General features: G+C 69.4%; 48 protein-coding genes and 1 riboswitch (1 of these 49 only partly in view). Of the genes, 20 read left to right on the top strand and 28 right to left on the bottom strand.

Annotated features, from left to right (window positions below):
• Positions 1–234: 234 nt before the first annotated feature.
• The 5 genes from BM109_RS24375 to hppD all read right to left on the bottom strand — a co-directional run bounded on the left by BM109_RS24375 (position 235) and on the right by hppD (position 5,873).
• The gene (locus BM109_RS24375; protein WP_093348328.1) at positions 235–1,164 is read right to left on the bottom strand and encodes an MBL fold metallo-hydrolase; all 930 of its coding nucleotides are present in this window, start codon (positions 1,162–1,164) and stop codon (positions 235–237) included.
• Positions 1,165–2,862 carry an AMP-binding protein gene (locus tag BM109_RS24370; protein WP_093348325.1) on the bottom strand — a complete coding sequence of 566 codons (1,698 nt, stop codon included), beginning with the start codon at positions 2,860–2,862 and terminating at the stop codon, positions 1,165–1,167.
• Between the two features lie 159 nt (positions 2,863–3,021).
• Entirely contained in the window at positions 3,022–3,894 is an 873-nt protein-coding gene (gene phhA, locus BM109_RS24365; protein WP_093348323.1) for a phenylalanine 4-monooxygenase, read from the bottom strand.
• Between the two features lie 15 nt (positions 3,895–3,909).
• A complete protein-coding gene (locus tag BM109_RS24360) occupies positions 3,910–4,716 on the bottom strand; it encodes a transporter substrate-binding domain-containing protein (RefSeq protein ID WP_093348320.1) in 807 nt (268 codons plus the stop codon).
• Positions 4,717–4,745: 29 nt separating this feature from the next.
• Positions 4,746–5,873, bottom strand: a complete 1,128-nt coding sequence (gene hppD, locus BM109_RS24355) for a 4-hydroxyphenylpyruvate dioxygenase (protein ID WP_093348317.1) — start codon at positions 5,871–5,873, stop codon at positions 4,746–4,748.
• A 149-nt stretch (positions 5,874–6,022) separates the two neighbouring features.
• On the opposite strand from hppD, the gene BM109_RS24350 reads away from it, so the two are divergent.
• The 4 genes from BM109_RS24350 to lnt all read left to right on the top strand — a co-directional run bounded on the left by BM109_RS24350 (position 6,023) and on the right by lnt (position 9,856).
• The gene (locus BM109_RS24350) at positions 6,023–6,496 is read left to right on the top strand and encodes an Lrp/AsnC family transcriptional regulator (protein WP_057596999.1); all 474 of its coding nucleotides are present in this window, start codon (positions 6,023–6,025) and stop codon (positions 6,494–6,496) included.
• Positions 6,497–6,605: 109 nt separating this feature from the next.
• Positions 6,606–7,334 (top strand): GNAT family N-acetyltransferase, encoded by a 729-nt coding sequence (locus tag BM109_RS24345; RefSeq protein WP_093348314.1) that lies wholly within the window; start codon positions 6,606–6,608, stop codon positions 7,332–7,334.
• A gap of 120 nt (positions 7,335–7,454) precedes the next feature.
• A complete protein-coding gene (locus BM109_RS24340) occupies positions 7,455–8,333 on the top strand; it encodes an HlyC/CorC family transporter (protein WP_057596996.1) in 879 nt (292 codons plus the stop codon).
• Positions 8,333–9,856 carry an apolipoprotein N-acyltransferase gene (gene lnt, locus BM109_RS24335; RefSeq protein ID WP_093348311.1) on the top strand — a complete coding sequence of 508 codons (1,524 nt, stop codon included), beginning with the start codon at positions 8,333–8,335 and terminating at the stop codon, positions 9,854–9,856. Before BM109_RS24340 ends, lnt begins: the two co-directional genes overlap by 1 nt.
• Position 9,857: 1 nt before the next feature.
• On the opposite strand, the gene BM109_RS24330 is transcribed toward lnt, so the two are convergent.
• From BM109_RS24330 to BM109_RS24295, 8 genes are all read right to left on the bottom strand, one after another.
• Positions 9,858–11,237 (bottom strand): FAD-binding oxidoreductase, encoded by a 1,380-nt coding sequence (locus tag BM109_RS24330; RefSeq protein ID WP_093348309.1) that lies wholly within the window; start codon positions 11,235–11,237, stop codon positions 9,858–9,860.
• Between the two features lie 7 nt (positions 11,238–11,244).
• Positions 11,245–12,048 carry an ABC transporter permease gene (locus BM109_RS24325; RefSeq protein ID WP_093348306.1) on the bottom strand — a complete coding sequence of 268 codons (804 nt, stop codon included), beginning with the start codon at positions 12,046–12,048 and terminating at the stop codon, positions 11,245–11,247.
• On the bottom strand, positions 12,045–12,875 hold the full coding sequence (locus BM109_RS24320) for an ABC transporter ATP-binding protein (protein WP_093348304.1): 831 nt from the start codon (positions 12,873–12,875) through the stop codon (positions 12,045–12,047). The genes BM109_RS24325 and BM109_RS24320 overlap by 4 nt, the downstream gene beginning before the upstream one ends.
• Before the next feature lie 13 nt (positions 12,876–12,888).
• The gene (locus BM109_RS24315; RefSeq protein ID WP_093348301.1) at positions 12,889–13,869 is read right to left on the bottom strand and encodes an ABC transporter substrate-binding protein; all 981 of its coding nucleotides are present in this window, start codon (positions 13,867–13,869) and stop codon (positions 12,889–12,891) included.
• A 65-nt stretch (positions 13,870–13,934) separates the two neighbouring features.
• Positions 13,935–14,798 carry a creatininase family protein gene (locus tag BM109_RS24310; protein WP_093348298.1) on the bottom strand — a complete coding sequence of 288 codons (864 nt, stop codon included), beginning with the start codon at positions 14,796–14,798 and terminating at the stop codon, positions 13,935–13,937.
• A gap of 39 nt (positions 14,799–14,837) precedes the next feature.
• Positions 14,838–16,130 carry an amidohydrolase family protein gene (locus BM109_RS24305; RefSeq protein ID WP_093348296.1) on the bottom strand — a complete coding sequence of 431 codons (1,293 nt, stop codon included), beginning with the start codon at positions 16,128–16,130 and terminating at the stop codon, positions 14,838–14,840.
• Positions 16,127–16,714 carry an NAD(P)H-dependent oxidoreductase gene (locus BM109_RS24300; protein ID WP_093348294.1) on the bottom strand — a complete coding sequence of 196 codons (588 nt, stop codon included), beginning with the start codon at positions 16,712–16,714 and terminating at the stop codon, positions 16,127–16,129. The genes BM109_RS24305 and BM109_RS24300 overlap by 4 nt, the downstream gene beginning before the upstream one ends.
• Before the next feature lie 123 nt (positions 16,715–16,837).
• On the bottom strand, positions 16,838–17,518 hold the full coding sequence (locus BM109_RS24295; RefSeq protein WP_177239444.1) for a TetR/AcrR family transcriptional regulator: 681 nt from the start codon (positions 17,516–17,518) through the stop codon (positions 16,838–16,840).
• 161 nt (positions 17,519–17,679) lie between these two features.
• On the opposite strand from BM109_RS24295, the gene BM109_RS24290 reads away from it, so the two are divergent.
• Positions 17,680–18,750, top strand: coding sequence for an asparaginase (locus tag BM109_RS24290; RefSeq protein WP_093348292.1), 1,071 nt, complete (start codon positions 17,680–17,682; stop codon positions 18,748–18,750).
• Positions 18,751–18,828: 78 nt separating this feature from the next.
• Here BM109_RS24290 and BM109_RS24285 read toward each other — a convergent pair whose 3' ends face one another.
• The 3 genes from BM109_RS24285 to BM109_RS24275 are packed head-to-tail and all read right to left on the bottom strand — an operon-like array spanning position 18,829 to position 21,501.
• Positions 18,829–19,686, bottom strand: a complete 858-nt coding sequence (locus tag BM109_RS24285; protein ID WP_093348421.1) for a phosphatase PAP2 family protein — start codon at positions 19,684–19,686, stop codon at positions 18,829–18,831.
• 10 nt (positions 19,687–19,696) lie between these two features.
• Positions 19,697–20,515 (bottom strand): metallophosphoesterase family protein, encoded by an 819-nt coding sequence (locus tag BM109_RS24280; protein WP_093348290.1) that lies wholly within the window; start codon positions 20,513–20,515, stop codon positions 19,697–19,699.
• Positions 20,512–21,501 carry a diacylglycerol/lipid kinase family protein gene (locus BM109_RS24275; protein ID WP_093348288.1) on the bottom strand — a complete coding sequence of 330 codons (990 nt, stop codon included), beginning with the start codon at positions 21,499–21,501 and terminating at the stop codon, positions 20,512–20,514. Before BM109_RS24275 ends, BM109_RS24280 begins: the two co-directional genes overlap by 4 nt.
• A 274-nt stretch (positions 21,502–21,775) precedes the next feature.
• On the opposite strand from BM109_RS24275, the gene glyQ reads away from it, so the two are divergent.
• The 7 genes from glyQ to BM109_RS24240 are packed head-to-tail and all read left to right on the top strand — an operon-like array spanning position 21,776 to position 28,175.
• A complete protein-coding gene (gene glyQ / locus BM109_RS24270; RefSeq protein WP_093348286.1) occupies positions 21,776–22,699 on the top strand; it encodes a glycine--tRNA ligase subunit alpha in 924 nt (307 codons plus the stop codon).
• A 15-nt stretch (positions 22,700–22,714) separates the two neighbouring features.
• On the top strand, positions 22,715–24,847 hold the full coding sequence (gene glyS, locus BM109_RS24265) for a glycine--tRNA ligase subunit beta (protein ID WP_093348283.1): 2,133 nt from the start codon (positions 22,715–22,717) through the stop codon (positions 24,845–24,847).
• Between the two features lie 27 nt (positions 24,848–24,874).
• Positions 24,875–25,204, top strand: a complete 330-nt coding sequence (locus BM109_RS24260) for a hypothetical protein (protein ID WP_093348280.1) — start codon at positions 24,875–24,877, stop codon at positions 25,202–25,204.
• Positions 25,201–25,737: a DUF6036 family nucleotidyltransferase gene (locus tag BM109_RS24255; protein ID WP_093348278.1), complete on the top strand. Its 537-nt coding sequence runs from the start codon at positions 25,201–25,203 to the stop codon at positions 25,735–25,737. The genes BM109_RS24260 and BM109_RS24255 overlap by 4 nt, the downstream gene beginning before the upstream one ends.
• The gene (gene gmhB, locus BM109_RS24250) at positions 25,734–26,315 is read left to right on the top strand and encodes a D-glycero-beta-D-manno-heptose 1,7-bisphosphate 7-phosphatase (protein WP_093348275.1); all 582 of its coding nucleotides are present in this window, start codon (positions 25,734–25,736) and stop codon (positions 26,313–26,315) included. Before BM109_RS24255 ends, gmhB begins: the two co-directional genes overlap by 4 nt.
• Complete coding sequence (locus BM109_RS24245; RefSeq protein WP_093348273.1) at positions 26,315–27,109, top strand: lysophospholipid acyltransferase family protein; 795 nt, start codon at positions 26,315–26,317, stop codon at positions 27,107–27,109. The genes gmhB and BM109_RS24245 overlap by 1 nt, the downstream gene beginning before the upstream one ends.
• 58 nt (positions 27,110–27,167) lie before the next feature.
• A complete protein-coding gene (locus BM109_RS24240; RefSeq protein WP_177239443.1) occupies positions 27,168–28,175 on the top strand; it encodes a M48 family metallopeptidase in 1,008 nt (335 codons plus the stop codon).
• A gap of 632 nt (positions 28,176–28,807) precedes the next feature.
• On the opposite strand, the gene thiC is transcribed toward BM109_RS24240, so the two are convergent.
• From thiC to BM109_RS24220, 3 genes are all read right to left on the bottom strand, one after another.
• Positions 28,808–30,688, bottom strand: a complete 1,881-nt coding sequence (thiC, locus tag BM109_RS24230) for a phosphomethylpyrimidine synthase ThiC (protein WP_093348270.1) — start codon at positions 30,686–30,688, stop codon at positions 28,808–28,810.
• A gap of 86 nt (positions 30,689–30,774) precedes the next feature.
• Positions 30,775–30,880, bottom strand: a riboswitch (TPP riboswitch).
• 67 nt (positions 30,881–30,947) lie between these two features.
• Positions 30,948–31,394 carry a YchJ family protein gene (locus BM109_RS24225; protein ID WP_093348268.1) on the bottom strand — a complete coding sequence of 149 codons (447 nt, stop codon included), beginning with the start codon at positions 31,392–31,394 and terminating at the stop codon, positions 30,948–30,950.
• A gap of 72 nt (positions 31,395–31,466) precedes the next feature.
• Positions 31,467–33,308: a hybrid sensor histidine kinase/response regulator gene (locus tag BM109_RS24220; protein WP_177239442.1), complete on the bottom strand. Its 1,842-nt coding sequence runs from the start codon at positions 33,306–33,308 to the stop codon at positions 31,467–31,469.
• A gap of 155 nt (positions 33,309–33,463) precedes the next feature.
• Here BM109_RS24220 and BM109_RS24215 point away from each other — a divergent pair, with 155 nt between their 5' ends.
• A complete protein-coding gene (locus tag BM109_RS24215) occupies positions 33,464–34,207 on the top strand; it encodes a helix-turn-helix transcriptional regulator (protein ID WP_093348263.1) in 744 nt (247 codons plus the stop codon).
• Between the two features lies 1 nt (position 34,208).
• Here the strand turns inward: BM109_RS24215 and iaaH are convergent, their stop codons facing one another.
• The 8 genes from iaaH to BM109_RS24175 all read right to left on the bottom strand — a co-directional run bounded on the left by iaaH (position 34,209) and on the right by BM109_RS24175 (position 43,558).
• Positions 34,209–35,735 (bottom strand): indoleacetamide hydrolase, encoded by a 1,527-nt coding sequence (gene iaaH / locus BM109_RS24210; RefSeq protein WP_093348415.1) that lies wholly within the window; start codon positions 35,733–35,735, stop codon positions 34,209–34,211.
• Positions 35,736–35,842: 107 nt separating this feature from the next.
• Entirely contained in the window at positions 35,843–36,676 is an 834-nt protein-coding gene (locus BM109_RS24205) for a metallophosphoesterase (protein WP_093348260.1), read from the bottom strand.
• A 13-nt stretch (positions 36,677–36,689) separates the two neighbouring features.
• Positions 36,690–37,817, bottom strand: a complete 1,128-nt coding sequence (locus BM109_RS24200; RefSeq protein WP_057596576.1) for an acyl-CoA dehydrogenase family protein — start codon at positions 37,815–37,817, stop codon at positions 36,690–36,692.
• A gap of 36 nt (positions 37,818–37,853) precedes the next feature.
• On the bottom strand, positions 37,854–39,101 hold the full coding sequence (locus tag BM109_RS24195) for a glutamate carboxypeptidase (RefSeq protein WP_093348258.1): 1,248 nt from the start codon (positions 39,099–39,101) through the stop codon (positions 37,854–37,856).
• A gap of 130 nt (positions 39,102–39,231) precedes the next feature.
• A complete protein-coding gene (locus BM109_RS24190; protein ID WP_093348255.1) occupies positions 39,232–40,416 on the bottom strand; it encodes an acetyl-CoA C-acyltransferase in 1,185 nt (394 codons plus the stop codon).
• A 55-nt stretch (positions 40,417–40,471) separates the two neighbouring features.
• Positions 40,472–42,292 (bottom strand): bifunctional isocitrate dehydrogenase kinase/phosphatase, encoded by a 1,821-nt coding sequence (gene aceK, locus BM109_RS24185; protein ID WP_093348253.1) that lies wholly within the window; start codon positions 42,290–42,292, stop codon positions 40,472–40,474.
• A 20-nt stretch (positions 42,293–42,312) separates the two neighbouring features.
• Entirely contained in the window at positions 42,313–43,053 is a 741-nt protein-coding gene (gene can / locus BM109_RS24180; protein ID WP_093348250.1) for a carbonate dehydratase, read from the bottom strand.
• A gap of 64 nt (positions 43,054–43,117) precedes the next feature.
• Positions 43,118–43,558, bottom strand: coding sequence for a MerR family transcriptional regulator (locus tag BM109_RS24175; RefSeq protein ID WP_093348248.1), 441 nt, complete (start codon positions 43,556–43,558; stop codon positions 43,118–43,120).
• 126 nt (positions 43,559–43,684) lie between these two features.
• On the opposite strand from BM109_RS24175, the gene BM109_RS24170 reads away from it, so the two are divergent.
• The 6 genes from BM109_RS24170 to BM109_RS24145 all read left to right on the top strand — a co-directional run bounded on the left by BM109_RS24170 (position 43,685) and on the right by BM109_RS24145 (position 49,356).
• A complete protein-coding gene (locus BM109_RS24170) occupies positions 43,685–44,746 on the top strand; it encodes an MBL fold metallo-hydrolase (protein WP_093348245.1) in 1,062 nt (353 codons plus the stop codon).
• Positions 44,747–44,795: 49 nt separating this feature from the next.
• Positions 44,796–46,097, top strand: a complete 1,302-nt coding sequence (locus tag BM109_RS24165) for a leucine-rich repeat-containing protein kinase family protein (protein WP_093348412.1) — start codon at positions 44,796–44,798, stop codon at positions 46,095–46,097.
• A complete protein-coding gene (locus tag BM109_RS24160; RefSeq protein WP_093348243.1) occupies positions 46,094–47,026 on the top strand; it encodes a pseudouridine synthase in 933 nt (310 codons plus the stop codon). The genes BM109_RS24165 and BM109_RS24160 overlap by 4 nt, the downstream gene beginning before the upstream one ends.
• Before the next feature lie 94 nt (positions 47,027–47,120).
• Positions 47,121–47,897 (top strand): SDR family oxidoreductase, encoded by a 777-nt coding sequence (locus tag BM109_RS24155; RefSeq protein ID WP_093348240.1) that lies wholly within the window; start codon positions 47,121–47,123, stop codon positions 47,895–47,897.
• Positions 47,898–48,230: 333 nt separating this feature from the next.
• Positions 48,231–48,920, top strand: coding sequence for an HAD family hydrolase (locus tag BM109_RS24150; protein WP_093348238.1), 690 nt, complete (start codon positions 48,231–48,233; stop codon positions 48,918–48,920).
• 109 nt (positions 48,921–49,029) lie between these two features.
• Entirely contained in the window at positions 49,030–49,356 is a 327-nt protein-coding gene (locus BM109_RS24145; RefSeq protein WP_093348235.1) for a thioredoxin family protein, read from the top strand.
• On the opposite strand, the gene BM109_RS24140 is transcribed toward BM109_RS24145, so the two are convergent.
• Positions 49,344–50,261, bottom strand: a complete 918-nt coding sequence (locus BM109_RS24140; RefSeq protein ID WP_093348233.1) for a LysR family transcriptional regulator — start codon at positions 50,259–50,261, stop codon at positions 49,344–49,346. The two genes, BM109_RS24145 and BM109_RS24140, sit on opposite strands and share 13 nt — an antisense overlap.
• Before the next feature lie 71 nt (positions 50,262–50,332).
• Between BM109_RS24140 and BM109_RS24135 the strand changes: the two genes are divergently transcribed.
• A protein-coding gene (locus BM109_RS24135; RefSeq protein ID WP_093348229.1) for a D-2-hydroxyacid dehydrogenase family protein crosses the window boundary here: on the top strand, positions 50,333–50,347 show its start. Its footprint extends 984 nt past the window's final position; 15 of the gene's 999 nt are visible here — the first part of the coding sequence; the start codon lies at positions 50,333–50,335; its stop codon lies beyond the right edge, outside the window.

The following is a 50,347-nucleotide window of genomic DNA, read 5'->3' as shown; positions in this document are numbered from 1 at the left end:
CAGCGCCGATGATAGTGCGGGTTCCCGTGTGAAAGTAGGTCATCGTCAGGCTCTTACAGCCAAAAAAGCCCCAACCAATCGGTTGGGGCTTTTTTATTGGCGCAAGCAAAACAAGAAACAAAAAGCGCCCCGTCCACGACAGGGCGCTTTTTTTATGGGCAATTCGGATAAATAGGCGGCGCTTTATTTGAATGAAATCGGGGCGCCCTAAACAGGCTCGACCATTTCAAGAATTCAGAGGTTCCGAACCTCGTCTTCCGTGATTTCAGCGGCCCGCGCAGCGACGAGTTCAGCCAAGATCTCCTGCGCCAAGGCATCCAGCGCCACGCCCTCGAAGAACCGAGCGCACACCATGGCCAGATAAGGCGTCTCGCGCACCCAGGCCATCCAGTCGCCACGCGACATCCGCTGCTTTTCCAGCAGCTTGAACTTGATCAGCACCTTGATCGCATGCCGCGCATGCTTGACGGGATCCCGCTGCAGCCCCTCGAGCCGCCGCCGCGCCACCTTCAGCGCAGCTCCTACGTCCGTGAAGATCGACCCGTGCCCCGGAATCACGATCGATGGCGCCAGGCGCTCGATCAGATCCAGGGTGGCCGCCATCTCTCCGAACGACGGTTCCCCCTTCAACTCCGGAAAAGCGATACCGAACCCGTTCTCCCACAGCGCATCCGCGGACGCCAGGGTCCGCGACACAGGCTCGAAAAGAATGACCGAATGCGGATCGTGACCCGGTGCCGCATGAATCTGCCAGCGCAGCCCGCCGACCTCGCGTTCCGTCCCGGGCTGCAGCAGCCCCGAGACGTGAAACCTCGGACAGCTCTGCCCCGTCGCCCTGAAGCTCAGCCCTTCTTCATCCCAGCGCTCCACCAGCGCGGCCTCGCCTGGCGGGATCTCGACGCGAAGGGCCGGATAGCGCGCCTGCAGCGCCGCATTCCCGCCGCAATGGTCGCTGTGCAGGTGCGTGTTGAACACCCGGTCCAGCGGCCGCCCGTCCAATGCCGACTCGACCAGCGCCACCGTCTGCTCGGCATGCGTCACATAGCCGGTGTCGATCAGCGCCGTCTCATCGGCGCCGATCACGAGGATGTTGTTGGACGACAGCCATCCACGCTCGAGCACGACGACATTCGCCGGCAACCCGGCGACCGCCGCCGCGCTCATTCAATGGCCTGCGGAGGCGGTGGTGCGGAGTTCGCGGCGCAGGATCTTGCCGACGTTGGTCTTGGGCAGCGCATCGCGGAATTCGATGTGCCGTGGGCGCTTGTAGCCGGTGAGTTGTCCATTGCAGTATTGCAGCACAGCCTCCTCGGTCAGGCTCGGGTCGCGGCGCACCACGAACACCTTGATCGCCTCGCCCTGCTTCTCGTCGGGCACGCCGATGGCCGCGCATTCCACCACGCCCGGGCATAGCGAGATCACGTTCTCGAGTTCGTTCGGGAACACGTTGAAGCCGCTGACCAGGATCATGTCCTTCTTGCGGTCGACGATGCGGCTGTAGCCGTCCTCCTGCATCACGGCGACGTCGCCGGTGCGCATGAAGCCGTCGGCGGTGAAGGCCGCCGCCGTCTCGGCCGGCTGGTTGTAGTAGCCCTTCATCACGTTCGGGCCCTTGATGCAGAGCTCGCCCGATTCGCCGATCGGCATCGAATTGCCTTCATCGTCCTTGATCGCGATCTCGATGCTCGGCAACGGCAGGCCGATGGTGCCGGTGAACTTGGTGTTCGACACCGGGTTGTTGGTGCCGATCGCGCAGGTCTCGCTCATGCCCCAGCCTTCGATCATCGGGCAGCCGGTGGCCTCGAACCAGCGCTTCGCCGTGCCCTCCGAAGCGGCCATGCCGCCCGCCTGTGAGACGAACAGCGTCGAGAAGTCGATGGTCTTGAACTCGGGATGCATCAACAGCGCGTTGAACAGCGTGTTCACCGCCGGCAGCATGTGGAAGGGTCGCTTCTTCAGCACCGCGATGAACTTGTCGAAGTCGCGCGGGTTCGGCACCAGCGTCATGTGCGAGCCCTGGCGGATCACGAGCAGGCACAGGGTGAGCGCGAAGATGTGATACAGCGGCAGCGCCGCGATGCTGTTGACCTTCGCGAGGTCGCCCGCGCGCGCGAGCGCCGGCGTGAACCAGGCCTCGGCCTGCAAGGTGGCGGCCACGATGTTGCGATGCGTGAGCACCGCACCCTTCGACAGCCCGGTCGTGCCGCCCGTGTACTGCAGGAAGGCGATCGAATCGAGCGTGCTCTTGTCGGCCGCCAGCGTGCGGCCACGTCCTTCGGTGAGCGCCTGCGAGAACGGCGTGACCGTGCGGCCATCGCTCAGCGGCAGCTTGAAGGGCGGCACCATCTTCTTCAGGTGCCGCACCGCGAGCGTGATCCAGCTGCCGTAGAGGCCGCCGAGCAGGTCGCCCATCGCCGTGATGACCACGTGCTTCACGGGTGTCTTCTCGATCACCTGCTCGAGCGTGGAGGCGAAGTTCTCGAGGATCACGATCGCCGTCGCGCCCGAGTCCTTGAGCTGGTGCTCGAGCTCGCGCGCGGTGTACAGCGGATTGACGTTCACGCAGGTGTAGCCGGCGCGCAGCACGGCACACATGGTGACCGCGAACTGCGGGATGTTCGGCAGCATGATCGCCACCCGCGCGCCGGGCTCGAGACCGCGCGACTGCAGCCAGGCGCCGAGTGCCTTCGACTGCGCATCGAGCTCGCCGTACGACATCCAGCGCTCCATGCACACCGAGAACGGGCGGTCGGCATAGCGGCCAAAAGCCTCGTCGAACATGTGGGAAAGCGATCGGTACTGCTCGGGATCGATCTCGTGCGGTACGCCGGCCGGATAGTGCTGTCGCGCGGATGTCTGCATGCAAGCTCCTTTGGCGCGGATTGTGGGAGCCGCACAGGACAAGCGACCAGCGGGCTTGTCCTAGGTAAATGCATCGGCTGTCGCCTGCGCGATAGCTGCCGATCGATGCATGGAGCCAGCGGGAGCCGCGTGCTTCGGCGCGGCTGCCGAAAAGGAAGCTCAGGCCTTGCCGGATTCGCCGGGTTGCAGCACGCCGGCCGGAATGTCGGTCGCCGTCTCCAGCGCCCGGTACAGCGGCGCGAAGTCGGGCTCGGTCAGGTCGAACAGCTGCGCGAAGCTGTCGATGACGAAGTAGTTGGCCTGGTAGGTGTCGATCTTGTAGAGCGTGCGCATGGTGCGCAGCAGATCGAGCGGCAGCCGCAGCGGCTCGTTCGAGCGCACCGCGTGCTGCAGCTCGCCGACCGAGCTCAGGATGCCGGCGCCATAGGCGCGCAGACCATCGGGCTGGCGGATCAGCCCGAACTCCACCGTGTACCAGTACAGCCGCGCGAGCTTCTCGCCGGCATCGAGTTCGTGGGCCTTGATGCCGCCGGCGCCGTAGCGCTGCACGTAGTCCGCGAAGGTCGGGTCGAACAGCATCGGCACGTGCCCGAACAGGTCGTGGAACACGTCGGGCTCGACGATGTAGTTGAACTCCTCGGGCTTGCGGATCCAGTCGGTGACCGGAAACTTGCGGTTCGCGAGCAGCGTGAAGAAGGGCAGCTCGGGAATCAGCCCCGGCACCGCCACGATCTCCCAGCCAGTGGCCTTGTGCAGCCGCTCGTTGAGCTCCTCGAAGCGCGGGATGCGGTCCTTCACGCCCAGCAGCGGCAGCGCCTTGATGAAGGCATCGCAGGCCAGCCCCGGCAGCTGCGCGGCCTGGCGCTCGTAGAGCCGCTTGTAGGTGTCGTGGTCGGCCGCCGTGTAGCTGGCCCAGTCCTGCGCGCAGGTGTAGTCGGCCTGCACCGTGCCGCCGCGCGAATAGTCGCCGCGCGGCGGGCGATCGGAGGCGCCGTAGACGGCGGGCGTGACGACGGTGGCAGGGGTGTCCATGGGTGCTTCGGTTGATTACTTGAGCCAGCGGTCCATGACGCGCTGGAAGTCGCCGCCGGCCTGCTGAAGGTGCAGCCATTGGTCGACATAGGCCTTGAAGGCCACGTCGTCGCGCGGCAGCATCCAGGCCATTTCGCCGTATTGCAGCGGCTTGTCGGGATTGATCGCGCACAGGCCCGGCTTGAGCTTCTGCTGCACGATCGCCTCGGCCGACTCGGTCACGAACACGTCGGCGCGGTTGGCGAGGATCTCGTCGAAGATCGTCACGTTCTCGCCATGCAGCGTGAGCCGGGCCTGCTTGAAGTTGGTGCGGGCGAAGCGTTCGTTGCTGCCGCCCGGATTGAAGATGACGCGCGTGGCGGGCTTGTCGATGTCGGCCACGCTCTGGTACTTGGCCACATCGGCGCAGCGCGCGATCGGCGTCTTGCCGTTGACCATGTAGGGCGCGCTGAAGAAGGCGCGCTTCTGGCGGTCGGTGGTCACCGACACGCCGCCCACGGCGATGTCGCACTTGCCGGCCGCGAGGTCGGGCAGCAGGTTGGCCCAGGTGGTCTTGATCCACTCGGGCTTGGCGCCCAGGCTGGCGCTGAAGCCGGCCATCAGGTCGACGTCGATGCCTTCGAACGAGGCATCGGCCTTCTGGAAACTGAAGGGGCGGTAGTCGCCCGGCGTGCAGATGCGCAGCACGGCCGCCTTCTGCACGCTGTCGAGGTGCGAGCCCGCGGCGCTGGCGGCCGGCGCGCCTCCAGGCCCCGCCGCGCATCCCGAGAGAACGACCGCCGCAGCGAGGGTGGTCAGGCCGATCGAGAGGATGTTGCGCATGCGGAGCTCCTGGAGGATGGAAGGAGCGCTTATTTTGCGGCGCTCAGCACGCCGCGGCGCATCTGGTCGAGCTCGATGCTCTCGAACAGCGCCTTGAAGTTGCCGTTGCCGAAGCCGTCGTCTCCCTTGCGCTGGATGAACTCGAAGAAGATCGGGCCGAGTTGGTTCTCGCTGAAGATCTGCAGCAGCAGCGCGTCCTTCTTGCCGTCGATCAGGATCTTGCGCTTCTGCAGTTCTTCCACGCTCTCGCCGTGGCCCGGGATGCGCTTGTCGACCAGCTCGTAGTAGGTGTCGATGGTGTCCAGCAGGGTCACGCCCTTGGCGCGCAGCGCGTCGACCGTCTCGTAGAGGTCGTCCGAGCCCATCGCGATGTGCTGGATGCCTTCGCCCTTGTACATGTCCAGGTACTCCTGGATCTGGCCGGCCTGTTCCTTGCCCTCTTCGTTGATCGGGATGCGGATCTTGCCGCAGGGGCTGGTCATGGCCTTGCTCTTCACGCCGGTGACCTGGCCTTCGATGTCGAAGTACTTGATTTCGCGGAAGTTGAACAGCTTCTCGTAGAAGCCGGCCCAGGTGTTCATGCGGCCGCGGTAGACGTTGTGCGTCAGGTGGTCGATGTAGGTCAGGCCGTTGCCCTTGGTGGTCAGGGCGTCCTGCGAGGCCACGCCCGGCAGCGGCTCGAAGTCCACGTCGTAGAAGCCGATGTTGCCGATGTCGCCGGGCTTCGCGCCGTTCTTGCCGGGCCAGCGGTCGACCAGGTAGATCAGGCTGTCGCCGATGCCCTTGATGGCGGGGATGTTCAGCTCGCCCGGGCCGGCCTTGTCGGCGAAGCCCCAGGCGCCCAGCGAGGTGGCGCGCTCGTAGGCGGCCTTGGCGTCCTGCACGCGGAAGGCGATGGCGCACACGCTCGGGCCGTGCTCGCGCGCGAAGCGCTGCGCGAACGAATCGGGCTCGGCGTTCAGGATGAAGTTGATCTCGCCCTGGCGGTACAGCAGCACGTTCTTGTGGCGATGCTTGGCGATGGCCGTGAAGCCCATGCGCTCGAAGACCTTGCCCATGGCGACCGGATCGGGTGCCGCGTATTCGATGAATTCAAAGCCGTCGGTGCCCATGGGGTTGTCCCAGGGCGTGAAGGCGGGCGCGTCGGCGTGGCTCATGGCAGTCTCCGAAGAAGTGGGGATCGAGGGGAAAGTAAAAGGATGGCGGCTCGGCCAGTGCAGCAATGTAGGTCGACTGCCGCTCATGATTTCAGCGTTTGTGGGCGTGTTTCTTGGATCGATTGCAGGAAAAGTGCAAAAATCTCCTCATGGAAGCACTCGACAAGATAGATCGGCTGATTCTGCGCACGCTGCAAGCAGATGGCCGCGCCACCTACGACCAGATCGCCGAGCAGGTCAGCCTCTCGCCCAGCGCCGTGCTGCGCCGGGTCAAGCGGCTCGAGGAGCAGCGCGTGATCGACCGCTACGTGGCGCTGGTCAAGCCCGAGGCCGTCGGGCTGGGCCTCACGGCCTACCTCAACGTGCGGCTCGAAAAGCACACCGAGAGCCACAAGCGCAACCCCATGGACCTGTTCCGCGCCAGTGTGCAGACCTGGCCCGAAGTCGTCGAGTGCGCCGCCCTCACGGGCGAGATGGATTACCTGCTGCGCGTGGTCGTGGCCGACATGGCCCACTACAGCCGCTTCATCATGGACACCCTGCTCAAGCACCCGAGCGTGCAGGACTGCAAGACCAGTTTCGTGCTGGACCGTGTCAAAGCCACCACAGCCGTGCCGGTCTAGGCACGAAAAAGTTGCTCCGGGCACACGCTTTCGGGTATTGATTCACAAATGAGTCACGAAAGTGTCCCGCCGGGCTTGTGGGTTAAGGGAAAACCCTTACATTCAAGCCATGCTTACCGCCAAGGACCTCCTCAGGGCATCCCTCGGCCTCGGCTCTTTTCTGAAGGCGCCGATGGTTGAGGCCCAACCACGCGCCGTTGCCGCGCCGCAGCCCGTCATGGTGCCGATCCGCTCGATCGGCCCGCGCGAGCGCGAGCGCATCGCGCGCCACCTGCTGGCGCTCAGCGCCCACGACCGCTACCTGCGCTTCGGCTATGCCGCGGGCGACGAGCAGGTGCAGCGCTATGTCGACGGCCTCGACTTCGACCGCGACGAACTGTTCGGCATCTACAACCGCAAGCTCGAGCTGATCGCGATGGCCCACCTGGCCTTCGCGCCCGACGACCAGCACAGCGACTGCGCCGAATTCGGTGTTTCCGTCTCGGCCCATGCCCGCGGACGCGGCTATGGCGCCCGGCTGTTCGAACGCGCCGTGGTCGTGGCGCGCAACGAGGGCGTGGGCATGCTGTTCATCCATGCACTCAGCGAGAACGCCGCGATGCTCAAGATCGCGCGCAATGCCGGCGCCACCGTGGTGCGCAGCGGTTCCGAATCGGAAGCCCACCTGCAGCTGCCGAGCGCCACCTTCGACAGCCGCATGAGCGAGATCGCGCTCGAGCACTACGCGGCTGTCGACTTCCACCTCAAGTCGCGCGCCAAGCAGTTCTGGGCCTTCCTGGCCAGCCTGCAGGAAGTCCGCAGCGGCGTGCGCGACGCGCGCGGCAAGTCGGCGCAATAAGGCCCTCGGGCGGCCCGGCCCTGCCCGGGAACGCTCCTTGCATACCCCCAGGCGGACCCGGTAGAGCCTGTCACATGCAATCCGGTATCCTTGCACTCCCCCCAACTACGCCCTCCCGCAGTGGCCGAACCTCACCCTGAACGCGCACCCGTCGAACGGGAAGACAAGCGCGGCTTTCTCCAGAAGCTCGCCGAATTCATCCATCCCGGTCCTGACTCGCGCGACGAGCTGATCGAAACCCTGGCGGATGCCGAAGACAACCAGGTGATCGGCGCCGAATCGCGCGTGATGCTCGAAGGCGTGCTGCGCATGGCCGACATGACGGCCGGCGACGTGATGGTCGCGGCACCGCGCATGGACCTGGTGAACATCGACGCGCCCTACGACGCGCTGCTGCACCTGGTCATCGACACCGCGCACTCGCGCTTCCCGGTGTACGAGGGCGAGAAGGAAAACATCATCGGCATCCTGCTCGCGAAGGACCTGCTCAAGCTGCAGCGCGCGCCGGGCCTGAACATCCGCGCGCTGCTGCGGCCCGCGACCTTCGTGCCCGAGAGCAAGGGCCTCAACGACCTGCTGCGCGAATTCCGCGGCAACCGCAACCACCTGGCGATCGTCATCGACGAGTTCGGTCGCGTGGCCGGCCTGATCACCATCGAGGACGTGCTCGAGCAGATCGTCGGCGAGATCGAGGACGAGTTCGACATCGCCGAGGACGAGGGCGACATCTTCGGCCTGGCCGACCACACCTACCGCGTCTCGGGCGACACGCCGATCGAGCGCGTGGCCGAGGCCTTCGGCATCGTGTTCGACGAGGAACAGCTCAGCGAGGACTTCGACACCATCGGCGGCCTGATCGCGCACGAGATGGGCCATGTGCCCAAGCGCGGCGAGCACCATGCGATCGGCGGCTTCGACTTCGTGGTGCTGCACACCAAGGGCGGCGCGGTGCGCTGGTTCAAGGTGTCGCCGGCCCGCGGCGGCGACGCGGCCGACTGATGCGCGCCGCACTGCTGGCGCTGGCCTTCCTACTGGCCGGACTGGGGCAGGCCGCCTCGATCGCCTTGCCCGGCTCGGGCCGGCCGATGTGGCTGCTGCAGCTGGTGTCGCTCGCCGTTTTCGCCTTCGGGCTGCGCCGCCTGCGCGAGCAGCAAGCGGGCTGGCGCCGCGCCGGATTGCATGCCTGGCTGTTCTCCACCGCCTGGCTCTGCGGCACCTTCTGGTGGCTCTTCATCTCGATGCACACCTACGGCGGCCTCGCCGCGCCGCTGGCCGCGATCGCGGTGCTCGCGCTGGCCGCCGCGCTCGGCCTGTACTACGCCTTGGCCGGTGCCTGGTTCGTGCGGCGCGGTCCGCGCGGCACGGTCACCGGCGCACTGGTCTTTGCCGCGCTGTGGACGCTGGCCGAGCTGGTGCGCGGCAGCTGGTTCACCGGTTTTCCCTGGGGCGCGGGCGGCTATGCGCATGTCGAGGGCCCGCTCTCGGGCTGGGCGCCGTGGGTCGGCGTCTACGGCATCGGCGCCGTGGCGGCCCTGGCTGCCGCACTGGTCGCGCTGGCACGGCCCGCGGCCCGCGCCGAACTCGCGGGCGCGGCGTTGCTGATCGCCCTCGTGTTCGGCTTTCCGCTCGTGGCCCAGCCCTCGCGCGGCGAAGCCGCGGGCACGCTGCAGGTCGCGCTGCTGCAGGGCAACATCGCGCAGGACGAGAAGTTCGTTCCCAATGGCGGCATCGAGAACGCGCTGCGCTGGTACGGCGAACAGCTGCGCGATGCCAGGGCCTCGCTGGTGGTCACGCCCGAGACCGCGATCCCGCTGCTGCCGCAGCAGCTGCCCGCGGGCTACCTCGAGGCGATCCAGACACGCTATGCGAGCGGCAGCCAGGCGGCCGTGGTCGGCCTGCCGCTGGGCGACCGCCAGGGCTACACCAACACCGTGCTCGGCTTCCGGCCCGGAGCCGCCTCGGCCTACGCCTACAGCAAGCACCACCTCGTGCCCTTCGGCGAGTTCATTCCCTTCGGCTTCCGCTGGTTCATCGACATGATGAGCATCCCGCTCGGCGACTTCCGCAGCGGCGGCCTCGCGCAGCCCGCGCTCGCCTGGCAGGGCCAGCGCATCGCGCCGAACATCTGCTACGAGGACTTGTTCGGCGACGAGATCGGCGCCAACTTCCGCGACGCGGCGACGGCACCGACCATCCTGCTCAACGTCAGCAACATCGCCTGGTTCGGCGACTCGATCGCCATCGACCAGCATCTCGCGATCTCGCGCATGCGCGCGCTCGAGTTCGCACGGCCGATGGTGCGCGCCACCAACACCGGCGCCACCGTGGTCATCGACGCCGAGGGCCGCGTGACCCATGCGCTACCGCGGCTCACGCGCGGCGTGCTCGAGGCCCCGGTCGAGGGCCGCACCGGCCTCACGCCCTATGCGCGCTGGGTCGCGCACCTCGGGCTGTGGCCGCTGTGGGGCCTGGCCTGCGCGATCGTCGCGGTCGCCTTCGTGCGGCGTCGCCGCGCGGCCTGACTCAGGCCGCCACCGCGGCCGCGCGCGGCTTCACCGGCCAGTCGCGCAGCTTGCCGGGGTTCAGCAGGCCCAGCGGATCGAAGCGCCGCTTCACCGCGATCACCTCGGGCGGCAGCGGGCCGCCGGCCTTGCCGTCCTCGACGATGTTCACGTGCGGGTTGTTGATGTGCACCTCGTGCTCGCGGTGGATCTGCATGATCTCCTGCAGCCGTTCCTCGGTGCTGAAGCGCACCAGTTGCAGACCGCTGCAGGTCATCAGGCCCGCCACGTTGCGGATGAACTCCAGGTGCATCATCACCTCGCCGCCCAGCAGCTTCTCCATCTCGATGACCTGCGCCACGTGGCGCCCCGGCACGAAGCCGCTCTGCAGGTAGGTCAGGGTCGGATCGACCTTGAGCGCGTGCAGCGTCGTGTGGTTCCAGGTGAATTCCATCAGGGTGCGGTTGCTCTTCTGCACCTCGGCCGCGGTCTTGCGGTAGCTCACGCTGCCGCCGAAGCTCTCGACCAGCTGCAGCAGCGCCGGCTCGCTGGCCTCGGCCACCAGCGACAGCACCGTGTGGCAGCCCTTGGGCAGGTGCGCCGCCAGTTGCGCCAGGTGGTCGGAGATCGGCGCCGCATAGAACGACACCTCGCGCTTCACGATGCCCGGCGCGTTCGCGAGCTTGTCGGCGAAGTTTAGAGCGCCCTCGAAATCGGAGAAGGTCGCGAGCGTCTCGAGCCACGGATGCGCGGGCGCCAGCGCGACCTCGAGCTCGAGCACCAGCCCGTTGGTGCCCCACAGGTGGTGCATGCGCATCGCCTCGGCGCCGCGCAGCTCCACCACCTGGGGTTCGGCCTCGATGGTCATCGCGCGGATGCCGAGCACGTTGCCGGGCGCACCCAGCGGGCCGTAGTTGATCGAGCCCACGCCGCCGAAGCCGCCGCCGAACAGGCCGCCGAGCGTGGCGCTGCGATAGGTCGAGGGCACGCAGCGCATCTCCTGGCCGCTGGCCCTGGTCTGCTTCTCGAGCTCGCCCAGGCGGATGCCGGCCTGCGCGCGCGCCACGCCGGGCTGCACCCAGAGGCAGGCGTTGTAGCCGGTCATGTCGAGCACCACGCCGCCGGCCAGCGGCGTGGTCTGGCCGTAGTTGCCGGTGCCGCTGCCGCGCACGGTGATCGGCACGCCGTGGCGCGCGCAGGCGCCGACCACCGCGCGGATCTCGTCCTCGCTGCGCGGGCGCACCACCACGTCGGCATGCTTGCCCTCGAGCTGGCGCTTGAGCACCGGGCTGAACCAGGAGAAGTCCTGCGACAACCGCACGACGCGGCCCTCGTCGGTGATCCAGTCGAGGTCGGGGAGTTCGAGCAGCAGCGGCCCGATGGAGGATTCTTGTGCGTTCATGTTGGGATCAGTCCTGGGAAAGTTCGCTCGCATGCCACGAGCCCAGCGCCACCTTGGTGAGCCAGGCCATCAGCACGAAGAGCGCGACGCCGGTGAGGGAAATCAGCAGCAGCGCGGCGAACATCCGCGGGATGTTCAGCTGGAAGCCCGCCTGCAGGATCTGGTAGGCCAGTCCCGCGCCCGAGCCGCCGGTGCCGGCCACGAACTCCGCCACCACCGCGCCGATCAGCGCGAGGCCACTGGAGATGCGCAGGCCGCCGAAGAAGTAGGGCAGCGCGCTCGGGATGCGCAAACGCACCAGTTGCTGCCAGCGCGTGGCGCGGTTGAGCTTGAAGTAGCTCTGCAGGTCGGGGTCGATGCTGCGCAGGCCCAGCGTGGTGTTGCTGATGATCGGGAACAGCGCCACCAGCGCCGCGCACACGGTCATCGCGGCCGTCGGGTTCTTGACCCAGATGATGATCAGCGGCGCCACCGCCACGATCGGCGTGACCTGCAGCAGCACCGCGTACGGAAAGAGCGCGGTCTCGATGCGCTTGCTCTGCACGAACAGGAACGAGATCAGCACGCCCGCCACCGTGGCGAGCACGAAGGACAGCACGGTGATCTTGAGCGTGACCAGCAGCGCGTTGCCCAGCGGTGCCCAGTCAGTCACCAGCGTCTGCAGCATCAGCCAGGGCGAGGGCACGAGGTAGGGCGGCAGCTCCATCGCCACCACCATCCATTGCCACAGCGCGATCAGCAGCAGGCCGATCGCCATGGGGTAGAGCACGCGCTGCACGCGCGGCTGGCTCAGGAGTGGCGTGCGGCTCATCGCGCGTGCTCCTCGTCGGCATGGCTGGCGCGCAGCAGGCTGTCCTGCAGCCGCTTGGCATGGCGCGCGAACTCGGGCGTGACCATGAAGTCGGCGCTGCGCGGATAGGGCTCGTCGATCTGGAACTGCTCGACCACGCGGCCCGGCCGCGCGGCCATCATCACCACGCGGCTCGAGAGGAACACCGCCTCGTGGATCGAGTGCGTCACGAAGATCACCGTGAGCTTCTTCTTGCGCCAGAGCTCGAGCAGGTCGGCGTCGAGCTTGTGGCGCGTGATCTCGTCGAGCGCGCCGAAGGGCTCGTCCATCAGCAGCAGGTCGGGTTGCGTGACAAGCCCGCGCGCGATCGACACCCGCATCTGCATGCCGCCCGATAGCGCGCGCGGCAGCGCGCTGGCGAACTTCTCGAGGCCCACCAGCGCCAGCGACTCCATCACGCGCGCATCGGCCTCCTTGCGCGGCACGCCAGCCAGGTCGAGCGGCAGCCGCACGTTGGTCTGCACGCTGGCCCAGGGCATCAGCGTGGGCGACTGGAACACGAAGGACAGCTTGTGCGGGCAGTCATGCAGCTGCGCCACCGGCTTGCGCCACACCAGCAGCCGGCCGTCGCTGGGCTCGAGCATGCCCGCCACCATCTTGAGCAGCGTGCTCTTGCCGCAGCCCGAGGGGCCGAGCAGCGTGACGAACTCGCCCTCGGCGATCGACAGGTCGACCGGCAGCAGCGCCTGCGTGCCGTTGGGATAGGTCTTCTCGGCCGAGAGCACTTCCACCGCGGGCACGGCAGGCACCGTCGGCGGCGCGAGGGTGTGGGGGTCGATGCGGTTCATGGCGTGGCGACGGTCAGGGCAGCACCTTGGCGTCCTTCACGAACTCGGTCGTGTAGGTCTTCGCGAGCTCGACCTTGGCCGGGTCGAGCAGCTTGGCGCTCACGAGGAAGTCGTAGCTGGCCTTGGCGCGCGCATCGGTCATCACGCCGATGCCGAGCTTGCCGGCGTCGCCGCCCGTGATCATTCCCATCTCCTTGAGCTTGGCCACGCTGTAGGCGAGCTGGTCGTCGGTCATGTTGGGGTTGTCCTTCTTGATCAGCGCGTTGGCGGGCGCGGGATCGGCGAGGTAGCTCTTCCAGCCTTCGGCCGAGGCCTTGACGAAGGCCGCGACCTGCTTGCTGCGCTCCTTCACCGTCTTCTCCATGCACGACACCGTGGTGGCATAGGCCGGGAAGCCGTGATCGCTGAACATCAGCACCGTGCTCTTCACGCCGGCCTTCTGGATCGCGTAGGGCTCGGAGGTCAGGTAGCCCTGCTGGGCCGTGTTCCTGTCGGCGACGAAGGGCTGGATGTTGAAGGTGTAGGGCCGGGTCTGCTCGTCCTTGAGGCCGAACTTGGCCTTGAGCCACGGCCAGTAGCCGCGATTGGCCTGCGCGCCGATCAAGAGCGTCTTGCCCTTGAGGTCCTCGAAGCTCTTCACGTCGTCGTGCGCGATCAGCACCTGCGGGTCCTTCTGGAAGAAGGCCGCCACGTTGACCACCGGCACGCCGCCCTCGCGCACCTGCATCATCTGGATGTCGCTCGAGCCCATGATGCAGTCGGCCTGGCCGGCCGCCATCATCTGCGTGATGTTGACCTGCGGGCCGCCCATCTTGATGGTCACGTCGAGGCCGTACTTCTTGTAGATGCCCTGCGCCACGGCCTGGTAGAAGCCGCCGTGCTCGGCCTGCGCATACCAGTTGGTCATGTAGGTGAACTTGTCCTCGGCCTGCGCGGGCGCGGCGAGGAAGGCGATGGCGGCGGCGCCGGCCAGGGACAGTGCGAAGGAGCGCATGGGAGGACCTCTCTAGGGCGTGGGTGAAGAAAACGGGGAAAGACGGGCCGATGCAAGAAGCAGGCTCAGGCCGGCGCGAAGGACTGCTGCACGAAGCCCTGCTGGTGGCCGCGCTCCCAGGTGGCTTCCTCGCGCACCACCCAGCGCAGCGCATGCAGCTCGGTCAGCGCCTGCACCCAGCTGTCGGACAGCGTGTCGAGGATCGCCTCGCCCTGCTCGCGCGTGGCGGTGGTCGGGTCGCCGATCACGCCGCTGGGTCCGAAGTCGCGCGCGGTCCAGGCGCAGGCCGGGCGGCCGTCGGCCGACAGCAGCTTGATCGGAAACGGCGGCGGGAAGTTGGCCACCGCGCGTTCCATGTGCACCGTCTCGGGCGCGAGCGCGAGCATCAGCGCGGTCTCGGAATGGCCGGCATGCATCGCGAGCTTCTTCTCCTGCTCGCTGACCTGCTTGCTGGCCGCGCTCGGCAGGCGCGACACGCCGTGCGGCACCACCACGAAGTCGCCATGGCGCAGCCGCAGCTCGCGCGCCGCCATCTCGAGCACCTGCGGCTGGCCGCCGTGGCCGTTGGCGAACAGCAGCTTGCGAAAGCCCGCGCGGTAGACCGACTCGCCGATCTCGGTCACGGTCGACAGCAGCGTGGTGCCGGTCAGCGTCATCGTGCCGGGGAAGTGCAGGTGCTCTTCCGACTTGCCGTAGGTGATGGTGGGCAGCGCGAAGGCGCGCACCTCGGCCGGCAGCTTCTCGAGCGCCTTGCCCATCACGCCCGAGCTGATCACGCTGTCGACCGAGCACGGCAGGTGCGGGCCGTGCTGCTCGATCGCGCCGCAGGGCAGCACGATGACCGTGTTCTCGCGGTCGGGCAGCGCGGCGATTTCGGTCCAGCTCAGGTAGGGCAGGAAGCGGTGGGGAGGGATGTAGCCGTGGAGCATGGGGCGGTCCTTGGAGTGGTTCTGTTCGTTGAAGAGGGCTCAGGCGTTGACGGCGCCGCCGTGCGCGCGCCAGGTCGCCGGCACCTCGCCGTGCGCGACGCGGCCCGCGCGCAGCACCACGCGCGATGCGCTGCGCGAGGGCCAGCCGAAGCGGTCGGCCGCGCCGAAGAGCACGAGGTCGGCGGGCGCGCCGACGAGCGTCGGGCGTTGCACGGTGGCGTCGCGGCGCAGCCAGTCGGCGCGGCACAGCGCCTGCGACCAGGTCTCGAACGGTTCGTCGAGCTGCGCCACCAGCGCGGCCGTGCCCAGCGCTTCCACCGGATCGAAGCTGCCGAGCCGGCAGAACGGGTCCTGCACGTTGTCGCTCGCGAACAGCAGCGGAATGCCGCGCTCGCGCGCCTCCTTCACCAGCGTGATGCCGCGCCGGCGCGGCGTGCGGCCGGTCACGGCGTCCTGCAGCAGCAGGTTGGTGGCGGGCAGCGAGACCACCGTGATCGGCGCGCGCGCCACCGCGTCGAGCGTGGCGAGCGCCTGCGCCTCGGGCTGTTCCGCGAGCGCGCAGATGTGGCCGCAGACCACGCGGCCTTCGTAGCCGATCTCGGCCAGGATGCGCGCGGTGGCCGCCAGGCCCGTGGCCGAGGCATTGAGCTCCTCGTCCACGTGCAGGTCGATGTCGAGCTCGCAGGCCTGCGCCGAGCGCAGCAGGTTGCGCAGCGCGTTCTCGCTCCAGTTGGTGGAATGCACGAAGCCGCCGAGCAGGGCGTGCGGCCCGGTGGCCTTCACCTGCTTCGCGAGCCGCAGCGCCTGCGCCGCGTCCTCGAACAGCGGCAGCTTGATCAGGCTCACCTGCTCGAGTCGCACACGGCCTTTCCATTCCTGCGCCAGCTCGGCCATCACCGGCCAGGCCATCGGCAGGGCATCGGGCTCCCACCAGTCGACGTGCGTGCGCACGTGCGTGGTGCCGCATTCCCAGGCCCATTGCAGTCCGCGTGCTGCGCGTTCGCGCACGTCGGCGGGCGTCCAGTTCACGCGGTCGGCCAGCATCGCGTCGATGGCGCCGAGCAGGCCCGGCTGCACCGCCTTCATGCGCGGCAGCGTGAAGACCTTGTCGAGGTGCGTGTGGGCATCGACGAAGCCCGGCAGCGCGAGCGTGCCGCCGAGGTCCCAGCCCGCAGCGGGCGTCGGGGCGTCGTCCGCGGGGCGCAGCGACTGCACGCGGCCGCCCTCGATCGCGAGCCGCGCGAGCGCCGGCACGCCGTCGCGCTGCGGCCAGTCGGCCGGCAGCAGCCAGCGCGGCAGGCGCACCCGGTCGAGCAGCACGGGCGCGTTCATGCGAAGCGCGCCATGGCGTTGCCGACCTTGGCCATGAAGCGCTTGAGCTGGGGCTCGGTCGCCACGTTCATGTGGTAGTGGGCGTGGTAGTCGACCTTGGCGCCATGGCCGGTCAGCCGCTTCATGTAGCGCGTGACGATCTTGCGCGGCGGGTCGCCCATGTACATCGCCACCCAGCGCGGCCGGCCGTAGGTGACCACGGCGCTGATGCGCTTGATGTGCGTGAGCATCGGCTTCACGTTGGCGGGGTCGCTGATGTCGAAGGCCACGCCGGGCATGAACAGCCGGTCGAAGTAGCCCTTGAGCATGGCCGGCAGGCCGAAGCACCAGGTCGGGAAGCAGAACACGATGCCCTCGGCCCACTGCAGCCGCTCGACGTAGGGCTTGAGCGGCAGCTGGTTGGCCGGCACCTCGTGGTAGCCCAGCCGCTCCTCGCGCGAGAGCACCGGATCGAAGCCCTCGGCATAGAGGTCGCAGTCGTCGACCTCGTGGCCGGCCGCGCGCAGGTTCTTCAGCACCTCCTGGTGCAGGGCAGCATGGAAGCTGGTTTCGACCGGATGGCAGTAGACGACGAGCACGCGCATGGTGTTTGACCGCTTAATCAGAGCAAGTGGTCAGGTTTAGCAAGCGACGTGCCAGCGCGGGCGCACCGGATTGGGGCCGGTGCGGTCTGGCGGGAGAGGAAAGCGCCCGGGCGGCGCGGGTGGCTAGCTCGCGCGGATGCCGCAGCCGGCCAGCACGAAGGCCACCAGCTCGCGTGCGATCGGCTCGCGGTCGATCGGCGCGTCGGGCGGCAGGCCCAGCATCACGCGCGTCTGGATCGCGTAGTCGGCGTAGCTCTGGGTCATGGCCCAGACGTGCATCAGCAGGATGCGCGCATCGAGCGGGCGCATCTGGCCGCGCGCGATCCAGCCGTTGATGATGTCGACCTTCTTCTGCGTCCAGGCGCGCGCATTGGGCCAGTAGCGATCGAGGTTGCGGCCGCCGTCGAGGATCTCGCGCGTGAAGATGCGCGACATCTCGGGGCTGTCGATCGCATGGTCGAGCTTCTTGCGGATGTAGTCGCCCAGCACCGTCGCCGGGTCGCTCGCGTCCTCGAACGAGAACACCACCTTCCACGCATGCAGCACCTGCATCAGCAGTTCTTCGTACAGCTCTTCCTTGCCGACGATGTAGTAGTGCAGCTGCGGCTTGGTGAGGCCGGCGCGTGCCGCGATGGCCTGGGTCGAGGTTCCCTTGAGGCCATGCAGGCTGAACTCCGCGATCGCCGCGGCGCGGATCGCCGCCATGATGCGTTCGCGGCCCGGGCGCGCGCGCGACAGCGGCCCGTCGGGCGCGGGCATTTCCTGGGCGGTCGAGACGGGAAGGGCGGCGGAATCGGCGTTCATGGCGAGGGAGTGGCGCGGCGTGCGCGCGGTCGATGGTAATCCTTGCGTCCCCACGGCCGCATGACCGCATGCCATGCCGGCATGGCCGCGCCGAGCAGCCGGGCATGGTTCATGTATCTTCTCGCCGCCTCGAAAAATTCATTCAACACAAGGAGTTCTCCATGTACCTTTCCCCTCGCTTCAGGGCCCTCGCGGCCGGTGCCGCGATGCTGGCGGCCAGCGCGCTCGCGCAGGCGCAGCAGGCGCTCCCCAACGTGGTGATCCTGGCCACCGGCGGCACCATCGCGGGCGCCGGCGCCTCGGCCGTCAACAGCGCCACCTACGCGGCCGCCAAGGTCGGTGTCGAGAAGCTGATCGCGGGCCTGCCCGAGCTCTCCAAGGTCGCCAACGTGCGCGGCGAACAGGTGTTCCAGGTCGCGTCCGAGAGCCTCACCAACGACAACCTGCTCACGCTCGCCAAGCGCGTGTCGGCGCTGTCGAAGCAAAGCGACGTCGACGGCATCGTGATCACGCACGGCACCGACACGCTCGAAGAAACCGCCTACTTCCTGACCCTGACCGTGCACACGTCCAAGCCGATCGTGGTGGTCGGTTCGATGCGTCCGGGCACCGCGCTGTCGGCCGACGGCGCGCTCAACCTGTACGACGCCGTGACGGTGGCCGGCAGCAAGGACGCCGCGGGCAAGGGCGTGCTGGTGACGATGGGCGACAACATCGACACCGGCCGCGACGTGAGCAAGAGCGTGAACATCAAGACCAGCGCCTTCTCGAGCCAGTGGGGCCCGCTGGGCATGGTGGTCGAGGGCAAGAACTACTGGTTCCGCGCGCCCGTGAAGCGCCACACCATGAACTCGGAGTTCGACATCGACCAGATCAACGCGCTGCCGCCGGTCGAGATCGCCATGGGCTACGAGGGCGTGTCCTCGACCGCCATCGACGCGCTCGCCAAGAGCGGCATCAAGGCGCTGATCCATGGCGGCACCGGCAACGGCTCGGTCGCCGACCGCATCGTGCCGAACCTGCAGAAGGTGCGCGCCGACGGCATCGTCGTCATCCGCAGCTCGCGCGTGCCCGACGGCTTCGTGATCCGCAATGCCGAGCAGCCCGACGACAAGTACGACTGGGTGGTGGCGCACGACCTGCGCCCGCAGAAGGCGCGCATCCTCGCGATGGTCGCGCTGACGAAGACCAGCGACACCAAGGAACTGCAGCGCATCTTCTGGGAATACTGATCCCTCGATCCGCGCCGGTCCCCGGGGCCGCGCTCCTTCCGCAGGGAAGGGCGCGGCCCTTTTTCTTTCGCGGCGGGCTCAGCGCGCGAGCCGCCGCTGGCGATGCCGCGCGAACTCCAGCCCGCCCACGCACACCAGCAGCCAGGCCAGCCCGGTCAGCAGGCCCGCCACCACGTCGCTCGCGAAGTGCACCTGCAGGAAGATCCGGCTGCAGGCGATGGTGACGATCGCGGCGGCGCCGGCCATCGCCGCCGCCACGTGCCAGCGCGGCGGCAGCAGGCGCAGCGCGAGATAGACCAGCATGCCGTAGCTCACGATCGCGCCCGCGCTGTGGCCGCTCGGGAAGCTGTAGCTGGTCTCGTGCGCCAGGCCGTGGTCGTGCAGCGGCCGGGCGCGCGCGAAGATCTGCTTGAGCGCCGGGTTCAGCAGCACGATCCCCAGCAGCGCCATCGACCAGCCGAGCGCCAGGCCGCGATGGGCGCGGTGCCACAGCAGCAGCGCCACCAGCACCGCCACCGGCGCCAAGGTGGCGAAGTCGCCGAGCCGCGTGAGCCAGCTGAACGCGAGGATCACGCCGTGCGGCATGTGCTGCGCGATCGCATCGGTCAGTGCCTGGTCGGCCAGGCCCAGCGTGCGGCCGTCGCCGAGGTTGGAGGCGATCCAGGCGAACAGGCTCGAGGCGCCGAGGATCGCCGCGAAGCCGAGCACCAGCGCGAGCACCAGCCGCGGTTCGTCGGGCTCTTCCTCGGCGGCCAGCGCGAGCCGGCGGCGCTGCGCCATCCAGCAGGCCAGGCCGGCGATCAGAACCGAGGCCAGCAGCAGCGAGAGGAAGCCGCCCAGCGCATGGGCGCCGAGCTGTTCGGCATGCGCGACGAGGGCGGGTGGGTGGGGGAGGGGAGCGGAAGGAAGGGAAGGGACGGGGACTGCCGATGACATGCGGCGCACCCTAAAGCGGCGCCGCTGCGCTGGCAAGCGAAAGCCTTACGGCGTCCGCGAGCACGAAGGCCTGGCGCTCGGCCGCATAGTCCCAGCGCTCGACCGCGCAGGCGCGCGCGCCGTCGTCGCGCCGCACCACGTTGACCGAGTTCGGATGTCCCGCGCGCACGCGCCACGACACGGCCGTGCCCGCCTGCACCGCCCACATCGGCCGCGGGCAATCGACGAAGCACTCGTGCAGCGGCAGCACGAAGGGCAGGTGGATGTGGCCGCCGAGCACCAGGTCGGCGCCGGCCGCTGCCCAGCGCGCCACCGCGGCCTCGCCGCCGTGCAGCCGGTTGCCGATGTCCTCGCGCCGCGTCACCGCCACCGGCTGGTGCGTGACCACCACGCGCAGCTGCGACGGCGCCGCCGCGGCCAGCCGACGCGCCACGCGCTCAACCTGCGCGCGCGACACCTCGCCGTCCTCGTGGCGCCAGCGGCGCGTGGTCTTGACGCCGATCGCCAGCCAGCCGGGCGTGTCGACCACCGGCTCGAGCTCGTCGCCGAAGGCCTCGCTGTAGCGGCCATAGGGCGCGAAGGCGCGCGCCGCGAGCTGGAACAGCGGGATGTCGTGATTGCCCGGGATCGCCAGCAGTGCCCGCGGCGCCAGCCGGTCGACGAAGGCGCGCGCGGCCGCGAACTGCGCGCGCGTGGCGCGCTGCGTGATGTCGCCCGACAGCACCAGCAGCTCGGGCGCGAGCTCGCGCGCCAGCCGCTCGAGTGCCGCCAGCACCGGCGGCTGCTCGGTGCCGAAGTGCGGGTCGGAAACCTGCAGCAACACGCTCATTGCTTGGCCGCCTCGAGCTCGGGCGCCACGTCGGGCCGTACCAGCCACAGCGGCTCGGGCGAGACGCGGAACAGCAGCGGCATCTCGGCCCAGCCGATCTCGCCGTCGGTCGCCACCTTCACGCGCCGCGGGCCGCGGCTGCCCGCGCGGCCGATGCGCACCGTCATCGATTCGAAGGGAAAGCTCAGCACCTCGTCGGCCTCGCCGAGCCGCCCGAGCGCGCCGCGCAGCAGCAGCCCCGGCATCGACAGCAGGCCATGCGGCTTGAGCGCCACCGCGGCCAGCTGCCCCTGCTCGGGCGCGTCGGCATGCTCGATGCCGATCTGCAGCAGCTGCAGCGGGTTGTTGCCGACGAACAGCGTGGGCGTGCGGATCGCGCGCTCCTGGCCGCGCCAGCCCATGCGCAGGTCGAGCGTGCGGTGGCCGCGCAGCACGGTCAGCAGGCCGGCGCCGAGCGCGATCAGGCGGTTGCGCCCGTAGCGCGACTTGTAGTGCTCGCGCTCCTCGAGCAGCTGGGCATACAGGCCCAGGCTGGCGTTGACCAGGAAGGCGCGGTCGTTGAGCAGCCCGACCTGCACCGGCCGCGGCGGATGGGTCAGCAGCACCTCGAGCGCCTGCGCGGTGTCGCGCGGAATGCCGTGGGCGCGGCTGAAGTAGTTGAAGGTGCCTTGCGGCAGCACGCCGAAGGCGCAGCCGCTGCCCAGCGTGGCCTGGGCCACGGCGTTGATCGTGCCGTCGCCGCCCGCGGCCACCACCACGCCGCCGGCGGCGCGCGCGCGCTCCACCGCCTCGCGCGCCAGCGCGCGCAGGCTGCCGGGGCCGTCGTCGGCGCTGCCGCGGTCGACCGTGAAGATGCGCAGCCGGCGGTCGGCCGCGGCGCAGCCTTCCTCGATGACCTGGCGGGCCTGGACGGCGTCCTCGCTGCCGGAGGCGGCATTGAGCACGATGAAGAGCGGGGTGTTCGGGCCGGTCTCGGGCACTGGCATGGGGCGTGTGGGGCTGGGGGCTCGTGGGGGAGGGACGTCGGATCGGCGTGGCGGGCGGGCGTTCCCGGCCCGCATGAAAAGCGCCGGCCGCGGGGCCGTCGGAAGACGATGGCCCGCGCGGACCCCGGTTTGTCGCACGGCCCGTGTCCGCTGCGTGGCAGGCACCTTCCCGACCCGCTGTGGGAGAGTTGCCCTCCGCCCGTAAAATCGCGGGCTTTCGCGGCGCACCGCCGCGCTTTCGTCCAACGCCCGGCCGCGCCGGCCGGCACCCTTCATGTTGACCTTCCAGCAAATCATTCTCAAATTGCAGTCGTACTGGGCCGACAAGGGCTGCGCGCTGCTGCAACCGTACGACATGGAAGTGGGCGCGGGCACCTCGCACACCGCCACCTTCCTGCGCGCGCTCGGCCCCGAGCCCTGGAAGGCCGCCTACGTGCAGCCCAGCCGCCGCCCCAAGGACGGCCGCTACGGCGAGAACCCCAACCGCGGCCAGCACTACTACCAGTACCAGGTCGTGCTCAAGCCCGCGCCCGCGAACATCCTCGAGCTCTACCTCGGCAGCCTCGAGGCGCTGGGCTTCGACCTCAAGAAGAACGACATCCGCTTCGTCGAGGACGACTGGGAGAACCCCACGCTCGGCGCCTGGGGCCTGGGCTGGGAGGTCTGGCTCAACGGCATGGAGGTGACGCAGTTCACCTACTTCCAGCAGGTCGGCGGCATCGACTGCAAGCCGATCACCGGCGAGATCACCTACGGTCTCGAGCGCCTGGCCATGTACCTGCAGGGCGTGGAGAACATGTACGACCTGGTGTGGACCGAAGGCCACGGCGGCGCCAAGCTCAGCTACGGCGACGTGTTCAAGCAGAACGAGGTCGAACAGTCGGCCTACAACTTCGAGCACTCCGATGCCGAGTTCCTGTTCACCGCCTTCGCCGCGCACGAGAAGCAGGCGAAGCACCTGATGGCCGAGCAGCTCGCGCTGCCGGCCTACGAGCAGGTGCTCAAGGCCGCGCACAGCTTCAACCTGCTCGACGCGCGCGGCGCGATCAGCGTGACCGAACGCGCGGCCTACATCGGCCGCATCCGCAACCTCGCGCGCAGCGTGGCGCAGAGCTACTACGACAGCCGGGAACGGCTGGGCTTCCCGATGGCACCGCGCGAATGGGTCGCGCAGATCGCACCGAAGAAGGCCGCCTGAGCGATGACGACCCCCATGAACAAGACCTCCCTGCTGGTTGAACTGTTTGTCGAAGAACTGCCGCCGAAGGCACTGAAGAAGCTCGGCGAGGCCTTCGCGGGCGTGCTGCGCGAACAGCTCGTGGCCCAGGGCCTGGCCGAGGCCGGCTCGGTGCTCACGCCCTTCGCCTCGCCGCGCCGCCTGGCCGCGCACCTCACGCACGTGGCCGAGCGCGCCGCCGACAAGGCCGTCTCGCAGAAGCTGATGCCCGTGGCCGTGGGGCTCGATGCCTCGGGCCAGCCCACGCCCGCGCTGCTCAAGCGCCTGGGCGCGCTCGGCGCCGACGCCTCGGCCGTGCCCGGCCTCAAGCGCGCCATGGACGGCAAGGCCGAAGCCCTGTTCTACGAGAGCACCGCCAAGGGCGCCACGCTGGCCGAAGGCCTGCAGAAGGCACTGGCCGAAGCCATCGCCAAGCTGCCGATTCCCAAGGTCATGAGCTACCAGCTCGAGAGCGGCTGCGAGCTGCCGGGCTGGACCAGCGTGAGCTTCGTGCGCCCCGCGCACGGCCTGGTCGCGCTGCATGGCGATGCCGTGGTGCCCGTCGAGGCGCTGGGCCTCCAGGCCGGCCGCGAAACGCACGGCCACCGCTTCGAGGCCGCGGTCGATCCCGTGGTGCTGCGCAACGCCGACAGCTATGCGCTGCAGCTGCAGGACGAGGGCGCGGTGATCGCGAGCTTCGAGGCGCGCCGCGCCGAGATCGCGCGCCAGCTCGCCGCGGCCGCGGTCCAGGTCGGCGGCGGCTCGGTGCCGATCCACGACGACGCGCTGCTCGACGAGGTCACGGCGCTGGTCGAACGGCCCAACGTGCTGGTCTGCAGCTTCGAGCGCGAGTTTCTCGAGGTGCCGCAGGAATGCCTGATCCTCACGATGAAGGCGAACCAGAAGTACTTCCCGCTGCTCGACGCGTCGAGCAGGCTCACCAACCGGTTCCTGGTCGTCAGCAACATCAGCCCCGACGACGCCAGTGCCGTCATCGGCGGCAACGAGCGCGTGGTGCGCCCGCGCCTGGCCGACGCCAAGTTCTTCTTCGACCAGGACCGCAAGAAGACGCTGGCCTCGCGCGTCGCGTCGCTGGGCAAGGTGGTCTATCACAACAAGCTCGGCACCCAGGGCGAGCGCGTGGAACGCGTGATGCGCATCGCGCGCGCCATCGCCGACCAGCTGGGCAATGCCGAGGTGGCGCGCCAGGCCGTGCAGGCCGCCCAGCTGGCCAAGGCCGACCTCGTGACCGACATGGTCGGCGAGTTCCCCGAGCTGCAGGGCATCATGGGCCGCTACTACGCGCAGCACGACGGCCTCGACGCGGCCGTGGCCGATGCCATCGAGGACCACTACAAGCCGCGCTTCGCGGGCGACGAACTGCCGCGCAACAGCGTCGGCCTGGTGGTCGCGCTGGCCGACAAGCTCGAGACCCTGGTCGGCATGTTCGGCATCGGCAACCTGCCCACCGGCGACCGCGATCCGTTCGCGCTGCGCCGCCATGCGCTCGGCACCATCCGCATGCTGATCGAGAAGAACCTGCCGCTGGACCTCGACGCGCTGCTGGCCGAGGCCGCCGCGCAGTTCAAGGACATCGCTGGTTTCGATGCCTCCAAGGCCACGGTCGAACTGCAGGACTTCATCCTCGACCGTCTCGCCGGCAGCCTGCGCGAGCAGGGCGCCAGCGCGCAGGAAGTCGATGCCGTGCTGGCCCCGCGCCCGCAGCGCCTGGGCCAGGTGCCCCAGCTGCTCGCGGCCGTGCGCGCCTTCGCCGTGCTGCCCGCCGCCGCCGCGCTGGCCGCGGCCAACAAGCGCATCGGCAACATCCTCAAGAAGGCCCCCGAGGCCGATGCCCACGTCAGCGAGCTGCTGCTGCAGGAGCCCGCCGAGAAGGCACTGCATGCCGCCATGGCGCAGGTGGTGCCCGCCGCCAACGCCCAGTTCGATGCCGGCGACTACACCGCCTCGCTGCAGACCCTGGCGGCGCTGCGCGAACCGGTCGACGCCTTCTTCGACGGCGTGATGGTCAATGCCGAGCAGGCCGACCTGCGGCTCAACCGGCTGGGGCTGCTGATGTCGCTGCATGCCGCGATGAACCGCGTGGCGCAGCTCGAGCGGCTGGCTGTCTGAAGACCGTCGCTCGATAATCGATCGCGCATGAACCGGCAACAGCAACTGGATCAGTTCTCCCTCGCCCTGCACCAGCGGGCGGTGGCGGTGCTGCGCCAGGAGCCCGCGTTGCGCGAGCAGGCCCGCCGCACCCTCGAACGCTGGCGTCAGCAGTCGGGTCCCACGCGCTCCGACGTGCTGTGGGACGAGTGGGAGCGTCTTCTCGCCGGCGATGCCGACGTGCTCGAAGATGCCGCGCTCGTCGAGTCCGAGCATGGACAGCTCATGCGCAGCGTGTCGCCGCTCGGCGGTCTCGTCTCGCAGGTCGAACGAATGGCATTGCTCAAGCAGGCGCGCGAGCAGGCCGCGACCCCATGAAGCTCGAAGAACTGCAGCACGTGTTGCGCGCTTCCGCGGCGATCTCGAAAGAAAGTTCTTTTGTGGTCGTCGGCAGCCAGGCCGTGCTGCTGCTGCTCGATCAACCGCCCGAGTCGCTGCTGGTGTCGCGCGAAATCGATCTCTACCCCGCACTGCATCCGGAACGCGCCGACCTGATCGACGGGGCGATCGGCATGCACTCGAGCTTTCACGAGACCTTCGGTTATTTCGCCGACGGTGTCGGGCCCGAGACCGCCGTCATGCCCGGCGACTGGATGAGTCGCGCCAGCCTGCACTACGTCGGCGAGATCACCGCCATCTGCCCGGAACTGCACGACCTGGTCGTTTCCAAGTGCGTGGCCGGTCGCGAGAAGGACGCCGATTTCGTTCGCGAGCTGTTGAAGCAGGACCTGGTATCGCTCGACACGCTGGTGCAGCGCATCGGCATGCTGGACGCGGCGAAGTACCCGCTGCCGCATCTGGTCGCCTGGGTGAAGCGGCGCAAGCTGGAGTCGGAAGGAACACCTCCATGAAACTCGTGATCCTCGACCGCAACGGCACGATCAACGTGCACCGCGAAGACTTCGTGAAGAGCGATACCGAGTGGACGCCGCTGCCCGGTGCGCTCGAGGCCGTGGCGCGGCTCAACCATGCGGGCTGGCACGTGGTGATCGCGTCGAACCAGTCGGGCCTGGGGCGCGGCCTGTTCGACATGGCCTCGCTCAACTCGATGCACGCCAAGATGCACAAGATGCTCGCGGCCGTGGGCGGGCGCGTCGATGCGGTGTTCTATTGCCCGCACAGCCCCGACGAGGACTGCGAATGCCGCAAGCCCAAGCCGGGCCTGTTCCAGCAGATCGGCGACCGCTTCGGCATCGACCTGGCGGGCGTGCCCACCGCGGGCGACAGCCTGCGCGACCTGCAGGCCGGCGCGGCCGCCGGCTGCGAACCGCACCTGCTGCTGACCGGCATGGGCGCGGCCTGCCGCGGCTTCGATCCGCTGCCTCCCGAATATCCGGCGGACACGAGGGTGCACGAAGACCTCGCCGCTTTCGTCGACTTTTTGCTCGCGCGCGAGGCGCGGGCCGAATCCATGCAGGTGGCTCTCTGATGGCGTTGCTCCGTTCCGTTCTCCACGCGCTGTGGATGTTCGTCACCGTCGTCCCCTGGGCGATCATCATGCTGGTGTGCTCGATCTGGATGCGCGGCATACCGCTGTACTGGATGGCGGCGCGCTGGCTCTCCTGGGCCGTCGGCAGCGGCGCGCGTGCGCTGCTGGGCATCCGGCTGCGCGTGAGCGGCATGGAGAACCTGCCGGCCGACAAGCTCGCGGGCGCGATCCTGCTGGTCAAGCACCAGTCCACGCTCGAGACCTTCCTGATGCCCACGCTGATGCCGCATCCGCTGGCCTACGTGTTCAAGAAGGAGCTGCTCTACGTGCCCTTCTTCGGCTGGGCCATGGGCCGGCTCGACATGATCCACATCGACCGCAGCCAGCGCGCCCAGGCCTTCAACAAGGTGGTGAGCCAGGGCCGCAAGCTGCTCGCGCAGGGCATCTGGATCATCATGTTCCCCGAGGGCACGCGCATCCCGCGCGGCCAGAAGGGCACCTACAAGAGCGGCGGCACGCGCCTGGCCTGCGAGACCGGCGTGCCCGTGATCCCGATCGCCGTGACCTCGGCCAAGGTCTGGCCGCGCAAGGCCTTCGTCAAGCGCGCCGGCGTGGTCGACGTGTCGATCGGCGTGCCGATCTCGAGCGCGGGCCGCAAGCCCGACGAACTGATGCGCGAGGTCGAGGCCTGGATCGAGGCCGAGATGCATCGCCTCGATTCCGAGGCGTACCGCGATGCCGATGCCACCGGTGGCGTGGCCGGCAGCAGCGCCACGGTCGAGAAGGCGGGTTGAAGGCGCGCGCGTCTTCGGCCGTCGTCCCTTCCTTGTCGTCCATCATCGGGAACCACGCATGCGGGAGCTGATGCAGCTGGCGCTGGACCTGTTCGGCGATGGCGCCGCGGCCGCGCCGCCACCGCCCGCCGCGCCGCGCGGCCGCAAGAGCCCGGGCCCGGCGCGGCCACGCACGCGCCAGCCCGGCAGCCTCGTGCCCGACGCGCTGCCGTTCGTGGTGCCGCCGGTGGTGGCCGTGCCCACCCCCACGGTGCCGCTGGTCGAGGACACGCGGCCGGCCGTGCCGTTGGCCGACACCCTGACGCCCGCGAGCTTCGTGCATCCGCAGGCATCGCGCGAGCTGATGCTGGGCGCGGCGCGCGTCGCCTACGAGTTCAAGCGCGGCAAGCGCCGCACCATCGGTTTCGTCGTCGGCGCCGAGGGCCTGTCGGTGCGCGCGCCGCGCTGGGTCGCGCTGCGCGACGTCGATGCCGCCGTCCGCGAGAAGAGCGACTGGATCCTGCGCAAGCTCGCCGAGACCCAGCAGCGCCACGCGCGCGTCGAGGCCACGCGCATCGACTGGAAGGACGGCGCGGGCTTTCCCTTCCTCGGCGAACCGGTGGTGGTGCGGCTCGATCCGAAGCATGGCTTCGAGGGCGTGGGCGGTGCGCTCGATGCGGGCGACGGCACCGGTCCGCGGCTGCTGCGCCTGGCGGTGGCGCAGAACGCCGAGCCGGCGCAGATCCGCGATGCGGCGCAGGCCTGGTTGATGCGGCAGGCACGCAAGCTGTTCATCGAGCGGCTCGATCACTTTGCGCCGCTGCTGGGGGTGCGGTGGGCGAAGCTGTCGTTGTCGAATGCGGCGACGCGGTGGGGGAGTGCGAGTGCGGATGGGTCGATTCGGCTGAACTGGCGGTTGATCCACTTTCGGTTGTCTGTGGTCGATTACGTGGTGGCGCATGAGTTGGCGCATCTGCGGGTGATGGATCACTCGCATCGGTTCTGGGAGACGGTGGAGAGCGTGGTGCCTGACTACGATGTGTTGAGGCAGCAGTTGAAGGATGAGGCTGTGCCTCGGTGGGGTTGAGCTTTTTGTTTAGGCTGTTGGCCGGGTCTCGCCCCGGCGGGCGAGTCACTTTCTTTTGCTTCGCCAAAAGAAAGTAACCAAAGAAAAGGCGACCCACTGTCTGCGACCCTCCGCTTCGCTGCGGGCAACCTGCGGTGCTCGCGTTTCGCGGGGTCTCGCAGAACTCGCTCCACTGCGTTCCGCTCAAACAGCTGCGAGCCCTTATCCGCGAAACGCTGCGCTCCTCGGCGCAGCCAGAGGGGTGGTTCGGGCCGTCGCTGCGCTCGGCCACCAAGACCCAACGGGCCGTCGCTTCGCTCGGCCTCGAAAGAAGACCCGGAGCGAAAGCATTCCTGCACCCCACACAAGGACGCGCCACGGCGCGTTGACTCTAGTCCCCTCTGGCTGTGCCGAGGAGCGCAGGAGAAAGCGGGATAAGGGCCGCAGCTGTTTGAGCGAAGCGAGTTCTGCGGACCCCCGCTTTCTCCGAGCACCGCAGGTTGCCCGTAGCGAAGCGGAGGGACACAGACAGTGGGGTCGCCTTTCTTTGCTTACTTTCTTTGGCGAGACAAAGAAAGTAAGTCGCCCGCCGGGGCGAGACCCGGCCAACGACCTAACCAACAGGCAAGAAGGCGACAACAAAAAGCAGCCCGTCAGACAGCCCGAATAGGGATATACATCTCCCCCCCACCCGCCACAAACTCCTTCGACTTCTCCTCCATCCCCTTCTCCACAGCCAACGCCTCGGCCACCCCCTTCGCAGCCGCATACTCCCGCACCTCCTGCGTGATCTTCATCGAGCAGAACTTCGGCCCGCACATCGAACAGAAGTGCGCCACCTTGCTCGAATCCTTCGGCAGCGTCTCGTCGTGGAATTCGCGCGCCGTATCCGGATCGAGCCCCAGGTTGAACTGGTCCTGCCAGCGGAACTCGAAGCGCGCCTTGCTCAGCGCATCGTCGCGCGAGCGCGCCCCCGGGTGCCCCTTCGCCACGTCCGCCGCATGCGCCGCGATCTTGTAGGCAATGATCCCCTGCTTCACGTCGTCGCGGTCGGGCAGCCCCAGGTGCTCCTTCGGCGTCACGTAGCACAGCATCGCCGTGCCGGCCCAGCCGATCATCGCCGCGCCGATCGCGCTCGCGATGTGGTCGTAGCCCGGCGCGATGTCGATCGTCAGCGGGCCCAGCGTGTAGAACGGCGCCTCGTGGCAGTGCTTGAGCTGCTCGTCCATGTTCGACTGGATCATGTGCATCGGCACGTGGCCCGGGCCTTCGATCATGGTCTGCACGTCGTGCTTCCAGGCGATCTGCGTGAGCTCGCCGAGGGTACGCAGCTCGGCGAACTGCGCCTCGTCGTTGGCATCGGCACCGCTGCCGGGGCGCAGGCCGTCGCCGAGCGAGAAGCTCACGTCGTAGGCCTTCATGATGTCGCAGATGTCCTCGAAGTGCGTGTAGAGGAAGCTCTCCTTGTGATGCGCGATGCACCACTTCGCCATGATCGAGCCGCCGCGCGAGACGATGCCGGTCATGCGGTCGGCCGTCAGGTGGATGAACGGCAGCCGCAGGCCGGCGTGGATGGTGAAGTAGTCCACGCCCTGCTCGGCCTGCTCGATCAGCGTGTCGCGGTAGATCTCCCAGGTCAGGTCCTCGGCCACGCCGCCCACCTTCTCGAGCGCCTGGTAGATCGGCACGGTGCCGATGGGCACGGGGCTGTTGCGCACGATCCAGTCGCGCGTGGTGTGGATGTTCTTGCCGGTCGACAGGTCCATCACGTTGTCGGCGCCCCAGCGGATCGCCCACACCAGCTTCTCCACCTCTTCCTCGATGCTCGAGGTCACGGCCGAGTTGCCGATGTTGGCGTTGATCTTCACCTTGAAGTTGCGCCCGATCGCCATCGGCTCCACCTCGGGGTGGTTGATGTTGGCGGGAATGATCGCGCGGCCGCGCGCCACCTCGTCGCGCACGAACTCGGGCGTGATGATGCGCGGGATGCTCGCGCCCATGGGGTTGCCGGCCACGCGCTTCGCGCGCTCCTCGTTGGCGAGGTACTCGGCCATCCACTCGCGCTTGCCGTTCTCGCGCAGCGCCACGTACTCCATCTCGGGCGTGACGATGCCGCGGCGCGCGTAGTGCATCTGCGTGACGTTGGCGCCCGACTTCGCGCGGCGCGGCGTGCGCTGCAGCGCCGAGGCGCCGGCGCGCAGCTCGGCCAGGCGCTGGGCATCGCGGTCCTCGTTCTTCGCGCCGTCGTCGAGCGCATGGTGCGTGCGCCCCTCGTAGCTCTCGGTGTCGCCGCGTTCGGCGACCCAGGCACCGCGCACGTCGGGCAGGCCACGGCGCACGTCGATCTCGACCTTCGGGTCGGTGTAGGGGCCCGAGGTGTCGTAGAGCGACACGGTCTCGCCGTTGGTGAGCTTCACGTCGCGCACCGGCACGAACAGGTCGGGCCTGCTGCCGGGGATAACGCACTTGTGCGACGCGGGGAAGGGCTCGCGCGTGAGCGAGAGCAGGGTGGTGAACTTGTCGGGGGCATTCATGCAGGGCACTCCTTGTGGATGGAAAGGGTGCTCCGCAATCGCTCGGTGGGCTGTGGGCGCCGTCTCGGGTGGAGGGACGGACCGAAGCCAGGGAGTGCAGCTCTTCTTACGCCGGTATGACCCGGATCAAGTTCGCGGGTCGGCAGCTTTGCCATCTCAGCACGCCACATGCGTGCACCCCGGAGCGGGGCCGATTGTGCGAGCGCCGGCCCTCGCCGTCAACCGCCCGCGTCAAGACGGCGCGCTTTCGCGCCGGGCTTCAGGCGCGCGCCTGCAGGTCGCCGTCGACGTAGTACCAGCGCGACAGGCCCTCGGCATCGGACTCGCGCACGAAGCGGCTGCGCTCGTGCAGCCGAGAAGCCGTGCCCGAGGCGCCGCGCTGGCGCGCGACGAACTCGACCTCGGCATGGTCGGCATCGCTCATCGAGCGGCCGCGCACGTCGAGCCCGAGCCAGCGCACGTCCGGCTCGAAGTCGAGCGAGGCCGGCCGCGTGCTCGCGTGCCAGGTGCCGAGCAGGTACTCGGCACGCTCGCGCACGAAGGCCGTATAGCGCGAACGCATCAGCGATTCGGCATCGGGCGCGGGGGTGTGCTCGAAGTCGTCGAGGTAGCGGCCGCAGCACATCGCGTAGGCGATGGGCTTGTCGCGGCGGTCGGTACGGCCGCAGGGGCAGGGTGCGGTGGAGGGATCGGGAACGCTGGGCATGGAGGCCCCTATTGGAACACCGTGCGGGCCCGGCCCTCCAGAGGGCAAGCCCTGGGGCCGCCGCGAGGGGGATCAGCGCGCCTCGGCCGGCCGCATGCTCTGCGCGATCGCCTCGCGCAGCGCCGGTGTGTCGGCCGGCTTGTAGATCAGCGCATAGCCCGCGCGCTCGACCTCGGCGCGGTTCGCGTGCGCGGTCTCGCCCGTGAGGATCACCACGTGGCGCGCCTTGCCCACCGCCTGCAGCGCCTGCGCGGCGGCCAGCCCCGAGAGCCCGCTGCCCAGGCGCAGGTCGCTGAGCATCAGGTCGAACACGCCGGCCTGCTGCAGCGCCTCGCGCGGATTGGCGGCCAGCGCCACCTCGTGGCCCCAGCCGCCGAGCAGCGAGCGCATGGCCTCGCGCACCGGCTGTTCGTCGTCGAGCACCAGGATGCGGATCGGCCCGCCGGTGGGGGGCGCTGCCTCCGGCGGCACCTCGGCGGGGGCCGCGCCCGGCAGCGGCGCCATCTGCTCGAGCACCAGCGAGAAGGTGCTGCCGCGCCCCGGCGCGCTGCGCAGCGCGATGCGCGCGCCCATCACCTGCGCCATGCTGGCCACCAGCGACAGCCCGAGGCCGAGCCCGCGGCTGCGGTCGCGCCCGGGGTTGTCGACCTGGAAGAACTCCTCGAACACCTGCTCGCGGTGCGCCGTGTCGATGCCCACGCCCGAATCGCGCACCTCGATGCGCCAGGCAGGTGCGGTGCCCGAGGGGCCGCCGCGCGTGCGCCGCGCGCACACCAGCACCGTGCCGTGGGGCGTGTACTTGATCGCGTTGTCGACCAGGTTGCCGAGCAGCCGCGCGAGCATGCGCGCGTCGGCGCGCACCACCGCGGGCGTGGCGCGGATGCGCAGCACCAGCCCCTTGGCCTGCGCCAGCGCCGCGAAGCGCCCCTGCAGCGGTGCGAACAGCGTGGCCAGCCGCACCGGCTCGAAGCGCACCGGCGCCACGCCGCCGTCGAGCTGCGCGATGTCGAGCAGCGCGTCGATCGAGCCGCGCAGCGCATCGACGCTGTCGCGCATGAAGCGCAGGTTCTCGGCCGTGGGCGCGTGGCGCGTGTCGAGCGCGTCGACGAAGATCGCGAGCGCATGCATGGGCTGGCGCAGGTCGTGGTTGGCGGCCGCGAAGATGCGCGCGCGCTGCGCCGCGAGCTGCGCCACGTGCTCGAGCTGGCGCGCCAGCGCATCGGCCAGCCGCGCGTTCTCGAAGCCGTTCTCGATCGAGCCCACGATCAGCCGGTTCTGCTTGCGCGCGTAGTGGAGCGCCGCCAGCAGCTGCGAGAGCGCGAGGCAGCCCATGATGACCGTCACGCTGCCGGGCTCGATCACCAGCCGCAGCGCGAGGCTCAGGAACACAGGCACGCTGAAGCACAGGGCCGCGAGCCACCACTGCGCGAGCGCCGCGATGATCACGCCGGTGACGCCGCTGACGAAGAAGTACAGCAGCAGGATGTGCGCGAGATCGCCGCTCGGGAAGAACAGCCACGGCGCCAGTGCCCACACCACGCCCGGGAACAGCATGCGCAGCTCGAGGCGGCGGCGCGTGGCCCAGGCCGAGGCGGCATCGATCGCCTCCGGCGCGAGGCTGCGCAGGTGGCGATGCATGTGCCACTGCATGCCATGCACCAGCGCCGCCCACACCAGCGTGCCCTTGTGGCCGGTGAGCACGAGGAAGGTGATCCAGAACACCGCGGCGGTGACGGCGGCCGACAGCGGCGTGTCCATGGTGTCGACGATGTAGGCGCGCGCCAGGCTCTGGTCGACCAGCGGATTCGGGTTGGGCGATTCGACCCAGTAGGCGCGCAGCCGCTGCAGCAGGCCGGCGGCCTGCGCGGACGAGCGCTTGGCGCTGGCGGGAGGCGTGGGCGGGGTCGGTGGCATGGCGGCTTCGCGGCCCATTCTGCCCGCGCCATGTGTCCGCCCATCGACCCGCGGGCATCCACCCTTGGCGTGCCGCTTGCTACCCGCTAACGTGGCGCCCCGGAGACCGGGGTGGACCACGAGCCGCCAACGCACACCATCGAGGAACAACGGCCATGTACCTGAGCGCTTCCGAACAGCAGGCCTTGCGCGGCGTGTTCACGCTGCTCGCGCGCGACGACGAGGGCGGCGAGCGCGAGATCCGCGAGCGCCTCGGCCATGCGCTGCTCGGCCTGCTGCGGGCCGACCAGTTCGCCTCCTTCGTCTGGGACGCCGAGTGCGGCGGCTTCGGCTCGCGCGTGGCGATCAACATGGCGCCGGCCAACCTCGACACCTATGCGCAGTGGCACCAGCACCACGACCCGATCACCTTCGTGCTGCAGTCGCGCCGCCGCGCCACGCGCGTGACCGAGGTGATGCCGCAGCGCGAACTGATGCGCACGCCCTTCTTCAACGACTTCCTCGCGCGCGACGGCCTGCACTGGGGCCTGAACCTGCACACCTTCGACGGCGAGCGCGCGCTCGGCGACCTGCGCATCTGGCGCCGCAAGGAGCGCGGCGACTTCGGCGCGCGCGAGACGCTGATGCTCGACCTGATCGAGCCCGCGTTCGCGGGCGCGCTGCGGCGCGCGCAGCAGCGCACCGGCGGCGCGGGAAGCGCGGCCGCCTCGCCCTGGGCCAGCCTCAGCGCGCGCGAGCAGCAGGTGGCGCGCGCCGTGCGCGAAGGCCTCACCGACAAGGACATCGCGCGCCGCATGGCGGTGGGCGTGCCCACGGTGCGCACCTACCTGCGGCGCATCTTCGACAAGCTCGGCATCGAGCGCCGCTCGGCGCTCGCGGGCGTGCTGCCGCGCGATTGAACTACTTCGCCGCCGGCAGCCGCCCCAGCAAGGGCTCGATCGCGAGGCCCAGCGCCAGCAGGCGGCGGTCGCTGCCCGCGGGGCCGTCGAGCTCGAGCCCGATCGGCAGGCCGCTGGTCGCGCCCAGCGCCGAGGGCAGCTGCAGCCCCGGGATGCCGGCATTGCTGCCGGGGTCGGTGTTCTGGATCAGCGCGCCGAAGTTCTCGGGGCTGCTGGCCTCGGGCGCGGCCAGCAGCGCCACCTGCGGCACGGTCGGGAACACCAGCGCGTCGAGCCGGTGCTTCGTGAAGGTGTCGCGGTAGAGCTTCTGCAGCGCCGGTCGCGCCACGCGCATCGCGTGGTCGTAGGCCGGCTTGGCGTCGACCGTGCCGTTCGCTGCCGGCAGCTTGCGCGGCAGCACCAGGCCGTCGAAGGTGCCCTTGACGTCGGGGCTCGCGATGCCCGCGGCGAACTGCTTCAGGTCGATGCCCGTGTCGTACTTCGCGAGGTAGGCCGCCATGTCGTCGTTCGCCTCGTAGAGCGCGACCGGGAAGCCCACGGCGCCGTTGAGTTCGGCGAGCTTCGGCATCTCGAGCTCGACCAGCGTGACGCCGGCCGCGCGCAGCTTGGCCAGCGCGGCATCGGTGGCGGCACGGGTGTCGGCATCGAGGTTGGCGAAGAAGGCCGGCACCACGCCGAGCCGCACGCGCTTCAGGTCGGCGGGACGCACCGCCGCGCCGCCCGCGATCGCGCGGTCGAGCAGCACCAGGTCGGCCACCGACAGCGCCATCGGGCCGGCGGTGTCGCGCGTGTGCGAGATCGGCGCGATGCCCTGCTGCGGATAGCGGCCCATCGAGGGCCGCAGCGACGCGCAGCCGTTGAAGGCGCAGGGAATGCGCACCGAGCCGCCGGTGTCGGTGCCCAGCGCGGCCGACACCATGCGCGCGCCGAGCGCCGCGCCGTTGCCCGACGAGGAACCGCCCGCGATGCGGCGCGGGTCGTAGGCATTGCGCACGCCGACCTCGGGGCCCGAGGGGAAGGCCGGGTTGTAGCCGGTGACGCCGAAGGCCAGCTCGTGCATGTGGGTCTTGCCCAGCACGATGGCGCCGGCCGCGCGCAGCTTCGCGACCACCGGCGCGTCGGCTGTCGGCACGAAGCCCTTGAGCGCGGGCGTGCCGGCGCTGGCGGGCAGGCCGCGCACCTGGATGTTGTCCTTGATCGCCACCGGCAGGCCGGCCAGCGGCTTGCAGGCCGCGCCCGGCTTGCGCGCGGCATCGGCGGCGCGCGCGGCCGCGAGCGCGCCCTGCTCGTCGAGCGTGATGAAGGCGTTGAGGTTCGCCTTGGCCCTGGCCTGCGCGATGTAGGCCGTGACCAGCTGCTCGCTGGTCAGCCGGCCGGCGCAGAGCTCGCGCACCGCCTCGCTGGCGGTCAGGGTGGCGATGTCGGGCGCGGCCGGCTGCTGGGCCTGGGCGCCGATGGCGAGCACGGCGAGCGCGCACGCTGCAAGACGCGCCGGGCGGCGCAAGGGGGCGGAAGAAGAACGGGTCATGGCGGCGGCCTCGATGAACGAACGGAAGGCCGCCATCGTGCGCCGCCGCGCGGCGGCTGTCTGTCGTCGAAACCGATGACAAGGCGCGGGTGCGCGATCGGTGGTCCCTACTCGAACAGCACCCACTCGGGCCGCATGTTGAGGCGCACCGGCAGGATGCTCACGCCCAGGCCGCTGGTCACGTACATGCGCCGGCCGCGGTTCTCGATCCAGCCATAGGCCCAGGTGCGCGGCGCCGCGCCGGGCACGATCGGCGCGCCGTAGCCCGGCACCCAGACCTGGCCGCCATGGGTGTGGCCGGCCACGGTGAGCACCGGCGCGGGCGCGGCGAGGCGCGGCATCCCGGCCAGGCTCGCGGGGTCGTGCATCAGCACCAGCGTGGGAGCGCCGGCCGGCACGCGCGACAAGGCGCGTTCGGGCCGCGAATGACCGGTGGAGTGATCGCCGATGCCCACCACCCAGAGATCGCGCCCGGGCAGCGGCACGGCATCGTTCTCGAGCACCACGATGCCCTGCGCCGACAGCGCGTGCGTGATGCGCGCGCCGTCGTGCCACCAGTCGTGGTTGCCGAGCACCGCGTACACGCCCAGCGGCGCCTTCAGCCGCCCGAGCACCTCGGCCATGGTCTCGATCGGCAGCGGCTCGTCGCCGCCATGGCCGGCCAGGAAGTCGCCGGGCAGCAGCACCAGGTCGGGCTGCGCGGCATTGATGGCGTCGACGATGCGGCGCGCGCGCTCCACGTCGGTCACGCGCCAGAGGCTGCGTTCGGTCAGGTGCCAGTCGCTCGCGACCGCGATGCGCAGCCGCGGCTGCGCGCCCCAGGCGGCGCTGTCCAGCGTCTCGGTGCGCGCCGCGACCCAGCGCGGCTCGATCGCGAAGCTCCAGAGGCCGAGCGCGGCCAGCGCGAGCGCCGCGAGGGCGCGCCATCCGGGGCGGCGCATCAGCGCGGCCGGCTCACAGTGCCCGCTGGATCAGCAGCTTCTGGATGTCCGAGGTGCCTTCGTAGATCTGGCACACGCGCACGTCGCGGTAGATGCGCTCGAGCGGGAAGTCGTTCACGTAGCCGTAGCCGCCCAGGGTCTGGATCGCGGCGCTGCACACGCGCTCGGCCATCTCGCTCGCGAACAGCTTGGCCATCGCGGCCTCTTTGAGGCAAGGGCGGCCGGCGTCGCGCAGGCTCGCGGCATGCCAGATCAGTTGGCGCGCGGCCTCGAGCTGCGTCGCGCAGTCGGCGAGCCGGAAGCCCACGGCCTGCTGGTCGAAGATGGACCCGCCGAAGGCCTGGCGTTCCTTGGCATAGGCCACGGCCACGTCGAAGGCGCTGCGCGCCATGCCCACGCTCTGCGCCGCGATGCCGATGCGGCCGCCCTCGAGCGCGCCGAGCGCGATCTTGTAGCCCTCGCCCTCGGCGCCGATCAGGTTCTCCGCCGGGATGCGGCAGCCGTCGAAGTTGATCTGCGCGGTGTCGCTGCTGTGCTGGCCGAGCTTGTCCTCGAGCCGCGCCACCTGGTAGCCCGGCGCGTCGGTCGGCACGATGAAGGCGCTCATGCCGCGCTTGCCCGCGGCCTTGTCGGTGACCGCGATCACGATCGCCACCTGGCCGTTCTTGCCGCTGGTGATGAACTGCTTCACGCCGTCGATCACATAGCCGTCGGCGTCCTTGCGCGCGGTGGTGCGCAGGCTCGAGGCGTCGCTGCCGGCCTGCGGCTCGGTCAGGCAGAAGGCGCCGAGCATCCGTCCCTGCGCCAGTGGCTCGAGCCACTGCTTCTTCTGCTGCGCATTGCCGTAGCGCATCAGGATCGCGTTGACGGGGCAGTTGGTCACGCTGATCGCGGTGCTGGTGCCGCCGTCGCCGGCCGCGATCTCCTCGAGCACCAGCGCGAGCGTGAGGTAGTCGAGGCCTGCGCCGCCGTGCTCCTCGGGCACGCAGATGCCGTAGGCACCGAGCGCCGCGAGGCCCTGGTGCACTTCCTTCGGAAAGCTGTGCTCGCGGTCCCATTTCGGCGCGTGGGGCCAGAGTTCGGCCTGCGCGAAATCGCGCACGGCGTCGCGGATGGCTTCCTGGTCTGTGCTCAGCAGCATGGCGTGTCTCCTTGTGTCGTTCTCGTCGCGTCGTCGTTACTTGCCCGAACCCAGGTCCATGATCAGGCGGGCCGCCATGTAGAGCCGGCGCGGGATCGCGCTGATGTCCACGTACTCGGCCTTGTCGCTGTGGTAGCCGAAGCCGGGCAGGCCCAGGCTCTCGATCACGGGCTTGCCCGACAGCGCCGCGTAGGCCGCGTCGGTGCCGCCGCCGGTGCGCTCTTCCACGCCCAGCGTGCCGCCGGCTTCCTTGTAGTAGCCCACCGCCTTGTCGACCAGCTTCCTGCCGCCTTCGCCGGCATTGAAGGCCGGGCGGCCGCGCGTGACGATCACCTTCACGTCGGCATCGGGCAGCTTCTTCTGCTGCGCGCGCTCCTCGAGCGTCTTCATCGCGGCATCGAAGTCCTCGTTGCGCGCATAGCGCACGTCGGCGTTGAGCGTGGCGCTGGCCGGGATGATGTTCGAGACGTTGCCGGCCTTGGCGATGGTCCAGTTGAAGCGCAGGTTCTTCGACTTGTCGTCGATGCTCATGGTGCGCAGCACCAGGTCGGAGGCCTCGACCAGCGCGTTCACGCCGAGGTCGGGCGCGGCGCCCGCGTGCGAGGCCTTGCCGGTGATGTTGACCTGCACGTAGGCGATGCCCGAGGTGCCGAGCGAGAGCTTCTCGTCGCCGGCGCCGGTGGGCTCGAACGAGAGCACGTAGTCGGCCAGCTTGGCCTCTTCCTGGATCAGGTCGCGCGAGCCGAAGGAGCCTTTCTCCTCGTCGGTGTTGAACAGCACGGTGATGGTGCCGTAGTCGCGCACGCCGTAGTCCTTGAGCAGCTTGAGCGTGTGCAGGATCACGGCATTGCCGCCCTTGTCGTCGGCGATGCCCGGGCCGTAGGCCTTGTCGCCCTCGATGCGGAACGGCGCCTTGGCGAGCGTGCCCTTGAGGTAGACGGTGTCCATGTGCGACATCAGCAGCAGGTTCTTGCCGCCGCGGCCCTTGAGCTTGCCGACGATGTTGTCGCCCACCACCAGGCCGGCCGACTTGCTGCGCGTGACGGTGAAGCCCAGGTTCTTCAGCTCGCCCTCGAGGAAGTTGCCCGCCGCGGCGATGCCCTCGGCGTCGCCGGTGCCGGTCTCGATGTTGACCAGCTTCTCCAGCGTCTTGATGACGGCGGGCTGCTCGTCGGTGGCGGCCTGGAACAGCACGTTGTCGCGCTTCTGCGCCCAGGCGGCCGGCGCGAGCAGGGCGCCCGCGAGCACGGCGGCGATGACGTTGCGTGAATGAAAGGGACGCATGGGACCTCCTGCTTTTCTGCGATTCGTTCGAAAACTGGGAAAGACCGCCGGCAGCCGCCGCCGGCCGGCCGCCCCGGGGAGGGGCGGAAGGCGGCGGGCGGCCCGGGCCGGCGGACGGGCGCCGTACCTTTTACAGCAGTTCGAGCGCCACGGCGGTGCCTTCGCCGCCGCCGATGCACAGCGTGGCCACGCCGCGCTTCTTGCCCTGCGCCTTCAGCGCATGGATCAGCGTGACCATGATGCGCGCGCCGCTGGCGCCGATCGGGTGGCCCAGCGCGCAGGCGCCGCCGTGGATGTTGACGCGGTCGTGCGACACGTCGAGCTCGTGCATCAGCGCCATCGGCACCACCGCGAAGGCCTCGTTGACCTCCCAGAGGTCCACGTCCTTGACGCTCCAGCCGGTCTTCTTGAACAGCTTGGCCACGGCGCCCACCGGCGCGGTCGAGAACCACTCGGGCTGCTGCGCGTGCGTGGCATGGCCGACGATGCGCGCGATCGGCTTGGCGCCGATCTTCTTCGCATGCGACTCGGTCATCATCACCAGCGCGGCGGCACCGTCGTTGATCGACGAGCTCGAGGCGGCGGTGATGGTGCCGTTCTCCTTCTTGAACGCGGGCTTGAGCGTCGGGATCTTGTCGAGCTTGACCTTGCCCGGGCCTTCGTCGATGGCGATCAGCGTGTCGCCGCCGCGGCCCTTGACCGTGACCGGCACGATCTCGTCCTTGAACAGGCCCGTGTCGGTGGCCTTCTTGGCGCGCTCGACGCTGGCGATGGCGAAGGCGTCCTGCTGCTCGCGCGTGAACTTGTACTTGGCCGCGCAGTCCTCGCCGAAGGTGCCCATCGAGCGGCCCGGCTGGTAGGCGTCCTCGAGGCCGTCGAGCATCATGTGGTCGAAGATGCGGTCATGGCCCATGCGGTAGCCGCCGCGGCCCTTGAGCATCAGGTAGGGCGCGTTGGTCATGCTCTCCATGCCGCCGGCCACCATCACGTCGTGCGTGCCGGCCAGCAGCAGGTCGTGCGCGAGCATCGCGGCCTTCATGGCCGAGCCGCACATCTTGCTGAGCGTGACCGCGCCGGCGCTGTCGGGCAGGCCGCCCTTGTAGGCCGCCTGGCGCGCGGGCGCCTGGCCCTGGCCCGCCATCAGGCAGTTGCCGAACAGCACTTCGCCCACGCTGTCGGGCGCGATGCCTGCGCGCTCGATGGCGGCCCTGATCGCGGCGCCGCCGAGGTCGTGCGCCGCGAGGGAGGAGAAGTCGCCCTGGAAGCTGCCCATGGGGGTGCGGGCGGCGCCGACGATGACGATGGATTCGGACATGTGAGTGCTCCTTGATGCTGGAAAAAGAATGCGGGTCCGCGGATGCGAAGGCCCGTCAGGAATGCGCCGCCTGCTCCTCGTCGTGGAAGCGTTGCGACTCTTCGTACGGGAACACGTCCAGCATCTGGCCGGCCTGGATGCGTTCCTTGTGGTGTTGCCAGAAAGCGGCGTCGAGCAGGTCGGCGTGGTGCGCCATGAAGGCTGCGCGCACGTCCTTGTTGCCCAGCAGGAAGGGCTCGAAGGTCTCGGGGAACACGTCCTTCGGGCCGACCGAATACCAGACCTCGCCGCTCATCTCCTCTTCCTCGTTGCGCGGCGCGGGCACCTTGCGGAACTGGCAGTCGGTGATGTATTCGATCTCGTCGTAGTCGTAGAACACGACCTTGCCGCCGCGCGTGACGCCGAAGTTCTTCCACAGCATGTCGCCCGGGAAGATGTTGGCCGCCACCATGTCCTTGATCGCGTTGCCGTACTCGATCACCGCCTGCTCGAGCTGCTCCCTGGCGCGCCTGGCCTGTGCCGGGCTCTCGGGATGCGCGAGCGTGTCGAAGGCCTCCTGCAGGTAGATGTTCAGCGGGATCATCCGGCGCTCGATGTAGACGTGCTTGAGCACCAGCTCCATCTCGCCGTTGCCGTCGCGATCGCCGATCTCGAGCTGGCTGGGCGCGAACTTCCGGATCTCCTCGATCAGCGCGGGCTCGAAGCGGTCGAGCGGAAAACCCACGTCGCTGTACTCGAGCGTGTCGGCCATGCGGCCCACGCGGTCGTGCTGCTTCACGAGCATGTACTTGCCCTTGATCTGCTCGCGCGTGGTGTCCTTCGGCGGCGGATAGAAATCCTTGATGACCTTGAACACGAACGGGAACGACGGCAGGTCGAACACCAGCATCACCATGCCCTTGATGCCGGGCGCGATGCGGAAGCGGTCGCTCGAGTAGTTCAGGTGCGAGAGGAAGTCGCGGTAGAACAGCGTCTTGCCCTGCTTGGCGAGGCCGAGCGCGTTGTAGATCTCGGCGCGCGGCTTGCGCGGCATCAGCGAGCGCAGAAACTGCACGCAGGCCGAGGGCACCTCCATGTCGACCATGAAGTAGGCGCGCGCGAAGCTGAACAGCATCTGCAGGTCGTCCTCGCCGAACAGCACCGCGTCGACGTGGAAGCGGCCCTGGCCGTCGTGCAGGATCGGCAGCGCGAACGCCAGCTCGACGAAGCCGTTCATGATCTTGCCGACCACGTAGGCGCCCTTGTTGCGGTAGAACAGCCCCGAGAGCACCTGCAGCTGGAAGTTGGCGCGCAGCTTGACCTGGTGGAAGCGCCCCTGCATCGCGCTCGCCACGCGCTCGGCATCGCGCCGCTTGTGGGCCCAGCTGCCGAGCAGCGCGAAGTCGTCGAGCATCTGCTCGATGCTGTCGGCCAGCGTGGCGTGCGCCGGGTAGTAGGCGCGGTAGGTGGGCATGCCGCGCGGCTCGATGTACTCGGTGCTGATGGCCGGGCGCACGAAGATGAAGTCGTTCTGGAAGTACGCGCGGTGCAGGATCTTGGTGGTGACCGAGTTGAAGAAGCTCTCGGCCAGCTCGGGCTGGTGGTGGTCGACCAGCAGGCCGATGTAGTGCAGCTTGATCTGGTGCCAGACGTCCATCGGCTGCTCGCCGGCCTTGAACTCCTTCTCGAGCCGCGCCACCGCCTCGCTCACGCGCAGGTCGTAGAACTCGATGCGCTCGCGCTGCGCGCGCTGCTGGCCGTGCCAGTCGGCGGTCTCGAAGCGGTGTTTGGCGCGCGACGACTCGGCCCGGAACAGCGTGTAGTGCCGGTTGAAGCCGTCCATCATCGCCTTCGCGATGTCGTAGGCCAGCGGAGAGTCGAGGCGCTGCGGGAACATGGACCGAAGCGGGCGCGGGCTCAGTCGGCCGCGGGGGTGGTGGGAGTAGCGGGCGCGGGCGCCGCAGCGGGCTTGCCCGTGAGTTTGGTCACCAGCTCGCCGGGGCGGCTGTACTTGTGGCGCACGCGCTGCACCGCGGCGCGGTAGAGCGATTCGAGCGACTTGTCGCCTTCCACGCTCATGCCCAGGTCCTGCAGCAGGCCGTCGTGCACGCCGAAGGTCCAGCCGTGGATCGTGACCTTCTGGCCGCGGCTCCAGGCGTCGACCATCACCGTGCTGACGGCCACGTTGACCACCTGTTCGGCGACGTTGAGTTCGCACAGCGCGTCGGCGCGCACTTCTTCCGAGAAGCTGTCGAGCATCACGTGGTGGCGGTCGCGCACGTCCTGGATGTGGCGGATCCAGTTGTCGGCCAGGCCGATGCGGGTGCCGTTGAGCGCGGCCTTCACGCCCGCGCAGCCGTAGTGGCCCACCACCATGATGTGCTCGACCTTCAGGTGCTCGACCGCGAACTGGATCGCCGACAGCGCGTTGAGGTCGGAGTGCACCACGATGTTGGCCACGTTGCGGTGCACGAACACCTCGCCGGGCTCGAGGCCGGTGATCTGGTTGGCCGGCACGCGGCTGTCGGAACAGCCGATCCACATGTAGCGCGGCGTCTGCTGCTTGACCAGGCTGGTGAAGAAACCAGGCCGGTCGCGTTCCATCTGCGCGGACCAGGCGCGGTTGTGGGCGAAGAGGTCGTCGAGGGATTCGGACATGCGGGGATTGTCGGTGAGGTGGAGGGGGATTCGGTGCGGCGGCGCCCGGCGCCGGGGGGCTCTCTCAGGCGGTGGTTCGGGCCGGTCGCGGTGGCCTGGCCTGGGGCTTGCCGGCGGTTTCGGCCTTCTGCGCGCGCGCCAGTGCCGTCTGGCCCTTCTTTTCGTGAGCACGCACTTCCGCGATATTGGCCTGCAGCTCGGCGAGCTGGCCCTCGAGCTGCGCGCGGTGGGCGCCCAGGATGCTGAGGAAGCGCTCGAGCTGCGGCACCGTGTCGCGCGGGCTGTCGTACATGTCGAGGATGTCCTTGGCCTCGGTCAGGCTCAGGCCCAGGCGCTTGGCGCGCAGCGTGAGCGTGAGGCGGGCCCGGTCGCGCGCGCTGTAGATGCGCTGCAGGCCCGCACGCTCGGGCGTGAGCAACCCCATGTCCTCGTAGAAGCGGATCGCCCGCGTCGTCAGGTCGAATTCCTTCGCGAGCTGGCTGATGGTGAAGGTTTGCGCTGGCATGAGGGCTTGTTCAGGGAACACGGGAGGCGCCGGAAAGGGGGCGTTGCGGGGGCGACAGCACATTTGCGCCGCGCTCTCTACAATGGTGCCCTCAACCCATGACGTTTACGTAAACGTCAATCCTACATGAATCTGCTCGAACGCGAACTCCACTACCCCCTCGGCGACACCCTGCCCGCCCCCGGCGAGGCCCTCGAAGTGGCGCCCGGCGTGCGCTGGATCCGCATGCGGCTGCCGTTCGCGCTCGACCACATCAACCTCTGGCTGCTGCGCGACAACTACCGCGGCGTCGAGGGCTGGACCGTGGTCGACTGCTGCATCTCGCGCGACGAGGCGCGGGCCCAGTGGGAGCAGGTGTTCGAGACCCAGCTGCAGGGCCTGCCGATCGTGCGCGTGATCGTCACCCACATGCACCCCGACCACATCGGCCTGGCCGACTGGCTGTGCAAGCGCTGGAACGTGCCGCTGTGGATCAGCTCCACCGACTACCACGTGGCACGCGTGCTCTGCAGCAGCGGCGACACGCTGGCGGGCGGCGAGCATGCCGCGCGCTTCTTCAGCGCGCACGGCCTGGCCAACCCCGAGGCGCTCGACAAGATCCGCGGCCGCACCAACTACTACGCCAACATGGTGCCCTCGGTGCCCGAGAGCTTCGTGCGCATGCTCGACGGCGACAGCGTCGACATCGGCGGCCATGCCTGGCGCTGCATCAGCGGCTACGGCCACGCGCCCGAGCACATCGCGCTGTACTGCGACGACCTCAAGCTGCTGCTGGGCGGGGACATGATGCTGCCGCGCATCTCGACCAACGTGAGCGTGTACGCGGGCGAGCCCGAGGCGAATGCGCTGCGGCTGTTCCTCGACAGCATCGAGCGCTTCAAGTCGCTGCCCGCCGACACCCTCGGCCTGCCCGCGCACGGCAAGCCCTTCACCGGCATCCACCGCCGCGTCGAGCAGCTGCAGGAGCACCACCGCGACCGCCTGGCCGAGCTGCTCGAGGTCGCGCTGGCGCGGCCGATCACCGCCTTCGAGGGGCTGCCGATCCTGTTCAAGCGCGAACTCGACCTGCACCAGATGACCTTCGCGATGGGCGAGACCGTGGCGCACCTGCACCTGCTCTGGTATTCGGGGCAGGTGAAGCGCGAGCTGGGCGCGGACGGCATCTACCGCTTCGGCGCCCTGCACTGAAGCCGGCGCGGCGCGGCGGACGGCCGCGCATAGACTCGCGGGCATGAACATGTCGCACACGCTGGCCGATCTGCGCGCGGGCCGGCTGGCCGGCGCCACGCGGCTCGACCTGGGCTGCGGCCTCGAGGAATTCCCGCGCGAGATTTTCGAGCTGGCCGACACGCTCGAGGTGCTGAACCTCACGGGCAATGCGCTCGACCGCCTGCCCGACGACCTGGGCCGGCTGCACCGCCTGCGCGTGCTGTTCTGTTCCGACAACCGCTTCACGCGGCTGCCTGAATCGATCGGCGATTGCGCGAGTCTCGACATCGTCGGCTTCAAGGCCAACCGCATCGCCGAGGTGCCGGCCGCGTCGCTCGCGCCCTCGCTGCGCTGGCTGATCCTGACCGACAACGCGATCGAGCGCCTGCCCGACACGCTGGGCGACTGCGCGCGCATGCAGAAGCTGATGCTCGCGGGCAACCGCCTGAGCAGCCTGCCCGAGACGCTGTCCGGCTGCACGCGGCTCGAGCTGCTGCGCATCTCCGCCAACCGCTTCGCGGCGCCGCCCGGCTGGCTGTGGTCGATGCCGCGGCTGTCGTGGCTGGCCGCCGCCGGCAATGCCTTCGATGCACGCGACGAGGATGCCGCGGCGCTCGCGCCCTCGGTGCCGCGCATCGACTGGCATGCGCTGCGGCTGGGCGCGAAGCTCGGCGAAGGCGCCTCGGGCATGATCCACGAGGCGCTGCTGAACGAGCGGGAGCCGGTCGCGGTCAAGCTCTTCAAGGGGGCCGTCACCAGCGACGGCTGGGCGCGCAGCGAGCTCGCGGCCAGCATCGCGGCCGGCGCCCATGCCACCCTGATCGGCGCGCAGGGCCGCATCGACGGCCATCCCGAGGGCACGCAGGGCCTGGTGATGGCGCGCGTGCCGGCATCGTTCCGCACGCTCGCGGGGCCGCCGAGCCTGGCCTCGTGCACGCGCGACGTCTATGCCGAGCAGGCCCGCTGGTCCGCCGCCACCGCGCTGCGCATCGCGCGCGACATCGCGGCGGCGATGCGGCACCTGCATGCGCGCGGCCTGGTGCATGGCGATCTCTATGCCCACAACATCCTCTGGCATCCCGAGCAGGGCGCGCGCCTCGGCGACTTCGGCGCCGCCTGGTTCGCCGATGCGCTGCCCGCCGATGCCGCGGCACGCGCGCGGCAACTGGAGGTACGCGCCTTCGGCTGCCTGCTCGAGGAACTGGCCGCGCGCTGCGATGAACCGCTTCCCGCGATGACGGCGCTGCGCGATCGCAGCCTGCAGCCCGACGTGGCCGCACGGCCGTCGGCTGCGGAGATCGCCGCGCTGCTCGAAGAGGCCCTTGCATGAGCCGCGGCCGCCTCGCCCATCCGCCGCTGCCGATGCGCGACGGCGTGAGCGCGAGCTGCGTCGGCCTGCCGACCGAGGACCACTGGCCCACCATCGCCGATTTCCTGATCGCGCGCTTCACCGCGATCGCGCCCGAGGCCTGGATGCGGCGCATCCGCGATGGCGAGGTGGTCGACGAGCACGGCGTGCTCGTCACGCCCGAGCGCCGCTACCAGGCGCCGCTGCGCGTCTTCTACTACCGCGCGCTCGACACCGAGCCGGCGATCCCGTTCGAGGAGCAGGTGCTGTACCGCGACGAACACCTGCTGGTGGTCGACAAGCCGCACTTCGTGCCCGTCACGCCCACCGGCAAGTACCTGCACCAGAGCCTGCTGGTGCGGCTCAAGCGCAAGCTCGGCATCGAGGCGCTGTCGCCGCTGCACCGCATCGACCGCAGCACCGCGGGCCTGCTGCTGTTCTCGCTGCGGCCCGAGACGCGCGGCGCCTACCAGACCATGTTCGCGCAGCGCACGGTGCACAAGGACTACGAGGCGATCGTGCCGCTGCCCGGCGGCGCGGCCGCCGCGGCCGCGCTGCCGTCGGTCTACCGCAGCCGGCTGGTCGACGACGCGCACTTCATGCAGGTGAAGGAGGCGCCCGGCGAGCCGAACTCCGAGACCGGCATCGCGGTGCTGAAGGTCTTCGACGGCCTCGCGCATCTCGCGCTGTCGCCGGTCACGGGCCGGCGGCACCAGCTGCGCGTGCACTGCATGGCGCTGGGCATGCCGATCGTGAACGACCCCTTCTATCCGGTGCTGACGCCGGCCGACACCGACGACTTCGACCGGCCGCTGCAGCTGCTGGCGCGCTCCATCGCCTTCACCGATCCCGTGACCGGCGAGCCGCGCCGCTTCGACAGCCAGCTGCGCCTGCTGCTGGCGCCAAGGTGACGCCCGCGGCGCGGCGCCGGCACTAAGCTGCGGCCTCCGGCTGCCCTTGCCTTTCTTCCATCGGGCGGCCCAGGCACACCAGGAGACGCCGCACATGGACACCACCCGACTCTTCTCGCTCCAGGGCCGCACCGCCCTCATCACCGGCGGCTCGCGCGGCATCGGCCGCATGATCGCCGAGGGCTACCTCGCGCAGGGCGCGCGGGTCTACATCTCGGCGCGCAAGGCCGAGGCTTGCGACCAGACCGCCCAGGAGCTCTCGGCCTTCGGGCATTGCGTGTCGCTGCCGGCCGACGTGTCGACGCTCGAAGGGGCGCAGGCGCTGGTCGCCGCGTTCGCGAAGCACGAGTCCTCGCTGGACATCCTGGTCAACAACGCCGGTGCCGCCTGGGGGGCGCCCTATGCGGAGTTTCCGGAGAGCGGGTGGGACAAGGTGGTCGACCTGAACCTCAAGACGCCGTTCTTCCTGACGCAGGCGTTGACGCCGCTGCTGAAGAAGGCGGCCGCGGGGGGCGATCACCTCGCGAAGGTGATCAACATCGCCTCGATCGACGGGATCTCGGTGAATCCGCAGGAGACCTACTCGTATGCGGCGAGCAAGGCGGGGCTGATCCAGCTCACGCGGCGCATGGCGCTGCGGCTGGCGCAGGACGGGATCGTGGTGAGTGCGATTGCGCCGGGGGCCTTTGCGTCGAGCATGAACAAGGATGCCCGGGACCATGGGGATGAGATCAAGGGGCGGATTCCGGCGGGGCGGATCGGGAAGCCCGAGGACATGGCGGGGGCGGCGATCTTTCTGGCTTCGAATGCGGGGGACTATGTGATGGGGTCTACGTTGGTGGTGGATGGGGGGGTGACGCACGCGCGCTGAGTTGGGGGCTGCTTCTTTTTTCAGGCCGTCGGCCGGGTTTCGCCCCGGCGGGCGAGTCACTTTCTTTTGCTTCGCCAAAAGAAAGTAACCAAAGAAAAGGCGACCCCACTGTCTGTGTCCCTCCGCTTCGCTGCGGGCAACCTGCGGTGCTCGGCTACGGCGGGGGTCCGCAGAACTCGCTGCGCTGCGCTCCGCTCAGACAGCTGCGGCCCTGATCCCGCCTACGCCTGCGCTCCTCGGCACAGCCAGAGGGGAGTGGTTCGGGCCATCGCTTCGCTCGGCCTTTGGGGACTGGACGGGCCTTCGCTTTGCTCGGCCGGTACCATCTCTGGCATGTCCTCTTTTCCTTTTGCCGCGGTTCTCTTTGACTGCGACGGTGTCCTCGTCGACTCCGAACCCATCACCAACCGCGTGCTTGCCGAGATGCTCGGCGAACTGGGCTGGCCTCTCACCACCGACGAATCGATGCGCATCTTCACCGGCAAGGCGGTGAAGGACGAAGCCGACCTGATCGAGTCGAAGACCGGCTTTCGCATCACGCCCGAATGGCTGCATGGCTTTCGCGAGCGCCGCAACGAGGCGCTCGAGCGGGACCTGACGGCGATCCCGAACGCGCCCGCCGCGGTGCGCGCGCTGTTCGAGCAGCTCGACGGGCGCATCGCCTGCGCCTCGGGCGCGGATCGCTTCAAGGTCGAGCTGCAGCTCGAGAAGGTCGGCATCCTCGACTGCTTCGCGGGTCGGATCTTCAGCGGCCACGAGATGCCGCGCTCCAAGCCGGCGCCCGACGTGTACCTCGCGGCGGCGGCGGCGCTGGGCGTGGATCCGAAGCGCTGCGCGGTGGTCGAGGACACGGTCACGGGCGCGATGGCGGGCGTGGCGGCGGGCGCGATGGTGTTCGGCTACAGCACGGGCGAGTCGGGCCACAGCGGGCCCGAGGCGCTGCGCAGCGTCGGCGCGGTGCAGGTGTTCAGCGACATGGCCGAACTGCCGGCACTGCTCGCGGCGCACCGGCCCATCGGCTGAAGCGAACACCCACCGGCGGCAGGGCTGCCGGCTTTCTGTTCGAATCGAATCACGACCGGCCGCCGGCGGCGCCGGCACACCATCCAATGCCCACCAGGAGCCCCCGCGCATGACCTCCGAGTACAAGACCGAACAGCCCGAACGCAGCGAGATCGACGCCCTGCAAGGCCCCGCGGTGGTCGAGTTCGGCACCAACTGGTGCGGCGTCTGCAAGGCCGCGCAGCCGGACATCGCCGCCGCCTTCGCGCAGCATCCGGGGCTGCGCCACATCAAGGTCGAGGACGGCAGCGGGCGTCCGCTGGGCCGCTCGTTCGGCGTGAAGCTGTGGCCCACGCTGGTGTTCATGCGCGACGGCCGCGAAGTGGCCAAGCTGGTGCGGCCCACCGACAGCGCCTCGATCGCCGAGGCACTCGCGAAGATCGCTCAGCCGGCCTGAGCGCGCCGGCCGCGCGCCGGCTTCGCCATCGACAGGATCAGGCGGTAGAGCGCCTGCGCGGCGGGCGACAACACCGCGCCCTTGCGCGACAGCAGCGCGAAGCTGCGCCGCACCGTGGGCTGCGCGAGCGCGATCAGCACGATGCGCGGGTAGGTGCCGGCCTGCACGGACAGCCGGGGCACCACGGCGGCGCCCACACCCTGTGCCACCAGCCCGACGGCGGTCGAGCTGCGCTGCACCTCGTAGACGAAGGGCAGGTTCAGTCCGCTCGGTGCCAGCGCCGCATCGAGCAGCGGGCGGTTGCTGCTGCCCGGGCCCGGCACGATCAGCGCGTGGCCTTCGAGCTGCGACCAGGCGATGCTGCGGCGGCGCGCCAGCGGATGGTCGTCGCGGCAGGCGAGCACGAAGCGGTCCTCCAGCAACGGGATGCGCTCCAGCTCGGGCTCGTAGGACTCGGCGATGCTGATGCCGAACTCGGCCTCGCGCTGCAGGATCGCGCCGGCCACGCCGGCCGACGAGTGGTCGAGGATCTTGATGCGGTTGCCGGGGAACAGGGCGCTGTAGGCCTGGATCACCGCGGGCAGGAACTGCACGCCGACCGTCGGCACGCAGGCCAGGGTCACGTTGCCGCGCGAGGCCTGGCCGGCCTCGCGGATGCCGAGCATGGCCGAGGAGATGTCGGCGAGCAGCCGCCGCGCCTGCGGCAGGAAGTTCTGGCCGATCACCGTGAGCGCCAGCGAGCGCGTGGTGCGTTCCACCAGCTGCACGCCGAGCACCGCCTCGAGGTTCTGCAGCCGGCGCGTCAGCGCGGTGGAGGTGATGTGCAGCGAATCGGCGCCGGCATGGAAGCTGCCGTGCTCCGCCACGGCGAGGAATGCCTGCAGGCCGAGCATGTCCACTTTCATGAGGCGATTGCAGCAATGGTCCAGATAAATTCATTTTACGCAGCCGGGTTGCGGGCACAGAATCCGCCGCCATGAACATCACGGTG

The organism is Variovorax sp. PDC80, assembly GCF_900115375.1.
Taxonomy (GTDB): Bacteria; Pseudomonadota; Gammaproteobacteria; order Burkholderiales; family Burkholderiaceae_C; genus Variovorax.
The sequence above is the reverse complement of the archived record's forward strand: the minus strand, read 5'-3'. Positions and strand labels throughout refer to the sequence as shown.

What these genes read in the sequence shown, in the direction of transcription:
- BM109_RS24375 (WP_093348328.1), bottom strand. Translation starts at nt 1,164, where the DNA reads ATGAGCGCGGCGGCGGTCGCCGGGTTGCCGGCGAATGTCGTCGTGCTC.
- BM109_RS24370 (WP_093348325.1), bottom strand. Translation starts at nt 2,862, where the DNA reads ATGCAGACATCCGCGCGACAGCACTATCCGGCCGGCGTACCGCACGAG.
- phhA (WP_093348323.1), bottom strand. Translation starts at nt 3,894, where the DNA reads ATGGACACCCCTGCCACCGTCGTCACGCCCGCCGTCTACGGCGCCTCC.
- BM109_RS24360 (WP_093348320.1), bottom strand. Translation starts at nt 4,716, where the DNA reads ATGCGCAACATCCTCTCGATCGGCCTGACCACCCTCGCTGCGGCGGTC.
- hppD (WP_093348317.1), bottom strand. Translation starts at nt 5,873, where the DNA reads ATGAGCCACGCCGACGCGCCCGCCTTCACGCCCTGGGACAACCCCATG.
- BM109_RS24350 (WP_057596999.1), top strand. Translation starts at nt 6,023, where the DNA reads ATGGAAGCACTCGACAAGATAGATCGGCTGATTCTGCGCACGCTGCAA.
- BM109_RS24345 (WP_093348314.1), top strand. Translation starts at nt 6,606, where the DNA reads ATGCTTACCGCCAAGGACCTCCTCAGGGCATCCCTCGGCCTCGGCTCT.
- lnt (WP_093348311.1), top strand. Translation starts at nt 8,333, where the DNA reads ATGCGCGCCGCACTGCTGGCGCTGGCCTTCCTACTGGCCGGACTGGGG.
- BM109_RS24330 (WP_093348309.1), bottom strand. Translation starts at nt 11,237, where the DNA reads ATGAACGCACAAGAATCCTCCATCGGGCCGCTGCTGCTCGAACTCCCC.
- BM109_RS24325 (WP_093348306.1), bottom strand. Translation starts at nt 12,048, where the DNA reads ATGAGCCGCACGCCACTCCTGAGCCAGCCGCGCGTGCAGCGCGTGCTC.
- BM109_RS24320 (WP_093348304.1), bottom strand. Translation starts at nt 12,875, where the DNA reads ATGAACCGCATCGACCCCCACACCCTCGCGCCGCCGACGGTGCCTGCC.
- BM109_RS24315 (WP_093348301.1), bottom strand. Translation starts at nt 13,869, where the DNA reads ATGCGCTCCTTCGCACTGTCCCTGGCCGGCGCCGCCGCCATCGCCTTC.
- BM109_RS24310 (WP_093348298.1), bottom strand. Translation starts at nt 14,798, where the DNA reads ATGCTCCACGGCTACATCCCTCCCCACCGCTTCCTGCCCTACCTGAGC.
- BM109_RS24305 (WP_093348296.1), bottom strand. Translation starts at nt 16,130, where the DNA reads ATGAACGCGCCCGTGCTGCTCGACCGGGTGCGCCTGCCGCGCTGGCTG.
- BM109_RS24300 (WP_093348294.1), bottom strand. Translation starts at nt 16,714, where the DNA reads ATGCGCGTGCTCGTCGTCTACTGCCATCCGGTCGAAACCAGCTTCCAT.
- BM109_RS24295 (WP_177239444.1), bottom strand. Translation starts at nt 17,518, where the DNA reads ATGAACGCCGATTCCGCCGCCCTTCCCGTCTCGACCGCCCAGGAAATG.
- BM109_RS24290 (WP_093348292.1), top strand. Translation starts at nt 17,680, where the DNA reads ATGTACCTTTCCCCTCGCTTCAGGGCCCTCGCGGCCGGTGCCGCGATG.
- BM109_RS24285 (WP_093348421.1), bottom strand. Translation starts at nt 19,686, where the DNA reads ATGTCATCGGCAGTCCCCGTCCCTTCCCTTCCTTCCGCTCCCCTCCCC.
- BM109_RS24280 (WP_093348290.1), bottom strand. Translation starts at nt 20,515, where the DNA reads ATGAGCGTGTTGCTGCAGGTTTCCGACCCGCACTTCGGCACCGAGCAG.
- BM109_RS24275 (WP_093348288.1), bottom strand. Translation starts at nt 21,501, where the DNA reads ATGCCAGTGCCCGAGACCGGCCCGAACACCCCGCTCTTCATCGTGCTC.
- glyQ (WP_093348286.1), top strand. Translation starts at nt 21,776, where the DNA reads ATGTTGACCTTCCAGCAAATCATTCTCAAATTGCAGTCGTACTGGGCC.
- glyS (WP_093348283.1), top strand. Translation starts at nt 22,715, where the DNA reads ATGAACAAGACCTCCCTGCTGGTTGAACTGTTTGTCGAAGAACTGCCG.
- BM109_RS24260 (WP_093348280.1), top strand. Translation starts at nt 24,875, where the DNA reads ATGAACCGGCAACAGCAACTGGATCAGTTCTCCCTCGCCCTGCACCAG.
- BM109_RS24255 (WP_093348278.1), top strand. Translation starts at nt 25,201, where the DNA reads ATGAAGCTCGAAGAACTGCAGCACGTGTTGCGCGCTTCCGCGGCGATC.
- gmhB (WP_093348275.1), top strand. Translation starts at nt 25,734, where the DNA reads ATGAAACTCGTGATCCTCGACCGCAACGGCACGATCAACGTGCACCGC.
- BM109_RS24245 (WP_093348273.1), top strand. Translation starts at nt 26,315, where the DNA reads ATGGCGTTGCTCCGTTCCGTTCTCCACGCGCTGTGGATGTTCGTCACC.
- BM109_RS24240 (WP_177239443.1), top strand. Translation starts at nt 27,168, where the DNA reads ATGCGGGAGCTGATGCAGCTGGCGCTGGACCTGTTCGGCGATGGCGCC.
- thiC (WP_093348270.1), bottom strand. Translation starts at nt 30,688, where the DNA reads ATGAATGCCCCCGACAAGTTCACCACCCTGCTCTCGCTCACGCGCGAG.
- BM109_RS24225 (WP_093348268.1), bottom strand. Translation starts at nt 31,394, where the DNA reads ATGCCCAGCGTTCCCGATCCCTCCACCGCACCCTGCCCCTGCGGCCGT.
- BM109_RS24220 (WP_177239442.1), bottom strand. Translation starts at nt 33,308, where the DNA reads ATGCCACCGACCCCGCCCACGCCTCCCGCCAGCGCCAAGCGCTCGTCC.
- BM109_RS24215 (WP_093348263.1), top strand. Translation starts at nt 33,464, where the DNA reads ATGTACCTGAGCGCTTCCGAACAGCAGGCCTTGCGCGGCGTGTTCACG.
- iaaH (WP_093348415.1), bottom strand. Translation starts at nt 35,735, where the DNA reads ATGACCCGTTCTTCTTCCGCCCCCTTGCGCCGCCCGGCGCGTCTTGCA.
- BM109_RS24205 (WP_093348260.1), bottom strand. Translation starts at nt 36,676, where the DNA reads ATGCGCCGCCCCGGATGGCGCGCCCTCGCGGCGCTCGCGCTGGCCGCG.
- BM109_RS24200 (WP_057596576.1), bottom strand. Translation starts at nt 37,817, where the DNA reads ATGCTGCTGAGCACAGACCAGGAAGCCATCCGCGACGCCGTGCGCGAT.
- BM109_RS24195 (WP_093348258.1), bottom strand. Translation starts at nt 39,101, where the DNA reads ATGCGTCCCTTTCATTCACGCAACGTCATCGCCGCCGTGCTCGCGGGC.
- BM109_RS24190 (WP_093348255.1), bottom strand. Translation starts at nt 40,416, where the DNA reads ATGTCCGAATCCATCGTCATCGTCGGCGCCGCCCGCACCCCCATGGGC.
- aceK (WP_093348253.1), bottom strand. Translation starts at nt 42,292, where the DNA reads ATGTTCCCGCAGCGCCTCGACTCTCCGCTGGCCTACGACATCGCGAAG.
- can (WP_093348250.1), bottom strand. Translation starts at nt 43,053, where the DNA reads ATGTCCGAATCCCTCGACGACCTCTTCGCCCACAACCGCGCCTGGTCC.
- BM109_RS24175 (WP_093348248.1), bottom strand. Translation starts at nt 43,558, where the DNA reads ATGCCAGCGCAAACCTTCACCATCAGCCAGCTCGCGAAGGAATTCGAC.
- BM109_RS24170 (WP_093348245.1), top strand. Translation starts at nt 43,685, where the DNA reads ATGAATCTGCTCGAACGCGAACTCCACTACCCCCTCGGCGACACCCTG.
- BM109_RS24165 (WP_093348412.1), top strand. Translation starts at nt 44,796, where the DNA reads ATGTCGCACACGCTGGCCGATCTGCGCGCGGGCCGGCTGGCCGGCGCC.
- BM109_RS24160 (WP_093348243.1), top strand. Translation starts at nt 46,094, where the DNA reads ATGAGCCGCGGCCGCCTCGCCCATCCGCCGCTGCCGATGCGCGACGGC.
- BM109_RS24155 (WP_093348240.1), top strand. Translation starts at nt 47,121, where the DNA reads ATGGACACCACCCGACTCTTCTCGCTCCAGGGCCGCACCGCCCTCATC.
- BM109_RS24150 (WP_093348238.1), top strand. Translation starts at nt 48,231, where the DNA reads ATGTCCTCTTTTCCTTTTGCCGCGGTTCTCTTTGACTGCGACGGTGTC.
- BM109_RS24145 (WP_093348235.1), top strand. Translation starts at nt 49,030, where the DNA reads ATGACCTCCGAGTACAAGACCGAACAGCCCGAACGCAGCGAGATCGAC.
- BM109_RS24140 (WP_093348233.1), bottom strand. Translation starts at nt 50,261, where the DNA reads ATGAAAGTGGACATGCTCGGCCTGCAGGCATTCCTCGCCGTGGCGGAG.